Raw genomic sequence first — 48430 nt, 5'->3', positions numbered from 1 at the left:
AGAATGTTGGGACGACCATGAGAATCCAACCGGACATCGATCCGAGACCAATCCTTACAATTCAATACACGGTAGGCATCCCTGCAAATCCTTGATATTTCATGAGTTAGAGCATCGTCAATTTGTGCCGGACACTCGAAGACATCCAGCGGTGTGTCACGCTGATCCCAAATCCATTTGGCTTCATAGGAGTAGATGGGATTGACGCCGGGAGGAAGGGCGTCAAACTTGAGTTCGACAATGGGCAGAACCTGCACGTCGTCGCCGTTTCCGAGCATAGCAACCGTAAATTCTCGTCCCGGCAGAAAATCTTCGACAAGTGCAGGCTCGTTGTACGTGTCGAGTATGATCTTGACTTCGTTGGCAAGTTCGTCGGGGTTGCGAACAACGCACGAGTTGTATATCCCTTTACTCGACCCCTCGTGCAGCGGCTTAACGATAGCCGGAAACTTCAGCCGCACATCCTCGAACTGTCCCATGGAACTGATGACGGTGAAGCCTGCTGTCGGGATTTTGTGATAGGAGAGAATCTCTTTTGCCCGAGCTTTGTCGAGACAAATCCCCAACGTCAAAGGGTCTGAACCCAGATACGGTATCCGTAACATCTCAAGCATCGCCGGTATCTGGGCTTCGCGGGAAACTCCGTGCAGCCCCTCGGCGATGTTGAATACAAAATCGGGCCGTACCGTAATCAGTTTGGAATACGCTTGCTCGTTTGCCTCGATCATTGTCACTTTGTATCGCTCGGCAATTGCATCACGGACGGCGTTCACGGTTTCTTCCGTGTCCCATTCGGCGTACATATCTTTTTCTTTATGACGCTTGCGAAGGTCGAGCGCGGAATCGGAAGGAGATGTGTTTGGAGAAGAGAGTTGCTGGCCGTCGTCATCGTGTGAGAGATGAGAGAGTGCTTCCGCTTTCAAATTGTAGATGAGTGCCACTGTCATCGGGCTGTGCGAAAGCTTTTCATGTACAGGTTCCAGAAACTCTCCTTAAGAAGTTGAACAACAATTACTTGTGAGTAATATAAACAAATCTGCAACGTTGTCAAGGAAAAACTGCATTTTCTGAAAAATTTCTCATGCCAACTGACAAGATGCGTCTTGACATTCATTCGCAAAAAAATCTTCTGGTGCGAACGATTTCTCTTGACATGATTTGAAAAAAGTTAGATAGAGGATTCGTCATGCATTACGCGACGCGCATGAGAGCGAACGCATCACGATGAAGCGAGAGAAGATGTTCTTTGATGGGTTGATGTTCGGGTAGTTTAAGTTGAGGATCACGCTCGATGATTGCGAACGCGTCACGCCGTGCTTCGTCAAGCAGTTGAGAATCGGCAAGTATATCCGCAACCTTGAACTCGGGCAAACCACTTTGACGCGTACCGAAGAAATCACCGGGACCGCGTAACTGCAAATCGACTTCCGCAATCTTGAACCCGTCATGCGTTTGCACCATCGTTGCAAGTCGGCGTTCCGCGAGGCGCTGCTCGTCAAGAGATTCCTGCCATTGAACCGGATCACCCTTGAGCCGGTTTGCTATTGCAGCAATCCATTTCTTTGAAAGAAGAATGCAATACGATTGTTCGCTTCCTCTTCCCACGCGTCCGCGCAGTTGATGCAGTTGTGAGAGTCCGAACCGTTCTGCATTCTCAATCACCATCATCGAAGCATTCGGCACATCAATACCGACTTCAATCACCGTCGTTGCGACGAGGATATCGAGTTCACGATTCTTGAATTGCCGCATCACGCCATCCTTCTCTTCACTCGAAAGTCTGCCGTGCAGCAAACCGAGGCGAAGGTCGGGAAACACCTTCGCCTGCAATTCTTCACAATGAACCGTCGCCGCTTTGAGATCGACTTTTTCCGATTCCTCAATCAGCGGATAGACGAAATACGCCTGCCTTCCCTGACGAATCTGCTCGCGCACGAACGTGAAGACGGACTGTTTCTCTTCTTCATAATGGAGAACTGTTTTAATAGGTTTCCGATCTTTCGGTAATTCATTGATTACTGAAACGTCAAGGTCGCCATAAAGCGTCAATGAAAGTGTGCGGGGAATTGGTGTTGCGGTCATCACAAGCACATCGGGATTTCTCCCTTTCTTCTGCAAAGATTGCCGTTGCAGAACTCCGAACCGATGTTGTTCGTCAATTACAACATAGCCGAGATTGGCAAATTCCACATCCCTCTCAAACAATGCGTGAGTACCGACAACAATCTGCGCTGTGCCACGTCCGACATCATCAAGAATGTCGCGGCGTAGCTTCGTTCTCTGCGCACCGACAAGCAGCCGCACGTTGACATCTATTCCTTGCAGCAATGATGCCATGGTCTTGTAGTGCTGCTCGGCAAGAATTTCCGTCGGCGCCATAAACACGGATTGATAGCCGTTCTCCACAGCAATCAACATGGAAACAAGTGCAACAACCGTTTTTCCGCTTCCGACGTCTCCTTGCAGTAGCCGGTTCATTGGCTTCGGCGATTCCATGTCCGACGTGATTTCCTTGATAACACGGATTTGTGCTTGTGTGAGTTTGAAGGGAAGAGAGTCCACAAGCTGCCGCGCCAGTTTGCTGTGTATGTTGAACGCTATGCCGTGCGTGTCGGTTTTCACGCCCTGCCGTTTGAGGGCTAATTTTATTTGAAAGTAGAAGAATTCCTCATATTTCAAGCGACGAAGACTTTCCGACAAGGTGGATGTCGCCTGCGGGAAGTGGACATTCTGCAGTGCGGTGCCGAGCGGAAGCAGACGTTGCAGTTCGAGAAGAGATCGTGGCAGAGTTTCATCGATTCGATCAACGTATTGGCGAATTGTGTTGCCGATGATGCGGCGGAATCCGCTGCTATCCAACCCAACCCGTTCAAGTTCCTTACCCGAGGGGTAGAGCGGAACGAGCCCGCCTGTGTTGAGCGTCTTCGTCCAATCAATCGGCTCATCCTTTTCTTCGAGCAGCGGTTTCTCAGCAATCTTGTCAATGTCGGGATGAACGAATTGGAGGTTGCCGCCGAATGCCGTCGGCTGGCCTGAAACAGCCAGCACTTCACCGATAGCGAATCGAGTCTTCCAATAGTTCACGCCGCCGAACCAGACACATTGCATTGTCCCTGTTGCGTCACCGAGAATCAGGACAAACCTCGCCTTCTTCCCCACACCCATCACACGAAAGGAACGGATGTCGCCAACGACAGTATAGTCCTTCTTGACATTAAGCGATTCCTCTTCACGATTCACCGGCCTGAAGTATGTTTGGCGAAGTTGTGCAATCGTAACGACGGAAGTCCGGTCGAGATATCGACGCGGGACGTAGAAGAGGAGATCGTGAACGGTAGAAACGCCGAATTTTTTCAGTACGTCGGCACGACGCTCGCCGATACCTTTGACGTATTGGACAGGTTGTGAAAGAATCGAGGGTGGATTCATGATACAAAAGGTATGAGGAAGGCCAGATTATTGCAACAAACGCGGGCTACTGTCTCCTCGTCCAGTACTTGTACAACGGAAGAGAGATCAACAACAACCCGATCCCGATCATTGCATCCCGTGTCTCGTTCACCGCAACATTCCAGAGGAACCAGAGCGTCACGGCAACGAACGCCAGCGTTGCATACGGATAACCCCATGCTTTGTACGGACGGTCGGCGTCGGGCATCTTTCTTCTCAACACAATCACCGCAAGAGCAGAGAGTGCGTAAAATCCCCACGACGTGAAGACGACGAAATTCGTGATTTGATCGAACGTGCCGCTGAATGTGAGAATCATCCCCCACACGCCGAGAGTGAGGATTGCGACGTACGGACTATGATAGCGGGGATGAACCTTGCCGAAGACATGCGGGAACACTCCGTCCTTTCCACCGGCGTAGAGTGTGCGCGGGCCCGCAAGCAGTTGGCCGTTGGTTGCGCCGAATGTTGACGCCATGATACCGAGAATGATCAGCGATGCACCGATAGGGCCGAGCACAATTGCGGCAACATCCGCAGCGATGCGTGGTGAACCGGACATTTGCGGAACGGGAACGATGTATGCAAAGGCAAGATTTGCAGCAAGATACACACCGATCACGATCAGCGTACCGGCAATGAGAGAGATAGGAAGATCACGTTTGGGATTGCGAAACTCGCCCGAGTTCAGCGTAACAGTCAGCCAGCCGTCGTACGCCCACAGCGCCGAGGTAAGCGCGAGTCCGAATGCCGAGAGATAATTCCAGGACATTTCTTCCGGCCACCAGGGGAGGAAGTTCGAACTGCTTCCCTTTCCAGATAACGCAACAGCGAACGTCAGCCCGACAAGGGCGAAGACTTTTGCCGCCGTGAAGATGTTCATCACCCAGCCTCCGAACTGTACGCCCCGAATATTGATGATGGTGACCAGAGCGATGAGACAAAGCGCGACAATCTGATTCCAGCCGACAACAAACGGCATCGGCTGATCGAATAGCATCCATTGTGTTCTCAAGAAGGCGTGTTCGGGACTCAGAGCAGGGAAGAAATGCCCGGCGTACGTCGTAAAGGCGATCGAGATGGCAGCAACCGAACCCGCCTTGTTGATGAAGAAATCATTCCAACTGAACAGAAAGCCCCACACCTTCCCGAAGCTCTCGCGCAAATACACATACGGCCCGCCTGTTTGCGGAAGAACCGCGCTGAGTTCTGCAATCGACAACGCTCCAAAAAGTGAGAGGAGACCCGCAACAATCCATACTAAAAGGATTGGGCCGGTAGCTTCAAGGTAGCCCGCAATCACGGCAGGCTTGAGGAAAATACCGGAGCCGATAATGCAGCCGACGTGAATGGCGATCCCTTCTCGAAGTCCGAGGGCGCGGAGGAGTTGGGGTTTTTCGGGTGAGTTGCTCATGTAAGAGTGTGTGAGGGGTGGGAGAGTGAGAGTGTGTGATTCCCGGTTACACTTTCCATTGCTCTGGAGGTTGCATCATGCGAACCAGCTTTCCTTCGATATGGTCGTGTGCGGTGTAGAGCTTCTCGACTTGTTCTTCTCTGACATATTTGCAGGCTACTGAAAAATCGAGCCATACTTGAGTCTCGGCCGCTTCACCGTCGGCATCGGAGAGCTTGTGAACGAAAGCTGCCGGATAGAGTCGCTTCCGAAAACCTTCAGCGGTATTCGCACACACCGACCGGGAGGAACGACGGATCTGATCGACAAGAGAATAAGTCTCTTCCTTGGGGAATCTCTTTGTCATTTCAAAGATTTCCATTGCCGACTCGAATGCCATCCGATAAACATCAAGATCCTTATGCGTCTGAATCCTGTTCTTCATTTCGACCTCCTTTGACAAGCTGTAGTTGTTTGATTTAGGTCGGACACACAACTCACACACTCACACCTTCTCACACACTCACACCTTCTCACACACTCACACCTTCTCACACTCTCACACTCTCAACCTTCTTCCCCACAAATCTCATAATGAGAATGAGAATGATTGTTCCGGCAGCAATCGAGATCCAGGGAGATACGCCGTATGCTGTCGGGATATCACCAACCAACATGCCAACGACTGCGGCAAGAACGGCATACGGAAGCTGCGTGCGTACGTGGTCAATATGATCACACGCTGAAGCCATCGAGCTCAGGATTGTTGTGTCGGAAATGGGCGAACAATGATCGCCGAACACGGCTCCCGCCAGCACCGAACTGATGACACCGTGCAGAATGATGATCTGATCCGTACCCGGGAGGCCTGCATCAATACTCAACGTGCTGCCCAACGGTATCACCAGCGGCATCATAATAGCCATCGTTCCCCAACTCGTGCCTGTTGAAAAACTAATAAGCGCTGCGATCAAAAATACAAGCACCGGAAGCCAATGGGGCGCTATCGTTCCCCGAAGAATCTGAACGAGGTAGCCGGCAGTATGCAGTTCTTCAGTAACAGACCCGATGGACCAGGCAAGAATGAGAATCAGCATGGCAAGAAGCATGGACTTTATTCCGTTGGACCAGGCGTCAATTGCCTCACCGAGTTTCATAATCCGTTGCGAGACTGACAGGAAGATTGCCACGAAACAACCTGCAAGCGATGCCCACAAGAGTGCCGAGTATGAGTCCGACTTGCTGATGATTTCCCCGATACCGTATGATGTCTTTCCGTCCACCGCTAACGCTGCAGTGCCCGTTGTATACAGTCCGTACAGCCCGACAATCAATACTGCAAGAATCGGCAGGAACCCGTTATACCATCGTGCCGGAGTATCGTCGGAAGCAACAAATGTGGCAGACTCGGTCAGATCGGTAGCGGGATGCGAGTCATCCCGTATGACTTTGCCCGACGTTCTGGCCCTGCGTTCGGCCGTAAGCATCGGCCCGAAATCTCTCCCCATGAAACCGACAAGAAACACGAGGACAAGTGTGAAGATCGGATAGAATCTGAAGGGAATTGTTTGCAGAAACACGGCATACGCGTCTTCTGACGAGTTGATCATCTTCAACCCCTGCTCGATGAGGCCGACTTCGTATCCGATCCAGGTGGAGATAATCATGATGCTGGCCACCGTTGCCGCGCCGGCATCCACGATAAACGAAAGCTTTTCACGCGAAATTCTGAGCTTGTCGGTAATCGGCCGCATGAGGTTGCCCCGGATGAGGCAGTTCGCGTAGTCATCAAAGAAAATGACAAATGCCATGAACAACGTTGCGAGTTGACCGCCCCGGGCATTCCGGGCATAGCGGGTAATCACATTGGCAATGCCCACCGTTCCGCCATTTTTGGAAATCACCCCCACCATCCCTCCGAACAACATGCTGAAGACGATGATTTGCACGTGACTGGGTTCAGACAGTGCTTTCACGACGAAATGATCCACAACCCGGAAGGCCGCACCGATGACGTTGAAGTCGTAAATAAAGACCGCGCCCAAGTAGATCCCGGCAAACAGCGAGATCACAACCTGTCGCAACGCCAGCGCGAGAACAATCGCAATGAGAGGAGGCAGGATACTCAGGAAACCCGGAACGGCTCTGAGTGCTGCCTCTGCCTTGATGTTTTGAGTGGACACCGAAATCGTATGCCGTCCGGATACGGCAATTGTCACATCTTCCACCACCAGCTTTCCTTCGGAGAAGGTGATATCTGTTTCTTTGTCGGAACCGAAGGTTGGAACAACTCCGTGAAGTTGTGCCGGTTCGTTGAACCCGGCGTACACATTTCCTGCCGGGTCCTTGGCAATCACCTCAAGAGTGAAGCCGACACCGGTCAGAACAACTGACGGCGTCTTGATTTCGAACGTTACGGGCAACGAATCCGGTTCGGCAACAAGTAACGTCCCCGGGAAGAGAACAAGGGCGAAAAGAGAGAGAACTCTGGTCAAGCACGCTCCTGTTTATGGGTGATGAATAGTATGCGGAAGGTCGTCGTCAAGATAGAGGCTTTTTGCGTCACTCGCAAGCCTTGAATCGCCGCTGCGTTTTCGTTATCTTCATAAACCAATTTTACCGATCAAGGGGAGCATTTGAAGAAGATTTCCGAACTGCTGTACAAACTCAAAGCCTGGGTTGAAGGCTTTGCCGCGAAGCCGTATGCAACGTGGGCGCTTTTCATCATTGCATTCGTCGAATCGTCGTTCTTCCCCATTCCTCCCGATGTGTTGTTGATTGCGTTGGGCGTTGCACAGCCGAAGAGAGCTTTTTGGTATGCTCTCATCTGCACGCTCGGATCTGTGTCGGGGGCGTTTCTCGGATACTATATCGGCTATGCCTTCTTCGAAACAATCGGATCAAGAATAGTCGACTTCTACGGCTTTCATGACAAGTTTCAATCCGTCTTGGGTTACTACCGAGATAATGCTTGGACTGCAATAATCTTTGCGGGTTTCACCCCCATTCCCTACAAGGTGTTTACAATAGCCGCGGGGTTCAATCAGACGATTGATTTGGTGACACTCGCTTTGGCTTCCCTTGTGGGCCGAGCTTCAAGGTTCTTGGCGGTTGGCTGCGCATTGTACTTCTTCGGTCCGAAAATGAAAGAGTATCTCGACAAGTATCTTGAGCGCCTAACTCTGGCACTCGGAATCTTGTTCATACTCGGCATTCTTACGGTGAAGTACATCTTGTAGATATTTTAATGATCGTTTCATTTGCCGGATGTCTTTTCTGATAAAATTTCCATAGTTGCTGACCTTTTCTAAAGGATGTTCATGTCGCGGGCAACCGCTTCTTTCGCTATCATCGTCTTGGTTCTTCTTCACGGAATCTCTCCTGCATTTCTTGAGGGAGAAGGCGCCGGCCAACAGCCGCAACTGCAATATTTGGATCTTCAGGAATACATTCTCACAAATGCCTGGCAGCCGGTCAAGCCTGCCGTTGATCCGGAACACGATCGGGGAGTTTCTCTCTGTCAGAAAACCGATGATTCTCTTTCACTGCTGAGGCGTTACCATCCGCCTGTATTCTCGCCGAACGTCAGCCCACTTTCTTCCCATCTCGTCTATACTCAAACAACCAGCTCGCATCTGTAGCGACCTGTCTGCAGTTCGTTCACTACACGCTCTCGTGTCCGCAGATATACCTCTGTGATGACGCGAGTCGTGCATCTATCCATTCTCTCAACGAACATGGAAGGTTAACAGCATGCATCAAGAACAGAGTAAGCAGGAAAAGGCCCAACCGGGCTGGAAAGTTGCAGCGGGCATTTTTGGATTCATCATCGGGTTGACGGCCTTATTGCTTGTGTTGAAGCAGCTTCTGGACTAATCAGACGGATCCGGGCCGGAGCCCCTCTTCTGTCAATGGACGGAAGAGGGGCTTGTTTTTTTCACCTCTCAAGATGAGATTTTTGTAGAAAGAATTGCAGAAATTGGCTATATTTGGTTCGAATTTCTGGTCAACCAAAGCCCGCTCCGGTCGGCTTCAATCCCCTTTCATAATTCTCCGAGTCATCGAAAACGTGCAGCTACTGCTCAAGATCGATTTTGTACGTCAATAAATAACATCAATAACCGTTAAACTGAAGGAGTACCCTCTCTATGGAAATGCTTACCCAGCTATCACCCGTTGTGGGCGCAGTCGGGTTGCTCGTCGCATTCGGCATCTACTTCTCGTTGAAGCGACAATCTGCCGGAAGCGAACTCATGCAGGATATTGCCGCCCAGATTCACGTCGGCGCAATGGCCTTCCTCAAGCGTGAGTACGTAGTTCTCGCATTCTTCATCACCGTTGTTGCGTTGTTGCTCGGGTTCTTTCTCCAGCCGGCAACAGCCGTTGCATTTGTCAGCGGCGCCCTCTGTTCAATTCTGGCAGGCTTTTTTGGAATGCAGGCTGCAACCAAAGCGAATGTGCGGACTGCGCAGGCGGCAAAGGAACACGGACAGGGCAAGGCTCTGCTGACGGCGTTCAACGGCGGTGCCGTCATGGGTGTGAGCGTTGCGAGCCTCGGACTTATCGGCGTCGGGATTTTCTTCATGATGTATGGAAGTCCTGAAACGGCCAACATTATCAACGGATTTGCGATGGGCGCCAGCTCCATTGCGTTGTTTGCCCGTGTCGGAGGCGGCATTTACACAAAGGCTGCCGACGTCGGTGCCGATTTGGTCGGAAAAGTTGAAGCCAACATCCCCGAAGATGACCCGCGCAATCCGGGCGTTATCGCGGACAATGTGGGGGATAATGTGGGAGATGTGGCGGGAATGGGCGCAGATATCTTCGAATCGTACGTCGGCTCGATGGTTGCAACCATTGCTATCGGAGCGACTCTTCTTCCGGAAGGGCTCGCACAACTCAAGGCTCACGCCGACGTTGCAGATGCAAGCATCAAGGGCATCCTCATGGCAATGCCGATTGTTCTTGCGGTTATCGGCTTGATCGCTTCATTCATCGGTATCGGATCGATGAAGATTCTGAAACAGTTCTCCCCCGCAGCAGCCCTGCGCTATTCCACATTCATCGCAGCAGGATTGTTTCTCGCCGGAGCGTATGGTCTCGTCAGCACTTATGACGTAAGCAACAACGTATTTTGGGCGGTGTTTTTCGGAACGTTTGCTGGAATTGCGATTGGACTGATCACCGAGTTCTACACATCAATGGGACCCATCAGGCGCATCACTGAGGCAAGCAAAACGGGTTCTGCAACCAATATCATCAGCGGCCTGGCGGTCGGGTTGGAATCAACCGCCCTGCCGGTACTCGCCATCTGTCTCGCAATCTTCATTTCAAATGATGTTGCCGGATTGTACGGCATTGGCATTGCGGCTGTTGGAATGCTCGCGACAGTCGGCATAACAATGTCAGTTGACGCCTACGGCCCCATTGCTGATAATGCGGGCGGTATCTCGGAAATGTCAGGATTGGGCCCCGACGTTCGCAAGATTACTGATGGACTTGACGCTCTCGGAAACACAACCGCTGCAATCGGGAAGGGGTTTGCCATCGGTTCTGCAGCTTTGACGGCACTGGCATTGTTTGCAGCGTACTCGCAGGCTGTATCCGCATCCATCGGAACAAAGCTGTCGGAAATGCTTGCCGCGGGAATTGAACCGATCGGCGAATGGAAGCGCTACGCTACACTGATCGGCGAGGGCGAAACACCGCTGCAGATTATCGTAACAAATCCCGCCGTCGTGATTGGTCTCTTCATTGGCGGCGTGTTACCGTTCTTCATTGGAGCGCTTACCATGACGTCAGTCGGACGCGCCGCGAGTAAAATGGTTGATGAGATCCGTCGTCAGTTCAGGGAAATTCCGGGCCTGCTCGAGGGAAAGCCCGGCGTAAAGCCTGATGCGGCCCGTTGCGTCGATATTTCAACCACAGCTGCTTTGCGGGAAATGGTACTGCCCGGCATTACAGCTGTTCTTGCTCCTGTTATCGTTGGATTCTTGCTCGGACCTGCCGCACTCGGTGGAATGTTGGCTGGAGCAACTGTCGCGGGGGTTTTGCTCGCTCTCATGATGGCAAACGCAGGCGGTGCATGGGACAATGCCAAAAAAGCTATTGAAAAGGGAGAAGTTGAAGGGGAGAAGAAAGGAACGGATGCTCACAAAGCCGCCGTTGTCGGCGATACGGTTGGAGATCCGTTCAAGGATACTTCCGGCCCGGCAATGAACATCTTGATCAAGCTTATGTCCGTTGTTTCACTCGTGATTGCGCCGCTGCTGGTGTGACCTTCATCTGATGCGAATGAAAAATCCCGCTCAACTAACCGGTTGGGCGGGATTTCCTTTCTTGATACACTCCACAACTTCTCAATACACCTCCCCCTTGGCCCCCCTCGTCATCAAATCGTATGTTGATTGCCTTGGGTCTTTCCCTTCGAACAGCATCTTATGTACTTCCGCACAAATGGGAACTTCAACACCGACTTTCTGTGCAAGCGCATTTGCCGACTTCGTCGTCTCGACACCTTCTGCAACCATCACCATCTCCTTCAGAATGTCATCAAGCTTTCTCCCCTTCCCAATCTCGACCCCGACGTGTCGGTTGCGGCTGTGCCGGCTCATGCACGTCACCATCAGATCACCGATTCCTGAGAGTCCGGCAAATGTCTGGACATGCGCGCCCAATGCAACGCCAATGCGGGTGATTTCTGCAATTCCCCGGGTCATCAAGGCTGCCTTTGTGTTGTCACCGAGTTTTGCTCCATCCACGATACCGGCTGCTATAGCTATCACGTTCTTGAGCGAGCCGCCAAGCTCGACGCCTTTGAGGTCGGTGCTTGCGTAGACTCTGAATGTGGGCGTCATGAACGTCTTCTGTACAAGCTTTGCGGTTTCCACACTCTCGGATGCGGCAACGACCGTGGTCGGGATCTGCCTGCTCACTTCTTCGGCGTGGCTCGGACCGGAAAGCGTGGAGATATTGGCCGGCTGAACTCCGGGCAATATGTCCTGTAACACACGGGACATCGTCATCAGCGAACCGACTTCTATTCCTTTCGCGACATTGACAAAAATCAGTTTGTCAAAAGGTATATTGTGCAGTCGCTGCACAACACTGCGAACAAATTGCGAAGGCACGGCCGTCACGATCATCTCACAGCCTTCTACTGCACGATCCAGATCGCTTGTTGCTTCAATACCTTGGGGGATGGAAATCCCGGGAAGGAACGAGGGGTTTTCGCGTTTCGAAAGAATATCGTCTGTGTATTCTTCCTTATGCGACCACAGTGCAACATGATGGTCGTTGCTGGCAAGGATGATGGAGAGGGCTGTTCCCCAACTACCGGCTCCGAGGACGGTAATACGCATGACGCGGGACTACTGAACTTGTGAACGAAGAAAAAGGGGAACTCATGCGTTCCCCGGAAGAAGTGACAACTCTCAACGACGGTTGAAAACAGGTATCCGGGCGATTCTGTTTTCCGTACCCCTCAGCAACCGCTGCACGTTCGAGCGATGCGTGTAGATAATGAGCAGGGAAACACCTATGCTGAACCATATGAGTGTATGATACCCCTGAATATCAACCATGAATACATTCTCGCGCAAGAACATGGTAACGGGAAATGTCGTTGCGGCGGTCAACGAACCCAGCGATACATAATGAGAAATCAGAAAAACAATCATAAATACGCCAAGCGATACGGCAACTTCAACGGGGGCAACCCCGATCAACATGCCGCCGGCGGTAGCGATACCCTTGCCCCCCTTGAATCCGGCGAACAGAGTCCAAATATGTCCGAGCATGGCAACACAACCGGCGATAATCTGAACAACCGTAAAATCATCGAACGGCGGATTGCTTGCAAACGGAAGAACGAACAGGAGTCGCGAAACAACCATTGTGGCAAAGAGCCCCTTGGCCATATCACAGACGATCACAAACACACCGGTTTTCCAACCCAGTACGCGGATGACGTTGGTACCTCCCGCATTGCCGCTGCCATGCTGGCGGATGTCGATGCCTTTGCGTGATTTTGCAACGATAATTGCCGTCGGAATCGAGCCGACGAGATAGCTCAAGATTGCAATTATTGTAATGGGAATCATTCAGAATTTAGAGTTGTAAAAAAAGGTGTTAGAATATAGACAATGCTCTGCCGAGTTGCAATAGGAGATCCAGCGATAAGAAATTCATCATTACAGAAGGAATTCCGCAAATTTCAGATCACCCTTTGTGGTGATCTTGATATTATCAGGATCACCCGGAACTACTTTGACGGGAATCTTCAGCCGCTCGACCAACGAAGACTCATCGGTGCCCAGAAAGGCGTTCCGTTGGGCAGCAAGATGCGCCCGCATCAGAATTTTGTACCGGAAACCTTGCGGCGTTTGGACGGCCCAAAGTCTGCTCCGGTCAAGAGTCTTCTTATAGAAACCATCAGTTTCAACCTTGATGGTATCCTTGACAGGCACGCCAACAACTGCCGCTTTGTATTTCCGACTTGCGTCGATGACATTGGTAATCACGTCACGCGACACCAAAGGCCTGACGGCATCGTGAACAAGAACAATATCCGGCTCTTCAACGAACGCAAGCAATCCGTTGCGAACCGAAAACTGTCGCTCGGTTCCCCCAACAACAACATGAGACACCTTCTTGAACCGGGCATTCGTCACAAGTCTCTCTGCCACCATCACCTGATTATCAGGAACAACCACAACAATCTCGTCGATAAGAGGATGGAAGTCAAACACCCGGACGGAATGATACAGAACGGGCTTTCCCGCGAGAAGCATGAACTGTTTGGGGATATCACTTCCCATGCGACGGCCGCTTCCTCCGGCCGGAATCACAACCCCGACTCTAAGAGTCTTTCTTCTTGCCATAGTAGTCGATCGAGAAGTTGAATTCCGGAAATTCCTTCGGCAGTTTCATGATACTGAATACCATCACGCCTATGGAGATGCGGTCAATCCAGGACGATAGCGGCCATCCAAAATGGAATGTGATATGTTTGTGCGGCAGTTCGTACTTGAACACATACAACAATTCCTCAATACTATCGTACAGAGTCTGTCCGCTTTGCACAAACCGGAAATGGTTTGGAGCAACGCGGGGGGGGACTCCTGCCCGTGGTGAGTAGAAACTGATATACGCCACTGATGGATCGGGCGTCCCGCCTTCCTCCAGGGGTCTTTTGAAATACACGTCAATCTTGTCGCCCGGCGCCTCTGCGAGATGGAGAATCATTTCCATGGGAGTATCGGTTTCCTCGATGACTTTCTTCTCGGGAGGCCGCTTCTTTGCAACAAACAATCCGACTACTAAAAAGAACACTGTTGCTCCTGCCCACAATCCTACACCGTAGGGTCTTGTGAACGCGAGATATGCAAAACAACTCGCCAGGATAACGAACAGGATAAGCGTGCCGAATCGGGACGTATTGTATTCACGAATCTCCTTCGTCCCCTTGAAATAGCGGTAGAAGAGCAGACTTCCCATATTAATAACGAAACTGGCAACAAGTGAGAGAGCGTACATTTCAGCCAGAGTCTTCTGCTCACCCTCTGTAATCAGGATGATGACGGAAAAGAAGATTGCGCTTAGAACGTGAATCCGGTAGAGCGATTGTCGCCTGTTTGTCTTGATGATCCAATGGAAATCGTAACGATGCGCCACACGCTCCATCAATTCACTTGACGCGACAAAAGCCGTATTCACGGCCATGACGAGGGCAATGCTCGCAATAACGCCAACGAGAACGCCGAACGGTATGCCGTTGATGGCAGCGGCGTATTGGGTAATGAGGTCCGTTTCATGAACTGCAGGATCAAGCCCTGAAGTCAGGACAAGCGAGGAAAGCAGTGGCGTAAAAATTCCTGTGGTTATGGCAAGAAAGATGTATGCCTTACTGATCTCTTTCCAGCTTTTCACGAGACCCGCAATCTGCACAACGGACTCTATTCCGGAATAGGCAAGAATACAACCCGAAATGCTGATAATGATAAACGCAAACCCTCCAAGAACGCCGACTTCACCAATCTCAAAAAAAGAGGTCGAGTAACTCTGACCGATCCTCTGCCAGGATTCGGGAGTTGATTCGTACAGCCCTGAGGCGAGCAGGCTGAGTAATACAACGGCCACAATGGAAAACAGTCCGAAGGTGAAACGGGCATTCTCCTTAATGCCGAGAATGTTCAGTCCCGCTATTCCCCACACAATTGCAAACTTGAAAACCATTTTCTGTGTGTGGGAGAATTCCATAAATGTCAGTCCGTTTTCCACCGCGCTGACAGTAGAGATGCTGGCAGTCAGAACATAGACGACGAGAATTGATGCAACAGCAATGAAGGAAAGCGTGGGTCCAAGAACAAGGTATGAGAACGAATAGACGCCGCCACCGCGAATGTTGTGGTGTTCGAGAATCTCAGCAATTTCAACCATGCGTGTAGAAAGAAACCGCATGAGTATGGAGGTAATTGCGAGAAACGCAATGGCGTAGGTTCCGATAAACCGGAATGCTTCGCTGGGTGCATAAAAGATTGACGTCAACTCGTCCATCAACGTGATGACGGCAATCGAGAGCCACGTCAGCCACCAGCGGCCATTGCTGAAGTAGGAAAGGAGACCTTTCTTACGGGAGAGGTAGACGAACGTCGCAATGACAGAGATGTTCAGAACAGCGAGAATCAGGTATTTCATCGCCAAAACATATCGGGGTTCAGTTTCAATGGGAATGCAGGCATCTCACTCAAACCGTTTCAAGCTGTCAATATCGTTGTGCCGACCGATAAGGATGAGCGCGCTGTCGGGGCCAAGTACCACATCGGGCAGCGGGTTGAGCGTCATCGTATCCTTCAACACGTCCTTGATCGCTATCACCGTCACGCCGTATTTTTCGCGAATGCGAAGAGCACGCAGGGACTTGCCGACAAATGCATCAGGAAGAGCCACTTCAACAATGCTGTATTCGGGAGCGAGGGGAATCTGCTCAATGAGTGTGGGAATGGTCAACCGCCGAGCAAGCCGTAATGCTGATTCCTTTTCCGGGTAAATGATTTCCGTGGCTCCAACGGACAAAAACACATGACCGCGCAACTCGTTCATCGACTTTACAATAATGTTTTGGAGACCAATGTTCTTAAGATGCACGATTGCCATCACCGTTGCTTCCATGTAGCGTTCGCCCATGCCAAGAATTGCTGCATCGAAACTTTCATTCACAAATTCAGAAAGCGCGTCCCTGTCCATAGCGTCTGCAACAATGGCGTCCGTAACGTGATCCTTGATGTCTTCCACAAGACCTTTATCAGAATCAATCGCCAGCACCTGATGCCCCTGCTTTGCCATCTCGACAGCAAGACTGTATCCAAAAGTGCCCAGGCCGATAACGACAAACTGTTTCATTGTTTCTCCTTTACTTCAACCGACCATCATGTTTCCCGTGGGATAGGAAAAGCTTTTTGGCTCGGATTTGCCAATCAGAGAGTATCCTATCGCCAGCGGCCCAACACGGCCGATGAGCATCGTAATTATGATAAGAATTTTTCCCGTGACGCTGAGGGAGGAGGTAATTCCTGTCGAGAGACCAACAGTACCCAGTGCTGAAGCCGCCTCAAACAATATCTGCAGAACCGAAAACTCTTCGGAGAAGGATAAACAGAAGACGAGCAACGACAAATACAACGTCGCCAATATGCCAATTCCCAATGCTTTGTTCACTGTTGATGCTTCTATCGTTCTGCGAAATGCCGTGACGTCCTTATTACTACTGAGAACACTTCTGATGAACAAGAAGATAATGCCGAGTGAAGTTGTCTTGATACCACCGCCCGTACTTCCGGGAGAGGCCCCAACAAACATAAGAATAATGATGAAGACGAGACTCAGAGGATGAAGCAGGCCGATATCAACCGTGTTGAACCCTGTTGTCGTTGAAGCAGAGAGCGCCTGAAATGAAGCGGAGAGAACGGAACCCCCTTCGGTAACAAACAGAACAACAGTGCCGCCGACCATCAACACCAGTGAAACCAAAAGAACCAGCTTGCTGTGATCCGAGAGTTTCAACGGATGCTGACGTCGTATGGCACGACGGAGAAGATTCGCAATATCGTACAAAACAAAAAAACCGATGCCGCCAGCTATCGTGACAACTGCGATAATCAAATTTGCAGAAGCGTTGCCGACATTTGCCGTAAAGCTGTCGGCATACAAGGAAAACCCGGCCGTACAAAACGCGGACACCGAGTGGAAGACCGCCGAGTACACTGCTTCTCCAAAGGAAACTCTTTGAATAAAAACCAGACTCAGGCCGGCAGCCCCCAATATTTCAAAGAATGCAGTGAAGACAATGACTGTTTTGATGAATCTCTTGATCTCAATAGTTCTTGGCCTTGCAATGGACTCGGAGAACAACATCCTTCCGGTGATGGTTAACCTTGCGCCCAAACCTAAAGTAACCAAGGCAATAAAAATCATGTAGCCTAATCCACCGACCTGAAACAGCAGGAGGATTACAACCTGGCCGAAAACTGAATAGTTGCTGCCCGTATCTACTGTGGCAAGGCCGGTCGTGCTAACGGCAGAAGTGGCTGTAAAGAGCGCATCAAGAAATGAAATTCGTTGTCCCTCTGCCGCGGACAGTGGCAGTTGCAGAAGAACTGCCCCGGTCAAGATGAGAATGACAAAGCCTGCAAACAGAGCTTGAATTGGTGTGAGGGTCTTCTTCACTGCATTCAAGGGATGGTCACAGAATTAGCATTGCATCGCCGTAGCTGTAGAATCGCATCCCTTCTTTGATGGCGCGCTTGTATGACTTCATGATGAAGTCACGACCGGCAAAAGCGGACACCAGCATCAGCAACGTCGATTCGGGCATATGGAAATTCGTAATCAGGCGGTCCGTCACTTTCAATTCATACGGGGGAAATATGAACTTGTCCGTCCAACCGCGGTTGCTTTTCAAATGCCCGTCAGTGGTAACGCTGGACTCAATCGCCCTGCATGTGCTTGTTCCCGCAACGAAAACATTGCCCCTGCTGTCGATGCACTTGTTGACAATCTGGGCAGTTTCCTCGGAAATTTCGTAGTACTCCGAATCCATCTTATGCTTCGTCAAATCTTCCACCTCGACCGGGCGAAACGACCCCAACCCGACGTGAAGCACAACAGGTACAACATGAACGCCTTTCTTTTTCAGGGCTGCGATCACCCGCTTCGAGAAGTGTAAACCGGCCGTCGGTGCAGCAACAGCCCCCGTAACCCGTGCAAAAATCGTCTGGTACATCTCCTTGTCTTTTTCCGTGGGGTCGCGTTTGATATAGTATGGCAGCGGCATGCGTCCGATCCGTTCAATGATCTTGAACAAATCACCTTCCGCATTGAATCGTACTGTTCGTCCGCGTGAAGTCGTGTTGTCAATAACTTCGCAGTACAGTTTTCCTTCATCGAAGAAAATCTTGTTGCCGATACGAACTTTGCGGGCAGGATCAACGATTACATCCCAGATATTCTCATTCTTGTTCAGCTCACGCAACAGGAACACCTCGATCCGGGCATTGGTTTTCTCCTTGCGACCGAACAAGCGGGCAGGAAATACCCTTGTTTCATTCACAATCAAACAGTCACCCTTTTTGAAATACTGTGTGATTTTGTGAAACTTGTCATGAACCTGTATTGACTCGTCGGCGCGGTTCAACACCATGAGCCGTGATTCATCCCTCGGGTTTGCCGGATATTTGGCAATGAGATTTCTGGGAAGAGGATAACGAAAATCCGAAAGTTTCATCTCTGTAGTTCTTTCCTTCTTGTCCATAGATACTCTCCTCTGCCATCACAACAGAGGAGAGTGTGAATAGTCTTCGTCAGCTTAGCGCTTCTTCCGGCGCTTTGCGGCGGCTTTCCGCGGCGTGAAGTAACGAGACTTCAGCACCCTGACTGTCTTGACTTTGTTTTCCGCCAACGCTGCACGTGCAGCAGCAAGTCGTGCAATTGGCACGCGGAACGGCGAGCAACTCACATAGTTCAGTCCAATCATGTGACAGAACTCCACGCTCGAGGGATCGCCTCCGTGTTCGCCGCAAATGCCGATTTTCAGCGTCGGGCGAACACCGCGGCCTTTTTCCACCGCCATCTGCATCAGCGTGCCGACGCCCTTCCGGTCGATAACCTCGAATGGGTCTTTCTCGTAGACTTCCATTTCTACATACGGGATGAGGAAGCGCCCGGCATCATCGCGACTGACGCCAAGCGTCGTTTGCGTGAGATCGTTCGTGCCGAAGCTGAAGAATTCGGCAACGGTTGCAACCTCATCGGCTGTAATGGCGCCGCGGGGAATTTCGATCATCGTGCCGACAAGGTAGTTCAGCTTCACGCCCTTCTCTTTCATCACTTCGCCGGCAACTTGACGCACAATCTTCTCCTGGTGAGCAAGCTCTTTCACATTGCCGACAAGGGGAATCATGATTTCCGGTTCGACTTTGATGCCTCGCTGCTGGATATTTGCCGCCGCCTCGAAAATGGCGCGGGATTGCATTTCCGTAATCTCGGGGAAGATGAGTCCCAACCGGCAACCACGGAAGCCGAGCATCGGGTTGAACTCGTGCAGGCTTGCGACGCGTTGATGAACTTTCTCGTAGCTGATGCCCATCTGCTGCGCAAGCGCCCGCTGTGCAGATTCTTCGTGCGGAACGAATTCATGCAACGGCGGATCAATCGTACGAATCGTGACTGGACGGCCGTTCATCGCTTCAAAAATCCCCTCGAAATCCTCACGCTGGAGAGGGAGAAGTTTCGCAAGCGCAACCTTGCGTTGCTCAACACTATCGGCGAGAATCATCTCACGCATCGGGCCAATCTTTCCCTCACCGAAGAACATGTGTTCCGTGCGGCACAATCCGATACCTTCGGCACCGAACGCCACGGCGTTGTGCGATTGATCGGGCTGATCGGCGTTGGTGCGCACCTTCAAGCGACGGTATTTATCCGCCCACGTCATAATCCTCTTATACTCTTGATAGATGGGGGCATCTTTCGGATCGAGGGTCTTGTCGATCAACACCTGTAAAACCTCCGACGGTTTTGTTGCAACCTTTCCTTCCAACACTTCGCCGGTTGTGCCGTCAAGCGAAATCCAATCGCCTTCCTTGATCACTTTCCCGTTCACAGACATCGTGTGTGTCGTGTAGTCGATGTTCAACGAAGAGCATCCGGCCACACACACTTTGCCCATTTGTCGCGCAACAAGCGCCGCATGCGATGTCATGCCGCCGCGTGCCGTGAGAATGCCTTCCGCTGCGTCCATTCCTTTGATGTCTTCGGGAGAGGTTTCGATGCGCGTGAGGATTACCGACTCGCCGCGTTTCTTCCATTCTTCAGCATCGGGTGCATTGAACACGACGCGTCCGGTTGCTGCGCCGGGACCGGCGTTCAGCCCCTTCGCCAGGAGTCGCCCGTTGGAGATTGCGGCATTCTTCTCATGCAGATCAAATACAGGCCGCAACAGTTGATTCAACTGATCAGGCTCGATCCGTTGCAATGCTTCACGATCCGAAATCAACCGTTCCTTCACCATATCTACCGCAATTTTGATAGCCGCAAACGCCGTCCGTTTTCCGACACGGCACTGGAGCATGTACAGCTTGCCTTGTTGAATGGTGAATTCAATATCCATCATATCACGATAGTGTTTCTCCAGCTTCTTCCGGATGGCATCGAGTTGTTTGTAGATTTTCGGATTCGCCTTTTCGAGTTCGGAAATTGGAAGAGGAGTTCGCGTACCCGCCACAACATCCTCGCCTTGGGCATTCATCAGATACTCGCCGTAGAACACATTCGTCCCTGTGGCGGCATCGCGAGTAAACGCAACGCCGGTTCCCGAATCCTCGCCCATGTTCCCGAATACCATCGACTGGATGTTGACGGCCGTTCCCCACGATTCCGGAATGTCGTACATCTTCCGGTAGGCGATCGCCCGCTCGTTGTTCCATGACCCGAACACGGCACCGATAGCTCCCCACAACTGCGCCATCGGGTTCTGCGGAAAGTCATGTCCGGTTTTCTCCTTGATTGCCGTTTTGAACAATCCGACGAGTTCTTTCATGTCGTCGGCATTCAGGTCGGTATCAAGATGCACGTTCTTCGATTTCTTTTTCTCTTCAATGATCAGTTCGAACGGATCAATTTCATCTTTATGAACGGGCTTCAGGCCGAGCACAACATCGCCGTACATCTGCACAAAGCGGCGGTAGGAGTCGTAGACGAAGCGAGGGTTGTTTGTCTTCTTCACTAAACCCTCAGCGACGGCATCGTTCATACCCAGGTTGAGAATGGTATCCATCATACCGGGCATCGATGCTCGAGCACCGGATCGCACGGAAAGCAACAGCGGGTTCTTTACATTCCCGAGTTCCGCACCCATCATCTTTTCAACTTTCTTCAGAGACCCTGTTACTTCTGCTTTCAGTGTTTTGGGGTATGATCTCTTGTTTGCATAGTAGTAGGTGCAGACTTCCGTTGAGATTGTGAACCCAGCCGGAACGGGCAATCCGATATTTGTCATCTCGGCCAGATTTGCGCCTTTCCCTCCCAGGAGACCTTTCATTTCAGCTTTGCCTTCGGCTTTACCATTGCCGAACACGTAAACATATTTCTTCATTGTCTATTTTCCTTTGGTGAATGTATGGTACATCAATAGTGATCGTGCAGTTGCTACTCCTCCGCTTTTGACACTACGCTAAGAACGAAGTGTTCGAGCAAGTTCTTTGCACACGGGTTAGTGTGATCTTCCATCCGCTCAGGATGCCATTGTATGAGTTGAAGGAACGGTTTTCGTTCACTTTCTTCCCATTCAAGTCCTTCCACGACGCCATCAGAGGATCTTGCTGTAACACGCAACCCCTCTGCAATTACATCGACTGCCTGATGGTGTGCGGAGTTGACTTCGCCTTTTGTTGACTCGACAATCCAGTGTAACGTCGTTCCCCGCTCGAACTCTACTTTGTGGCGGCGGTCCTTGCCTTCCTTCGTTTTGGCGTGATTCTTATGTCCCTCGCGTTCAAGATCGGGAATGAGGGAGCCGCCCAGTGCCACGTTGCATACTTGCATACCGCGGCAAATGCCGAGAATCGGCGTTTCTTTCTGAACCGCCTCCTTCACAAGTTTGATTTCAAAGTCATCACGCTTTTCGTTGATATCGTCGAGTTCCTTCGCAAGATCGTCGCGGCCGTAGAATTTCGGGTGCACATCACTTCCCCCGGTGAGAATCAACCCGTCGCACTTTTTGATCTCCTTCAGATTATTCGCTTCATGTGACAGCTTGATGACTTCGACCTGCTTTGCAACTTTCCTTAACCAGTGTACATAGTTGTCGTACTTTTTGTTGAATGTGTCCGTAATTCCAATAATCATGATATGGCCTTTCCCCTGGTAGTACTGCTAATGCTCGAGTGAAGAGTATCTTGTCCCCCGACAATCTCCACATGTATTGTTGTATAGAATACCGGAACCTCGTCAATCAGTTTCTGGGCTATGGTTTTGTCTGATCGAATCCGGACTGCATCCTTTTCCGTGGTGATGCACCCATCGACGTTCATCGCTTTTGCGAACGAAGCAAGCGTGAGCATATCGGCTTCCGAGTAGCGATGGTGATCGGAAAACCGCATATCGTTCAGAGGATTGAACCCCGCCTCACGCAGTTGAGTCGTGAATGATTCATGATTTCCGATCCCGCTGAATGCAATCAAGCTCATTCGCTTCACAACGTCCGGCGATGCAAGTCCGTCGTCATGTACACGCCGTATCTCCTGAAGCGTGTACTGAAAACGGGTGAACGGCGCGGTTGTGTATGTACTGAGTTTCTTTTCAAGGCCTGCATGTTCAGGATCGTTTTCGTTGAACCTCGATAGCGCAACCATATGGGCTCGCCGCAATCCTGAGAGCGGTTCCCGCAACATACCGGCCGGGAGAACAGCGTCTCGCAAAACGTCCTTCGTCGCATCTACGACGACGATATCCAGGTCTCTTTTCAAATAACGATGCTGAAAGCCGTCATCCATCACAACAACATCTGCCCCGCACTGAACGGCTTGCCGTGCGGCTTCAACCCGACTTTCGGCTACAACCACGATGGCATCGGGAAATTTATGTGCTATCTGAAGAGGCTCGTCGCCTCCCTCTTCGGTTGTACCGACAATCTTCTTTCCATCCGATACAACAACAACGCCGGTCGACTTCCGTTTATACCCCCTGCTTACCACTCCAACCCTTCTTCCTTCACGAAGCAAATACGTAACAATGTACTCAACCAGCGGTGTTTTTCCGGTTCCGCCAACCGTGAGGTTCCCTACCGAAATAACCGGAACACCCGCATCCTCCGGTTTTAGTACGCCCCAATCAAACAGCTTGTTGCGAACAATGACAGCGAACGCATACAGCCACGAAAACGGCAGCAAGAATTTCATACGCACGGAAAATTACTTCCCCAACTCCCTCAGTTTCTTCTCCACATCAGCAAGCTTGTCTGCTGCTTTGTATGTCGTGTGTAGAAGTTTAAGCGATGTCAAGATTCCGATCTTGTCATCTTTCATCCGCGAGATATCGGCACTATTGCCGCTGTCGGGATTCTTTCTCACATCTGCAATCTTTGCATCAATCGTTTTCAGCCCGGCATAGAATGTTCTTTCCGCCGTCTGGTCGCGGTCTACTTTCATATATGCTCTCCCCATTTGGCGATAGAATGATCCGATGAACGGGGAGGATTTGAATTTCTCAATTGCATCTTTGCATACTCTAATGACGCTATTGTAATCTTCGGCGCTGAAGTAAGCATAGCTCAAATTGTAGAATTGCCTGTCGTAAGGAAATTTGTCGGCATTTTTTCGCGCATACTTGAGCAGAGTCTTGTTGTCGCTTACGGCATTAGAGACTTCACAAATCCGTTCGTACGTATCTGAATCCGTCACGCCCAGCGCTTCAAGCTTCACGTAGTAATCACGCGATTGGCGCAACAACTCTCTTTTCTTGTTTCCGGCATCCGGTGCCATCCCGAGATCATAATGCAGCGAGGCTAAATCAGCAAGCACATCTCTGTCGTTTGCATCCAACGCGAGCGCCTGCTGAAGAACAGTCCTCGCGCTGTCGAATTGTTGGAGAAGATAGAGTTGATGGCCGTGTTTGTACAGCATCTCCTTCGTCGCAACGGGGGGTGCAACAGATTCGATCTTGACCGACTCGGAGGAAGAACTACAACCGAACAGCAACAACGCCGAAGCGAGCAACACCGGGAAAGCGAGTTGAGCCGGATTGATTCGATTCTTAAGCCGATTCATGTTACTCCCCAAGTTCAATGATTCCTTCGGCAACCTTTGCCGATGCCCCGACCTCACCCAGCCTGGTTTTGATTACCGAGAGCCTCGACCTGAGATCTCCGGCATACGCGACATCAGTAAGTTGCCTCTTCATTTCGTGTGTTATGTTCTGCATATTCATGTCGTTCTGTACAAACTCCGGGACGATCTTCTCGCCCGCGACAATATTTACCAATCCGATATACGGAACACCAACCAACGCCCGCCCGATAGTGTACGTTACCGGCGATGTTTTGTATACGACAGCCATCGGCGTTCCGAACCAACCTGTTTCGAGCGTTGCCGTTCCCGATGTGACGATTGCTGCGTCGGCGTGTGCCATGACATCGTATGTTGCATGTTCCACAAGAGTCACGGAATCCGAATCTGCCATGAATCCTCTCAAGAAATTCCTCCCCAGATTCGGCGCCACACCGACAGCAACCTGAATGTCAAGTTCCTGCTTCAAACGTGCCGCCGTTTCGAGCATCACAGGAAAGATGTTGTCGATTTCTTGCTTGCGGCTTCCGGGCAAGAGGGCAAGCAGTTTCTTCTCCCGATCAAATCCGTTTTCGGAAAAGAACTCATCCCTCGATACCTGCGACCCTATTCTTTCGGCGAGAGGGTGCCCGACAAACTCAACATCTATTCCTTCGTTCTTATAGATTTCCACTTCGAACGGGAATACAACCTTCATCCGATCAACGAGCGAGCGCATCTTCTTTACACGTCCCTTGTGCCACGCCCACACCTGCGGACTGATATAGTACAGAACCTTGATGTTCCGCTGTTTTGCTTTCTTCGCAAACCGAAGATTGAAACCCGGGTAATCAATCAACACAACAACATCCGGCCTGCGGGCATCGAGAAGCGCTTCCAGCTTTCGTCCCAACTCGTTGATTGTCGGAAGATTCTTGAGAACTTCCATGAATCCCATGAATGACAGGCGCGAGATGTGATGGACAAGTTCCATCCCTTCGGCCTCCATTCGATCTCCTCCGACTCCGAACACATCAATGGCCGGAAGACGATTTTTCAATTCCCGGACAACGCCCGAGCCGTGCAAGTCGCCTGATGCCTCACCGGCAATCATCATCACGCGCCCAAGCATAACGCTCAACTCCGGACTACAAAGATAACGACGAGGATACCTGTGACAATCCCGATCGCTTGCAACGTTCTCCGCTCCGATGCAAATCCCTCACTGGCCTTCATGCGTTTCGGCGGCGGATTCGGGGCAACATACGCTCTCAGTCGCGGAAGAAACCTGGGCACGTGACTCTTGTAGTGTTCATAGTCGGCTCCGAATTGTTCGGCCAGATATTCCTCTTCCTTCGACACAATCAGTGTGTATTGAATGTAGAACCATACACACGCCGCAATGAGCAACCATGGAAACAACGCCATCGACATCACGCCAACCCCGGCGTACAGCAGCATGTTGCCGACATATAACGGATTGCGGACGCGGGCAAATGGTCCGTTCGTTATCAAGTACGTTCCACCGACTGTTCCTGTTGTCCGGGTTTCGCTTCCTGCAATCGAAACACCCCAAAAACGAACTGTTTCACCGAGGGCGACAATCGCAAAGCCTGCAATCAGACTGACAAGGGTCGGTTCCGCAAACATGACCATGACAATCAAAAACGGAATCGGCGTGTAGCTCCGATACTTGAAGACAAGCTTTCTGAAATCGTCGTCCTGTGATGACATGAGTTTCCGCTGATTACTCGCCGATGAACGCTTCCCTGCGCTTCATTTCTGCTTCCCGTCTCTTTCTCAGTTTCTTCCGCAAAAGAAGATCCTTCATTCTCTCCACGACATCGTTAAATGAGTTGTAGAGAAAGTAGGAAATGTTCTTCTCCTGACAGAACTTTTGCAACTCGTCCTTTGCAAACACGAAATCGGCATACTGTACAGGGCATCTGTCCGAGTATCCTTCGCCGATATACACGATGATGTCTTCATCACCGGAATGTGTCAGCATGATGTTCCGCTTGCAGCAGGCGCAACGCGTACACTCTGCATCATCATACGGAAAACTGATATCAAGCTGCGCAATGCCATCTTTCCGGACAACCGCCAGATTGTTTGCAAAGAACGAAATGCCTTCAATGCCGTTGTACGACAGAATTTTTCGGATATAGTAATCAAGTCCGTCACTGACAACATGAAACTCGATTGAGCGGGCGCGACAGAATTCCACGAAATTCTTGAAGCTACCATCAATCGGCTGACGGAAGAGAAATTCTCCCGCCTCTTGCTCATCCAGCGCCCCCATCGCGGCGACCTCTTTTCGAAAGAGTTCTTTCGCTGATATTTTCTCCGCCTTGTACTCGGCAACATACCCGCTGCATTTCTCCCCGCCAAACTCCCTGAAGAACGCATTGCCGACATCATGCCGTGTTATCGTTCCGTCAAAATCAACAAAGATCTTTAACACGATAGTATTCGCTAACCCGATACCACAGCGGCAGATTGCACTTGCGAGCCTTGATTGAAACGAACAGTAACGAGTTTCGACACTCCTTCTTCTTCCATCGTCACGCCGTAGAGGGCATTGGCAGCCTCCATTGTCCGCTTGTTATGCGTAACAACAATGAACTGCGTGTTGTCGGAAAATTTCCGGATAATGCGCGTGAACCGGTCGATGTTCGCATCATCCAGCGGTGCATCGACTTCGTCGAGAATACAAAACGGGCTGGGTTTCACAAGATAAATGGCAAACAGCAATGCCGTCGCCGTCAGCGTTTTCTCTCCCCCGGAAAGGAGATGAATGGAAGTCGGTCGTTTGCCTCGCGGCTTCGCAATAATATCAATGCCTGCTTCGAGCGGATCAACATCCTCCTCAAGCTTCAGGTCGCATTCATCTCCGGGATCAAACAGACTTTTGAACGTTTCGATGAAATTCTGGCGGATCTTCTCGAAGGTTTCGAGGAATTTGGCTTGTGCCGTCGCATTGATTTCTTCAATCGTCGCCAGCAGTGTCTTTTCGGCTTCTATCAGGTCGTCACGTTGCGTTGAAAGAAATTCGAATCGCTGCTTTTCTTCCGTGTACTCTTCAAATGCGGCAAAGTTGATGTTTCCGAGCGATTTGATCTTGTCGCGGAAGCGCTGAATTTCATCCCGCAGCGCGGCGAAGTCCACGAACTCATCTTCCGGATAGGTTTTTACCTCAAGTTGAAGTTCGAATTCCGTAAATGCCCGCTCTTTCAGATGCTCTATCTTCGCTTTGAGGTCGGCGATCTTGAGTTCAAGATCATGCACGGCTTGTATCGTGTCGTCATGTGAACGGCGTTCATCACGTATCTTCAGTTGAATCCGATGCATTTCCTCGCGGAGGTGAAGATTCTCGCGTTCGACATTTGATCTATGCAACTCCAGCCGGGAGAGTTCAGCCATCAATTCACCGAGTACGATCGCATCCTCTTCAACCGAAGAATTGATATGAGAAATTTCTTGCTGTGCAACGCCGATATCCGTCTCTCTTTTGTCCAGCGTGAGGGCAATTGCCGCAATACTCTCCCTGCTTCTCGTCGACTCATTTTCTGTATTCTGCAGTGTCCCTCCCAACTGCACAGCTTTGATTTCAAGCTCGTTTACCTCTTTGGATAGCCGCTCGAAATCCGATTCGAGGGTTTCCCGTTCACTCGTTGCGGCCCCGACATTCTGCTCGACAGCTGTTTTCTCTTCCCGCAGCTTGTCAAGTTCCGGAGCTTCGCTCGCAATCACTGCAAGAAGTTCATTGGCTTCAGCATTCAGCGTTTGGATTTCTTCCGTGTTCTTCTCCATCACATCCCGCGCACGCTTGCGCTCGAACTCAAGCTGCGCAATGCGCATTTCCACTGCGTTCATTTCCTTCTCGATGTCTTTCACCATTCCCGAGATGGATTTCAGGTCAATAGCGTCGTGCTGGGCGGCCACACGTTCGGACATCTGTTTGATTGAGGAAAGCTTTGCATTCACCGCATGGAATTCCCGCTGCAACGCTTCAATCTGATTTTGCTTGCCGATCACGCCGCCTTCATCAAGCCGCCTGCTGCCGCCGCGGGTCATCCCCGCGCCTGATGTTGTTTCACCCTCGAGGGTTACACATCGGATGCCGGTGTATTTTGTGCTGATGGCTTTTGCCGTCGCGGCGTCCTCGACGATCAGTACCCGGTCAAGCAACAGATGGAACAAGGAATCGTAGAGCGGATCAAATCGGGCATGGTCTATTGCCCAGCCACACACGCCCGGTTCCTTCGGAATTGCATAGCGACTGGTCAGAAGAGGAAGGCGGTTCAGCGCAACAAATGTTGCTTTCCCTTTTTGTTCTTCCTTCAGCAACGAAACGCCCCGCTCGATTTCTTCCGTCGAATCAACCACAATCAACCCTGCATGTTCGCCGAGCGCGGCCTCGATCGCTACGGCAAATGTATCCTCTGCATGGACGGCATCCGCGACAGTCAGTTGGCGGGCGGGTCGATTCCATTTATCTGTTGTCGAAAGAAAACGCACCCCCTCGGAAAAGCCCTCTTTGCTTTCAATCAACCCTTTCAAAAAATCAATGCGGGCTGCGATCCGGTTTGACTCGGCGACAACATCCATTTCCTCGCGCTGAAGCGCATCGAGTTTTTCCTCGAGTTCCTTTTTGTTTTTCTCCGCTTCATAGTATTTGACTTCTGCTTCACTGAATTGCCTGCGGAGCTGTTTGTCTTGAGTCGTATGTTCTTCCACTTCGGCTGCAAGGCGGACGAGTTCGTCTTCGTACTCCCTGTTTTCTTCCGCCGCCCGCGCCATCCGGCCGTTGAGGTTTTCCACACGACCCCTCTGCTTGTCCTGTGCGCGTTGCCGCTCGGATATTGATTGAACCAGCGCGAGCGTCCGTTCGCTCAGGAATGCCAGTTCTGATTCCTTTTCATCGAGTCTTCGACCGGCTTCGGATGCTTGCTCGCGGTGAAGCGTGAGATCGTCGTTCAATTGTTGCTGCTGTGCCGTCAAATCGATAATGGTTTGCCCGAGCGCCACCACAAGCGCTTCGAGGCGGGTCTTCTCGCCGCACTGTTCTTCCCGTTCACGTTCGTACCGCTGGATGTTATCGTGCAGGGCCTTCGAGCGTTCGGCAGCAACAAGGTTCTTCTGCTCGATGCGGTTGACCTTCTCCATATGCTGGCTGACATCCCGTTGAGCTTCGATGAGCCGTTTTTCGGCTTCGTTCATTGACTGGCGGAGTTCTTCGAGCCCGGCTTCTTCGCGGGAGAGATCAACGTCGATCTTCGCCCTGCTGGATGTCATCTCGGCGAACCGAACCTGCAGCGGTTCGACGCGTCCGAGAAGCTGGGCATACTCCCGTTCCATCACATCAATCTCAAACGCACGAAGTTTCGTTTTCAGGTCGTTATATTGTTCGGCTTTCCGTGCCTGACGTTCGAGTGAGTTGACAGCCTTCTGAACCTCCAGCACAATATCGTTGACACGAACAAGATCGGCTTGCACGGCTTCGAGTTTGCGGTAGGCGGCTTTCCGGCGGTGTTTGTACTTCGTGACGCCCGCGGCCTCTTCAAACAAACGGCGACGTTCCTCGGTTCTGTCGCTCAGAATTATTTCCACCATCTTCAATTCAATCACCGAATACGCATCGGCACCCATTCCCGTATCCATGAAGAGGTCGAGAATATCCTTGAGCCTGCACGGAACTTTGTTCAACAGATATTCGCTCTCCCCCGAACGAAACACACGTCGCCCAACGGTTACTTGCGTATATTCCGAAGGGAGGATTCCCTTGTTGTTTTCGATAACAAGAGATGCCTCCGCCATGCCGAGGGGTTTACGGCTTTTTGTTCCGTTGAAAATCACATCTTCCATCTTCTCGGACCGGAGGGCGCTGTACCGCTGCTCGCCCAGAACCCACCGGATGGCATCAACGATATTGGTTTTGCCGCATCCGTTCGGGCCGACAATGGCCGAAATACCCGAATCGAACGAGAGGTTCACCTTCTGCGCGAAAGATTTGAAGCCGATTATTTCGAGTTTGGAAAGATACATTCAGCGATGCTTGCTTGCTACAGTGTTGTACAGGTATTTTGCGTACGCTGACGCTGATTCGGTGCGATCGAAATAGAAGTACAAACCAGCCCCCGCCACGGCGAGGATCAAGAGGGCTGCGACGTACATTTTAAGAGGAAAGACATCAAGTATGATGGAGATGCCTTTCAGAAAGCGCAGCGCAACCCAAAACATGAGCAATACCGCCAACAGAATCGAAGGCAACACATACACCGGGCTATCCATCAATCGAAACAGGATCATCCCGAACGGAACAAGAATGAGCAGCGGCGGCGTTGACCACATGGTGACTGCATATGCATGATACGGGTAGATGCGAGCCTTGAAGAAGGGAGCCACCATCCACAGAAGCATGCTGACAAAGAGAAGATGCAGAAAAAATACGCCGGTAAACACAACAATGAACTTGTTGGGTTGACGAACCAACTCAATAACCTCCTGCTTCACTCCATCCGAAATAAGGATGAACGACAACAAGTTGTCCAACACCAGACTGTGACGGAAATAAAACAACAAACTCGACAGCACAATTGCCGTCCCCGCGGATACAACAAGCCCGAGAAGCGTGCTGTGCAAGACGGTTACAATGCGTTGGTCGCGGATATCGGAGAAGAAATTGTACGAGTTCACCATTGAACGGTTGAGCGACTCGCGAAACCGGCGACTGGAGTTGTACCAATATGCCGTTCCGACAAGAATGACAAGTCCTGCCAGAACATAAACAATAGGAGATGACGAAGGATTATTGCCAATAGGCAGGGCGGAGAATTTCTCGCTATTGAACGCTGCACGCACAGCCTCGTATGCGAGCCGCTTATCTCTCGCGTGATTCACCACCCCCAGTGTGTGCATCCACGGGTTCCCGGAATTTACGGTAAGAGCCGGACGATCGCCTTTCCAATCGTTGAACGACAGGATGAACGTTCCCGCGACATCGGATTTCAACACGGCATCGATGTGCTGGACCATATACCGTGCCTGCGCCTCGTACGAAAGGGGATCGCTGTATCCGTTGCTGTTTTTCGGCTGAACTTCACTTCCCATTGTCACAATAACAGGCTTTTCGGGATTCGCCTCGCGAAGACTGTCCAACTCTCTTCGAAATAACTTTGCGTCCCGTGTCATGATGGCAGGCATAATAATATCTACAAGATCGCCGCCCGCGTCGGGGAAATTCTTGCTGGTTCCGTAATACACCGGTCTTGTATCAAGACGACGGGTAAGATTTCCCAGCTGCTCGATGAATTTTCGGGCAACCGGTGAAAGCGACTCGAAATCATCGCCTAAACCCCACGCCACCACCGATGGATGGTTCCTGTCGCGCACAATCATTTCGCGCATAGCATTACTCGCCAGATCGATGTAGTAGTCGCCGGAGAGAATTGGCGCCGGAACATTTCTCACCGGAAGCTCGACAAACGCAAAAAGCCCGTAGCGATCGCACAGGTTCAGCATGTACGGATGAGGCGGATGAAACGCAAAGCGAATCGCATTGGCGCCGGCACTTCGAATCAGCGCCACATCTTTCTCCATTTCCTCGCGCGTCACCGCACTTCCGTAAGAGGGATGATCCTCGACCCAGACAAACCCCTTCAGATCCTGCTTTTTTCCGTTAAGGAACAGCCTTCCGTCCCTCAACTCAATCTTCCGGATGCCGATATGCATGTAGTATTCATCCAATTTCACGGCTGTTTTGGCTTCGGCAAGATATGTCTTGAGAAGATAGCGATCCGGGGTTTGCGGGCTCCAGAGCCGGGGATTGGCAACAGTAAATTCCACAATAGCCGGGTTCCAATCCTTGGCCTGTCGCGTTACAGGAACCGATGGACTCGTTGCCACCAGTGTGTTCGACTGCCTGTCATGCAACTCGGCAAAAAGTTGGAGTTGCGGCTGCAATGTATCCGCTGCGCCGCGTACTTCGCTTTCGAAGGCTGCAACGACTTTTATCCGGGCGGACGAGAAATCACTTTTTGGTTCCGAGGAAACCGACACGTCCGATATAAACACTTTTGGGGTTCCAAGAATGTACACGTCCCGGAGAATGCCGCCGTAATTCCTCCATCCCCATACCTGTGAGCGAGGGGGTAGCGTTTTGGTGGCATCAAGCGTGTTGTTTGTCGTAATCCGGATGATATTCTCGGAGCCGATTTGAAGAGTTGAGGAGGGAATCGGTGCCACGAAACTCGTGTATCCGCCAATATGATTCACGATGAAATCTCTGTTGATGGATACCGCTGTATTGTAGTTCGATCCCATCATGACGAGATGGAACTGGTATCTGTCCAGATCCTCCTCCTTCAGTTCCACTTTCCGTTCGAATACGACCTCGCCCGTAAAGTCGTACGCTGAAGGAATTCTTACACTCCCCTGAGGGCCGTTAGTGACGCTGTACGACCACAAACCGGACAGGTCAATCTTCATTCTCGTCGGCGTATCCAACAAATAGCCCGTCTCAAGGCCAGTTGCCATAGCAGACCCGTTTTCAAGGAACCGATATTGGGAAAATGTTACGTTGGGCTGAAGGGGCTGGAGAATAAAACCAAGACAGGAGGCGACAAAGAACTTACGCAATTTCGGGGCGTGCACGAACAATTAGTATGACCGAAGACAGTAATTTGGCTGAATTTCACAAAATATAATGAATAACAGAGGGGAATGCAATGAAAAACAAGGCTCAGCGGGCGGGGGCTGAACCAATTATTGAAGAAAACGAATCCGCCTTAAGGCATGCTCCGCCCACCAACGCGCCATCTATGTCATCCTGTGCCAGCAACTCAGCCGCATTGTCAGGCTTGACGCTGCCGCCATATTGAATGACCAGACCTTCAGCGAGGTTCCAAGAGTAAAGCTGTCCAACCAGCTTCCTGATATGAAGATGAACTTGCTGGGCTTGCAAAGGCGTCGCCGTTTTACCTGTCCCGATCGCCCAAACCGGCTCGTAGGCAATTATTACCTTCTTCAGTTCGTCTGATGAAATTCCGGCAAGGACCCCCTTGATTTGAGTCGAGACAATCTGCTCGGTCACCCCGGCCTCGCGTTCATCCAACTTCTCGCCAACACAAATGATCGGTTTCAGTCCGTTTGCCAGGGCTTTTTTGGCTTTCTGATTGATTAGCTCGTTCGTTTCGCCAAAGTATTGCCGTCGCTCGGAATGTCCGAGGATCACGTACTCGCATCCCACAGACTTCAACATCTTCCATGATACTTCTCCTGTGTACGCACCTTCGTCGTGCTCGCTCATGTTCTGCGCCCCAAGCTTGATGCTCGAATCCTTCAGGAGACTTGATGCAATGGCCAGCGATGTAAGCGGCGGGCAGATAATGACATCGACGTTCGGTTTGAGATTGGAGGTGAGAGGCTTGAGCACGTTGATCAGCTCAATGGATTCCTCAACGGTTTTGTACATTTTCCAGTTTCCGGCAATTACAGTTCTTCGCATGGAATACTCCCGCTTGATGATTTAAGAAATTTATGAGATGCGTTTGGCGTTGAGTTGTTCTCTCAGAATCTCGTTTACCAGTTTCGGATTACCTTTCCCTTTCAGCTTCTTCATTGTCTCACCGACAAACCATCCGAATACTTTCTCGCCCCCGTTCAGAAATGTCTCTACTTGAGATTGATTGGCCGAAAGGATCTCCGCAACTGCCTTTTCAATGGCGGCAGTGTCCGTCACTTGAACCCAGCCCTTTCTCTCAACAATAATCCCCGGCCCGTCAGGATGATCCAGCATTTCCTCAAAAACCTGCTTTGCAATAGTGCCGCTGATCATTCCGGACTGAATGAGATGAATCATTTCTGCAAGCCGTTCCGGCTGAATTGGGAAATCGCCAATCGGGACTTTCCTCTCGCCGATCACACGTAGAACATCCGTCATCACCCAGTTGCTGACCATCTTTGCATTGTCGTTCTGCTGTTTGCCGTTAAGGTTGGACAAGGCAACGAGAGCAGGTTCGAAATAGTCTGCTGTATCCCTTTCAGCCGTAAGCACATCAGCATCATAGCGGGGCAAGCCGAGCGATGCAATATATCGGTCACGTCTCGGTGTTGGGAGCTCCGGCAGATGGGTTGCAACGCTGTTTTTCCATTGCTCGTCAACGAGCACCGGCACAAGATCCGGATCGGGGAAATACCGGTAATCGTGTGCCTCTTCCTTGCTGCGCATCGACTGTGTCTCATTGCGATCTGCATCCCACAACAACGTCTCCTGCTCGATTTCCTTGCCATTTTCGAGCAAGGCCACCTGCCGGTTGATTTCGAACTCCAGCGCCCGCTCGACATTGCGAAGGGAGTTCATGTTCTTTACTTCCGTCTTCGTGCCGAACCCGCTTGCGCCCATCTTCCGAACGGAGACATTTGCGTCGCAGCGCAGACTTCCTTCCTCCATGTTTCCGTCACAAATCCCGAGGTACGTCACAAGCTGTCTGATTTTCCACAGATATGAAAAGGCTTCCTTCGGGGAACGAATATCCGGCTCGCTTACGATTTCGATCAAGGGAACGCCGCAACGGTTTAAATCGACAAGCGTGCCGCTTCCCGCATCGTGAATCGATTTACCCGCGTCTTCTTCCATGTGAATGCGGGTAATGCCGATGTTCTTCCGGCTTCCATCCTCCGTTTCGATTTCGACAGACCCGTTCGAGCACATAGGCTCTTCGTACTGCGAGATCTGATATCCTTTGGGAAGATCGGGATAGAAATAGTTCTTGCGGGCAAAAACCGATTTGGCAGCAATTGTGCAGTTCGTCGCCAATCCCATCCGCAGGATGAACTCGACAAGATTCCGGTTGAGAACTGGCAACGCGCCCGGCATACCGAGGCAGACCGGACACACATTCGTATTCGGTTCGTTGCCGAACGAATTGGGACAGCCACAGAATGCTTTCGATTTTGTAAGAAGCTGCGCGTGAACTTCCAGCCCGATAACCGCTTCGTACTGATCGCCCGGCATCACCTCGGTCTTCCTCGTTGCATCAGTTCTTGATAGCCTCGGTCACTTTCTCTGCAGCTTCCTTCAGAGTCTTGGCAACAAGAAAGTTCATTCCCGAATTCGCCAGAATATCCGCCGCAAGGTCGGCGTTGGTTCCGGCAAGCCGGACAACCACGGGAATATTGATATGGACTTTCTTCGCCGCTTCGACCACGCCCGTGGCAACTCGGTCGCAGCGGACAATTCCCCCGAAGATATTGATGAGAACAGCCCTGACGTGTTTGTCCGAAAGAATGATTTTGAATCCATTCTCAACTGTCTGCGCGCTTGCCGTTCCGCCGACATCAAGAAAATTGGCGGGCTCGCCTCCGGCAAGCTTGATGATATCCATCGTGCCCATTGCAAGTCCGGCTCCGTTCACCATGCAGCCGACGTTACCATCGAGCTTGATGTAGTTGAGATTGGATTTCGATGCCTCGATTTCGAGCGGATCTTCTTCATCCAAATCTCTCAACGATTCCAATTCGGGATGACGGTACAAAGCATTGTCGTCAAAGTTGATTTTTGCGTCGAGGGCGAGAATGCCACCCTCTCCCGTTACAACAAGCGGGTTTATCTCCGCAAGCGAGCAATCCATTTCATCATACGCACGATACAACGCTTTCAAAAATTTCACGCCGTTCTTGAACGCATCACCCGTCAACCCCAGCCCAAAGGCAATGTTTCTGGCCTGAAAATCCTGGAACCCGACCGCCGGATCGACAAACTCCTTCAAGATCTTCTCCGGAGTTTCCTCCGCAACTTTCTCAATTTCCACTCCACCTTCCGTTGATGCCATCACCACGTTGCGCGATGTCGAGCGGTCGAGCGTAATGCCTACGTACAACTCGCGGGCGATGTTCACGCCCTGCTCTATCAGCAATCTCTTGACGAGTCTTCCTTCAGGACCTGTCTGATGAGTCACGAGGGTCATCCCGAGAATCTGTGATGCAAAATCGCGGACTTCCTGCAGACTTCTGGCGACTTTGACGCCGCCCCCTTTTCCTCGTCCGCCGGCATGAATTTGCGCCTTCACAACCCACACACTGCCACCAAGCTCCTGCGCAATCGCAACAGCCTCATCAACAGAAAAAGCGGGCTTCCCGGCCGGAGTTGCAACGCCGAATTTTCTCAGAATTTCTTTCCCCTGGTACTCATGAACTTTCATTGAAGTCTCCTTGAATGAGAATTAGTTGTGCGTATCAAAATCGGGTTGTCCCTTCTCCCACTCCTCCAACACTTCTCTTCCCTTCACATACTCGTCGAGAGGGACGAAAATTTTTGCCGGATTGTTCAGATTACTGCGCGATTGCGCGCTATCACCGCCGCCATCCCACGCGTAGCCGATGGAACTGAAGTTCTGTACTTCAACGTGAAGCTTCGCATCGAGTAGAAGCGACCGCGCCAACTCTGCATCATGCACGTCAGTCGAGCGATAGACTTCCGCCCAATCGCCATCAACGCGAACATCAATGTGATCCAGACAGAAAACGCGGCGGTCGCTTTCTTCGCTGCATTGCTCGCAGACGAGTTTCTGACAAATGACGCAAACACCTCCCGCTTCGTTGCCTGCATGAGTTTCGCACCAGAGGGTTTGGTCAGTCAGCAAGTAGCCGCAGTGAGGGCAGAACTCGCTATCTTCCGTGACTTCGCCTTCGCAGTTGGAGCATGTGATAAGTTCGGCCATGTCTCAATTGTTGTGATTACAGATTGGGAATTCGGATTACCGGATTGACAGTAATCCGTAATCTGTAATCCACAATCACTTCTTCACTTTTTCTGCTATGGATTTTGCTTGCATAAACAGCAGCAGGTAATCTCGCCCGCCTGCTTTCGAGTCGGTACCGCTCATGTTGAATCCGCCGAACGGATGTACGCCGACAAGGGCGCCGGTACATTTACGGTTCAGATAGAGATTTCCGACGAAGAACTCCCGTTCCGCTTTTTCGAGACGTTTCTTGTTCTTCGTGTAGACAGCCCCCGTCAAACCGAACTCGGTGTTGTTGGCAATCTCCAACCCTTCATCAAAATTCTTTGCCTTGATCACGGCAAGCACGGGTCCGAAGATTTCCTCCTGCGAAATGGTTGCCTTCGGATCAACATCAGCAATCACCGTCGGGCGGATGAAATAGCCTTCGTCGCCGGCTTTCTTGCCACCAGCAACCAACCGTCCGCCTTCGGCAATTCCTTTTTCGATATAGGCAAGGATGCTTTCCTCCGACTTTTTGTTGATGACGGGTCCCATATAGTTGGATTGAACGGCGGAATCACCAATAGTGATAGCTTCGGCTTTCTTGGCAAGAAGGTCAACGAATTTGTCATAAATCTTCTCATGAACAATCACGCGGGAGCAGGCCGAGCATTTCTGACCTTGGAAACCGAATGCTGAAACGGTGACGCCGGCAGCGGCCTCATCAAGATCAACGCCCTCATCAACAACAATTGAATCCTTGCCGCCCATCTCGGCAACAACGCGCTTCAGCCAGATTTGTCCGGGACGGACTTTTGCCGCTTCCTCGTTGATGTGAATGCCGACTTCTTTCGAGCCGGTGAAGGAAATGAACCGTGTCTTCGGATGCGTAACAAGCGTATCGCCTACTGCTCCGCCCGGACCGCTGACGAAATTGAGTACGCCCGCAGGCAATCCGACTTCTTCCATAATCTCGTAATATTTCCATCCTGTCAGCGGCGAGTCGCTGGATGGTTTCAGCACGACGGTGTTGCCCGTGACAATCGCCGCCGAAGTCATTCCGGTGAGAATGGCAAGCGCAAAGTTCCACGGCGGAACAACAACGCCGACACCGAGCGGAATGTAGAGGAGCTTTCCCTTTTCTCCTTTGTTCGGAACCACCGGTTGCGGGCCGCCATAGCGCAGCATTTCACGCGCATAGAATTCGAGGAAGTCAATCGCTTCGGCTGTATCGGCGTCCGCTTCAATCCAAGTCTTTCCGACTTCGAGAATCATCGTAGCATTCAACTCGAACCGGCGCTTGCGCATCAGCTTTGCGGCTTTGAAAAGATAGTCAGCCCGCTTCTTGTACGGAACGTTCTTCCAGTCTTCGAACTTCGCCAGGGCAACGTCCATAGCCTTGTTGGCAAGCTCCGTGGTTCCTTTTTGAAAGACGCCGACAATCTCCGATGACTTGGAGGGATTATAGGAGTTGAATTTCTCTTGCGTGTAAATCTTCTCGCCGCCGATCACAATCGGGTATTCCTTCCCGATCTGCGATCGTACCTTCGCAATAGCTGCTTCCTGTGCTTTGCGGTTTTTGGCTTTCGAGAAATCTGCAAGCAGTTCGTTTCTGAATTTTGGGATTGGCATACTATACCTTCAGTTTATGGTGTATTGAACATGGAATCATGTGTTGAACTGTAGTGATCTTTTTGCGTACTCACGCGCCAGCAACGCTGCGCCGTATGCCGGCGGATGCAGGGCCGTTTGAACAGTTGCATCCGGCACACGATCCACCATCAGCGTGCGCAGAATGCGGGTGTAACCGGATTCATGCTCAAGCAATCCGCCCGACAACACCACCCCTACCTGACCCTCGATGGCAAGCTGCGCGGCAACTGATTGTGCTTGCCCGGCCAATTCTGCCGCACCGCGAGCAAGAATCTCCCGCGCAACGTCTACGCCTTCCGCCGCAGCTTTGATCACAAGCGGAGCAAGTCGCGACAACTCAAAACCTTCGTGATAGACGGCACCAATCACACTATCGCGATTGTCAAATCCGAATTCTTGCCTTATCAATCCGGCAAGAGGATGCGAGCCTCCGCGGCCATCGTACCATCGAGCAACGGATTTCAGAGCCTCGGACCCTAACCAGAATCCGCTCCCTTCATCCCCCAACATTCTCCCCCAACCTCCGGCTGATACAATCTTGCCTGCATTGTTCTTTCCCATCACTGCCGAGCCAGTGCCTGCAATAACGAGAATGCCCGGTCCTCCGTTGAACGCGCCTTCCAGCCCGACCCTCGCATCAGTTTCAATCACAAGCGGAAGCTCACGCGCGGCAAGCTTTGCAATCTCCTCGCGCAGACGCGTCCGATTCTCTGCTCTTCCTGCTCCGGCGAGTCCGAGAACAATCCCCTGCAACTCGGCAACTGCACAACCTGCATCCGCACAACAATCGGCAATCAGGCTGTAGAGTCGGGCGGCTGCGACATCAAAGCCCACCACGTTCACATTGGTTCCTTCAACATGCTTCTGTACAAGAACTGAACCGTTCCCATCCGCGATGAGCCCGAGGGTTTTCGTTCCCCCGCCATCGGCGCCAAAGACGAGAGTTTTCATGAAGTACTGGAAAATGAATGAACGCGAGCCTGTCGGAGGCAAATACAAGCTTACAAAATTTACGGAAAATGGGGGAGAATGTCACATTTGGGGGGTTGAGGGCCGGGGGGAAGAGGGCTTTGTTGGAAACGGAAGACCCGCAGACAGGAGAACGCAAAACATGCAGGGAATCACGCCAGCGAGAAGCTCTCGGAAGCTAAGTGTTCCAGCTTTTCAAGCCCTTCTTTCACCTGCATAAGCCTCGACACTACGAACGTCGACGTCGGCTTCATGAGCCAGCGAGGGAGTTTGCTATCGATCTTCATGTTCCATTCCAGACGGGTGTTGGTTTCGACTTCTTCGAGCCTGGCACTGATCAGAATATTCACGATGCCTTTGCGGTAGCGGACAGTATAATACTCGAACGGACGCCAATCCAACACTTCCTCCAGAAAACCGGAAGCGGCACAATGGTTACGCGCGCCGACATCAGTACGGCCTGCCGGCCGCCCCGAAATTCTCCAGTCCGACCCAAGATGCCACACCTTCCTTTTTGCGGGGTCGCTCAACCAATCCCATAGAATCGCAGAGGGAAACGGATACGTGCGGGTGATGGATACATGCGCTTCCGGTGGCTCAAGAAGAACCCGTCGGCCCTCGGTCAGTTCACGGTACCGCCTATGTAAATCGACGCTGTAGGATGTTATGCGATCAAAATGTTCGTATGACAGCGGCTCTTCGTGCAGATTCTTCGGCCAAATCTTCATCGCGTCAAGTGCCGCATGTGTAAACAGTGCGTAACTCTGCCACCCTGTTGACTCGCGAACAGGATTCTTCAACAACCGGTGAGCGAGATTGATGGACGAGCCAACCGGTTTTGCCTTGCTGCCCGGAAGCCGCTGCATGGCATACTCTCCGTAGTGAGCAACAAACTTCAAATCAAGAGCGGCAATGGAACGGCAGGCAACGCAGGGGCAAACGGAATTATGTTGCATCATCCCTTTTCTGTCACGAAAGGCAACATAGGTTGCTTCGATCATCTCGAGAATGGTCTCGCCACGTGTGACGGATGCTTCTGGGGCATACACAAACACGGCATCGCCCTCAACTTCAACAAGACGGAGTGCCGGTGTCAGATGTTTGATGAGAAGGGTAAGAATGTCATTGAGAATGACATAGGCATGGTCCAATTCGCTTTCGGCCATGAAGGGTGTGTAGCCGGAAATATCGGCGAGAACAAAATATCCGCGTTGAATCGTGGAGTCCATGAATCACGCACAGATGATGTGGAAAGAACAGTTGCAGAACAGCCGTCGCTACTTCACGTTAAAGTAACGCGCTTCGGGATGATGAACGATTATCGCGTTCGTGCTTTGCTCCGGCTCAAGCGAAAATTCATCCGTCAGGCGAACACCGATGCGCTCGCCATCGAGCAACTCGAAGAGTTGTGTTTGATCTTCCAGATTCGGGCACGCCGGATACCCGAAGCTGTACCGCGAGCCCTGATATCCTTGCGAGAACAACCGCTTGATTTCTTGTGCATCTCTTCCGGCGATTCCCAATTCCTCACGAATCCTCTTGTGCCACAACTCTGCAAGCGCCTCAGCAGATTCGACGCTGAGGCCGTGAAAGTAAAGGTAGTCTTTGTAATTGTTTGCTGCAAACAATTTCGCAGAATACTCGGAAGCAACTCTTCCCATGGTTACAAGATGCAATGCAACAACATCCATCCGGCCCGACTCGACGGAGGCAAAATAGTCAGAAAGACAGAGAAACCGGTCATCCGATTGGCGGGGGAACGTGAACCGCATTCGCTCGCTGTTCATGTCATCGTGATAGATGATGAGATCGTCACCTTCAGATTGGCAAGGAAAGTAGCCGTACACAACCTTCGGCTGCAGGAGTTTTTCCGATTTGATTTTGGATTTCAGGTTTTCATAGTCGGGATAGATGTTCTGCTCCAACAGCTTCCGGTATTCATCTTCCTTCATCTTCCCTTTTCGAACCTGCCATTGCCCTCGAATCAGCGCTATCTCGTTAACATACTGAAAGACGTCATCGAGCGGAACATCATCGACGACTTTCGCGCCCCAGAACGGCGGCTTCGGAATGGACACGTCTTTTGAGACGCGTGAAGTGCCTGTCCTCCCGCCTCCATTGCTCGCCTGCGTATACAACTGATTTTCTCTTTGTGCAAGCGCAATTTTTGCTTCTGTACCGGTGAGTTTCTCTTCTTCATCCTCATCCGTACGAACCTGCGGCGGATACTCAATGGTACCCGACGTGACTCGTTCCATGAAATGAAGTCCGTCAAACGCGTCGTTGGCGTAGAATACTTTGCCTTTGTAGATGGCGCGCATATCCTGCTCAACGTAGCGCCGTGTGAGGGCGGCGCCTCCGAGTACAACAGGAATCGTCACGTTCCGCTCGTTCATCACTTCAAGGTTCTCTTTCATGATGAGCGTGGATTTCACAAGCAGGCCGCTCATGCCGAGAGCGTGAGCATTATGTTCTTCAGCGGCATGTAACATTGTCTCAACCGCGCATTTGATGCCGAGATTGACAACCTTGTACCCGTTGTTGGTCAGGATGATATCAACGAGATTCTTGCCGATGTCGTGAACATCTCCCTTCACTGTCGCGATGACAAAAGTCCCTTTGCTCGTCGAGTCCGCCTTATCCATGAACTTCTCGAGATAGGCGACTGCAGTTTTCATTGTTTCTGCAGATTGGAGGACGAACGGCAACTGCATTTGTCCGCTGCCGAACAATTCTCCGACAACCTTCATTCCATCCAACAGGAGAGTATTGATGATGTCGAGAGCGGAGTACTTTTTCAGGGCTTCATCGAGGTCGGCTTGCATCTCCACTTTGTCGCCGTCGATGATGCGGTTCTTCAGGCGTTCTTCCACCGTTCCGGCGCGGGCGGCTTTCTCTTTCTTCACGCCTTTTTTATCGGCGTAGTACGCCATGAGTTCGGTGAGCGGATCGTAGACGACTTTCAGCGTCTTTTGAGATAAGTCAGCCATTACTTTGTGGATTCGTGAATAAACGGATCAAGGGATTGATGGTTTAATGGAGTCATGGAGTGTTGGATTTGTGCCGGGTGATGGTCATGCAACAAACACTTGAATACTCCACACTCCAATACTCCAATGCTCCATCCCCCTACACTCTGAACTCATGCTGCAACTTCCTCAAACTTCCTCTCATCAAAAATCAACTGGCGGCATAATTCTCTTCCCCGCTCATCAATCTTGTAGAGCGGCATAATCTTCGAGGCGTGAACGATTGCCATGTCGAGTCCGGCTTCGATGGCGTAATGGAGGAAGACGGAATTCAACACATGCCGCATATGTTGCGAGAGTCCGAACGAGATATTGCTGACACCGAGAATTGTTTTCACGCCGGGAAGTTCCTTCTTGATCAGCCGGATTGCCTCAATGGTCTCCATTCCCGCTCGGCGAAATTCTTCGTCACCCGACCCGAGTGTGAATGTCAGGGTATCGAAAATGAGATCGTGCGGCTGCATCTTGTATTTGTTGACCACGAGATCGTAGATGCGCCTGGCAATGGCAAGTTTCTTCTCCGCTGTCTTTGCCATTCCCTGCTCATCAATCGTCAACGCAATTACGGCAGCTCCATACTTCTTGCAGAGAGGCACAACATCGTCAATGCGCTTTTCTCCATCCTCAAGATTGATGGAGTTAATAATGGCTTTCCCGCCAATCAGTTGAAGAGATTCCTCGATAACATTTGCTTCGGTGGAATCAATCACAATAGGCAGTTGTACTTGCGTATTGAATCGAAAGATGATTTCGTGCATATCTTTCACTTCGTCACGTCCGACATACGCCGCGCACACATCCACCATGTGTGCTCCCTCTTTCACTGCTTCACGACCCATTGCTACGATGCCTTCCCAATCCTCTTTTGCAAGAAGATCCTTGAAGAGCTTGCTGCCGTTGGCATTCGTCCGCTCCCCGATCAATACCGGAGGGGGATTGATGGTTAGCGGCGCGGATTGATACAGACTCGATGCGCTCGGGACAAAGTCAATCTCGCGCTTTTTCGGAGCAAGTCCACCAACAGCGTTCGCAAGCTGGCGAATGTGTTCCTTCGTCGTTCCGCAGCAGCCGCCGACAATGCTCACGCCCAAATCTTTCACGAAGTGTGACATGAACCGGGCAAGCTCCTCAGGCGAGAGTTTGTAGTGTGCATGCCCGCCGACGTTCTCCGGAATGCCTGCATTCGGCATGACGAATACGGGCTTCGGACTGGTTGAACAGAGAACCCGGACATGTTCCGACATTTCGGCGGGGCCCGTTGCGCAGTTCATTCCAATCACATCAATATCGTACGGCTCAAGCGACGTGAGCGCGGCCGAGATTTCCGTGCCCAGCAGAAGCGTTCCCATCGTTTCGACTGTTACGGAAGTAATAATGGGAACACGTTTTCTCGCCTCCTCGAAATACTCGAAGATGCCGTAGAGCGCAGCTTTCGTTTGCAGAATATCCTGACATGTCTCCACACACAGCAGGTCGGCACCTCCTTCGATCAGCCCCTTCGCCTGCTCCTTGTATGACATCGCCATTTCTTTAAACTTGATGTGTCCGAGGGAAGGAAGTTTCGTCGTCGGACCCATTGAACCGGCAACGAAGCGGGGTTTGTCGGAAGTTGAGAAATCGGCCGCTACGCGCTTTGCAAGTTGTGCGGCTTTGATGCTCAACTCGTATGCACGATCGGCAAGATTGTATTCAGCAAGCACAAGAGACATTGAGCCGAAGGTGTTCGTCTCGATAACATCAGCTCCGGCTTCAAGATAGTCGCTGTGTACGTGTTCCACTGCAGACGGTTTCGAGACGACGAGATATTCGTTGCATCCGTTCAGATGCTCGCCACCGAAATCGTCGGCGGTCAAATTCTGCCCCTGCAAATGCGTGCCGGTGGCACCATCGAAGACGATGATTTTTTCGTTGAGAAGATCAAGAAAGGTTTTCATTGTATTTGCTGCTTTCGCGATTCAGAAAACAAACAACGGCGGGTACAGTGCCCGCCGTTTTACTTCCTTCGTTCGTGCCGGAGATGTGTCAGTTATTCGATATCAATTCAGGAATAACACTCGACACGAATGTAAACGAATAAAGAGAGAATGCGTCGCTCTCCGTCACAAGCCGCAGAACATGCTCACCGTAGGCGGGATTCTTTACCAAATTATACATCCGCGGCTCGGAAATAGCGACAACACTTCTTCCTTCACTGTCAATCTCAATATCGTTGCCCCTGTTTTCACCGGTGAGAAACTCATCATCTTGCGTCACAACAACTTCAATTGCGTTGCTGCCTTCCGGTTTTGCCACAACGTTTACTCCAAGCGCATGATAACGGAGAATGATCTTTCCTGTTCCATGTTCATCATGACGCAAGCTGTTGCGGTCATTCATCCAAACGCCGACCGCGTAAATTCTGTCGCCGAGATAGAAATCAGGGTCATCATAGTGCACAACCGACTCCGGCGCGTAGCCTTCCACATTACCTATGCTTCCTCTCAAATAGCCGGCAAAGAGCTCGGGCGTTGACCGGTACAGGACGGAGCCCGCTTTGTCTTCTTCCCGCAACGGTTCCATCACCATCGGCATTTCGTCGAAAACCCCCGCATCATACAACAGCGTCTGCAACACACGCTCCGTAGTTGCGTACTGCCCCTCACCCGTGTTCTTGTAGCGTATGAAGCCGTGTTTGTCGATAAGATATGTCGTCGGCCAATCGCGGTTGCCATATCGTGCGGCAATAACCGCCTCATTATCCATCACAACAGGGTACGAAATTCCCAACCGCTCGATAGCCTTTTGCACGTATTCCGGATTTTTGCCGAAAGGAAACTTCGGTGTGTGCACTCCAATCACAACCAAGCCATGCTGCCGGTAGCGCTTGTACCATTCATTGACATACGGCACCGCACGCAAAGAGCTGCCGCACGTGTAATCCCAGAACTGGATCAGCACCACGCGACCCCGCAAAGCAGAAATGATTACCGGTTCAGAGTTGAACCAGAAATCGCCGAATACCTCGTGCGCGCGTGTTGTTTGCGGTTGGATTTCAGTCGCCGTCATGCAATTCTCACTTGTCGTTCATTCAAGAACTCATGAAAAATATAGATAATCGGTGCTGGAATTGCAAGAAAGGGAATTTTCAAGAAACGGTGATTTATCGCCTGAAACCGGGCAGATGGATTGTCGGTTGCAGCCCTGTTTCTTTCTTGTCACCTTTGTAATAGACGCGTTCAAGAAAGAGTCCTGATGGTGGAGATGTGAAAGCTGCCGGTTCGTTGGATTTGATGGTGAGAAATCGACGAACATCCTCAACGTCAAGCTTTCCCCGTCCGACTTCCGCCACAACTCCGACAATGCGACGAACGAGCTTCCACACAAAATGGGAACCGACGATGCGCAGGAGAATCAGATCGCCTGCTTCCACAATCTCAACAGACTCGATCAATACCTTCGTTGACTTCTCCTCCGGATCGTCATCAGTGAATGATTGCATATTCTTCATGCCCGCAAAGAGATGCAACGCTGGCTCCATCTTTCGGACGTCAAGTTTGTCTTTAATCCACCAAACGTACCGCTTGCCGAACGCCGTGCGGCGACGGGAAATCTGGTAGAGATAGCTGCGTGCAACGGCGTCGTGTCGTGCGTGAAAATCGGGTCGGGTCTTTTCTACCTCAATGATATTGATGTCCGCCGGAAGCTCATCATTCACTTTCATCCGGATGATTTCCGGAGCGAGCATTGTTTTCACGTCGAGGTGGGAAACCTGCATCAGCGCATGCACGCCGGCGTCAGTCCGTCCGGCGCCGTGAAACTCGAAATCGCTTGTCTTGAACACCGTCTTCATCGCCCCGATCAGATCCCCCTGAACCGTGCGCGCATTCTTCTGCACCTGCCAGCCGCTGTAGCGGGTTCCTTCGTATTCGATATAGAGTTTGAAACGGGGCATCTGGAATGATTCAGAATGTGAGGTTCAGATTCAGGATTTGAGGCGGACTGCTTCCCTTATGATCTTCGCATGATCGAACGCAAGCGGGATACTCTGCCAATCTCTTACCTGCTCCACGTGTGACGCATCGTCGCCCGCCTTCAACGTCGAGAGGTCGGCTTCAGCAAGGAATGCAACTGCAATTGTATGCCGGTTTTCATCCCGTTGCGGATCTGAGTACACGCCGATCATTTTGAGACTATGCACGACAAGTCCGGTCTCCTCCAACATCTCCCGTTTGCATGCTTCCTCGACAGTCTCGTTCACGTCAACAAAGCCGCCGGGCAGAGCATAACAACCCTTGAACGGCTCGTGCCCGCGTTTAATCAGCACAACAGCGTCGTCCTCAAAAACCACACAGTCAACTGTGACGGGTCTTGTTGGAAATGCAAGAGCCATCTATATCGGAACGAAAGATAGTGATGTTGGAGATTCAGAAAGACTTGTCGGAACAGCGTTGATTTCTTACATTGTGTTATTCTCTTCCGTAAGCACACTCAATAACGACATCTATTTGGATATGTTCAAGGGGTTTTCTTTCACTGTTTTTCTCTTGTTAGCCGTTGGGTATAACCTGCTTCCCGGATGCACGGGTGGCAGCAAACCAACACAACAGCTATTGCTTCCTGTTGAGCTTCGCGGCGTGTGGATCACACAACACGATCGTGTGTTGGAAAGCAGGGAAAGTATCGCAACCGCCATGCAATTTCTTGCCGACCATCATTTCAATGTTGTTTTTCCGGTTGTATGGAACGACGGTATGACGCTGTTCCCCAGCACAACGATGAAAGTGGTATTCGGCATTGAGATAGACACGCTTGCCGCATACAAAGGCCGTGACCCGCTTGCGGAGGTTATCGAAGAAGCGCGCAAACACGGCATCGCCGTTATTCCCTATTTCGAGGGGGGATTTTCGGCCGGCAATTCAGAGAGCATTATCATCCGTTCAAAACCGCATTGGGCTGCCCGCGACCGAACGAACAAGATTGCAGTCAAAGACGGCGTCGCATGGCTGAATGCATTCCTGCCTGAAGTGCAGAACTTCATGTTTGCAATCATCGGCGAAGTAGTTCAGAAATATGATATCGACGGCGTGCAGGGCGGAACACGTCTGCCCGCCCAGCCCATTGAAGCAGGCTACGATTCTGTGTTTGCCGCGGAGTACACCGACCTGCACGCCGGAACGCCCCCACCGCTCGACATCAGTGAGAAGCATTGGAAATTCTGGCGCGCCGTACGCCTCAACACGTTTGCCCGACAAGTCTATTGGAAAGTGAAAGCAACCAAACCGAAGGCGGTGGTTTCCTGGTCCCCCTTCGTGTATCCTTGGTCACTGGACGAGTACTTGCAGGACTGGCGTATCTGGATCAGCAAAAGCCCCGACGGCGAATACTCGGCAGACATCATGCACCCGAGAATTTTCCGCCCCGACATCGAAAGCTACAAACGAACACTTGAATCGCAGCATCGCGATTCTCTCCGCATTCATAGCGAGAAACGGTACCTGTATCCCGGCGTCCTGTTGCATGAGGGCACATTCACCATGTCGGACGAATTCCTGAAGGAAGCAATCCGCTACAACCGCTATCTTGGATACAACGGCGAGGTGTTCTATTCGTATGAGGGACTGAGAAGAGATAACGACAGGCTTGCGAAGGTGCTGAAATCAACTCACTACAGACTGCCGGCAAAACTGCCCTTTACGCCTTCAAGCCGGAAAGATACTTCAGATAATCCGTAGCTGCTTATTTGACCAGCAGCAGTTCCCTCTGAGGAGTCGAGAGGAACTCGGCACCGTTTTCCTTCACAACAACCATCTCCTCGACTGTAGCGATGCCGCGACCCGAAACCGGAAGCCGCGGCTCAATCGTGAATACCATGCCCGCTTCAAGCTTCTGAAATGGCTTCTGCGCATACTTTTC

General features: G+C 51.3%; 37 protein-coding genes and 1 pseudogene (1 of these 38 only partly in view). 4 read left to right on the top strand and 34 right to left on the bottom strand.

Going from position 1 to position 48430, the window contains the following annotated elements; genetic code table 11:
- The 5 genes and pseudogenes from KF749_04900 to KF749_04880 form a co-directional block, all read right to left on the bottom strand.
- Positions 1-947: D-alanine--D-alanine ligase (locus KF749_04900; GenBank protein MBX2990493.1), on the bottom strand; the 947-nt coding region annotated here is incomplete at its 3' end.
- A gap of 237 nt (positions 948-1184) precedes the next feature.
- Positions 1185-3429 (bottom strand): annotated as a pseudogene (gene recG / locus KF749_04895) (ATP-dependent DNA helicase RecG).
- Between the two features lie 46 nt (positions 3430-3475).
- Positions 3476-4864 carry an amino acid permease gene (locus KF749_04890; protein MBX2990492.1) on the bottom strand — a complete coding sequence of 463 codons (1389 nt, stop codon included), beginning with the start codon at positions 4862-4864 and terminating at the stop codon, positions 3476-3478.
- A gap of 46 nt (positions 4865-4910) precedes the next feature.
- Positions 4911-5288: a four helix bundle protein gene (locus tag KF749_04885; protein ID MBX2990491.1), complete on the bottom strand. Its 378-nt coding sequence runs from the start codon at positions 5286-5288 to the stop codon at positions 4911-4913.
- Positions 5289-5394: 106 nt separating this feature from the next.
- On the bottom strand, positions 5395-7338 hold the full coding sequence (locus KF749_04880) for a Na+/H+ antiporter NhaC family protein (GenBank protein MBX2990490.1): 1944 nt from the start codon (positions 7336-7338) through the stop codon (positions 5395-5397).
- A 141-nt stretch (positions 7339-7479) separates the two neighbouring features.
- On the opposite strand from KF749_04880, the gene KF749_04875 reads away from it, so the two are divergent.
- The 3 genes from KF749_04875 to KF749_04865 all read left to right on the top strand — a co-directional run bounded on the left by KF749_04875 (position 7480) and on the right by KF749_04865 (position 11121).
- The gene (locus KF749_04875) at positions 7480-8082 is read left to right on the top strand and encodes a DedA family protein (protein ID MBX2990489.1); all 603 of its coding nucleotides are present in this window, start codon (positions 7480-7482) and stop codon (positions 8080-8082) included.
- An 81-nt stretch (positions 8083-8163) separates the two neighbouring features.
- Positions 8164-8484: a hypothetical protein gene (locus tag KF749_04870; protein ID MBX2990488.1), complete on the top strand. Its 321-nt coding sequence runs from the start codon at positions 8164-8166 to the stop codon at positions 8482-8484.
- 507 nt (positions 8485-8991) lie between these two features.
- The gene (locus KF749_04865) at positions 8992-11121 is read left to right on the top strand and encodes a sodium-translocating pyrophosphatase (GenBank protein ID MBX2990487.1); all 2130 of its coding nucleotides are present in this window, start codon (positions 8992-8994) and stop codon (positions 11119-11121) included.
- A gap of 81 nt (positions 11122-11202) precedes the next feature.
- Here KF749_04865 and KF749_04860 read toward each other — a convergent pair whose 3' ends face one another.
- The 28 genes from KF749_04860 to KF749_04725 all read right to left on the bottom strand — a co-directional run bounded on the left by KF749_04860 (position 11203) and on the right by KF749_04725 (position 46865).
- Positions 11203-12204: an NAD(P)H-dependent glycerol-3-phosphate dehydrogenase gene (locus KF749_04860; protein ID MBX2990486.1), complete on the bottom strand. Its 1002-nt coding sequence runs from the start codon at positions 12202-12204 to the stop codon at positions 11203-11205.
- Positions 12205-12276: 72 nt separating this feature from the next.
- On the bottom strand, positions 12277-12945 hold the full coding sequence (gene plsY / locus KF749_04855) for a glycerol-3-phosphate 1-O-acyltransferase PlsY (protein ID MBX2990485.1): 669 nt from the start codon (positions 12943-12945) through the stop codon (positions 12277-12279).
- 90 nt (positions 12946-13035) lie between these two features.
- On the bottom strand, positions 13036-13725 hold the full coding sequence (ispD, locus tag KF749_04850; protein MBX2990484.1) for a 2-C-methyl-D-erythritol 4-phosphate cytidylyltransferase: 690 nt from the start codon (positions 13723-13725) through the stop codon (positions 13036-13038).
- Complete coding sequence (locus KF749_04845) at positions 13703-15541, bottom strand: APC family permease (GenBank protein MBX2990483.1); 1839 nt, start codon at positions 15539-15541, stop codon at positions 13703-13705. The genes ispD and KF749_04845 overlap by 23 nt, the downstream gene beginning before the upstream one ends.
- 45 nt (positions 15542-15586) lie before the next feature.
- Positions 15587-16246, bottom strand: a complete 660-nt coding sequence (locus KF749_04840) for a TrkA family potassium uptake protein (GenBank protein MBX2990482.1) — start codon at positions 16244-16246, stop codon at positions 15587-15589.
- 15 nt (positions 16247-16261) lie between these two features.
- Positions 16262-17569 carry a hypothetical protein gene (locus KF749_04835; protein MBX2990481.1) on the bottom strand — a complete coding sequence of 436 codons (1308 nt, stop codon included), beginning with the start codon at positions 17567-17569 and terminating at the stop codon, positions 16262-16264.
- 16 nt (positions 17570-17585) lie between these two features.
- Positions 17586-18626, bottom strand: coding sequence for a tRNA preQ1(34) S-adenosylmethionine ribosyltransferase-isomerase QueA (gene queA / locus KF749_04830; GenBank protein MBX2990480.1), 1041 nt, complete (start codon positions 18624-18626; stop codon positions 17586-17588).
- An 81-nt stretch (positions 18627-18707) separates the two neighbouring features.
- Entirely contained in the window at positions 18708-21494 is a 2787-nt protein-coding gene (ppdK, locus tag KF749_04825) for a pyruvate, phosphate dikinase (GenBank protein ID MBX2990479.1), read from the bottom strand.
- 53 nt (positions 21495-21547) lie between these two features.
- The gene (locus KF749_04820) at positions 21548-22246 is read right to left on the bottom strand and encodes a gamma-glutamyl-gamma-aminobutyrate hydrolase family protein (GenBank protein MBX2990478.1); all 699 of its coding nucleotides are present in this window, start codon (positions 22244-22246) and stop codon (positions 21548-21550) included.
- Positions 22243-23304, bottom strand: coding sequence for a tetraacyldisaccharide 4'-kinase (gene lpxK / locus KF749_04815; GenBank protein ID MBX2990477.1), 1062 nt, complete (start codon positions 23302-23304; stop codon positions 22243-22245). The genes KF749_04820 and lpxK overlap by 4 nt, the downstream gene beginning before the upstream one ends.
- Positions 23305-23310: 6 nt before the next feature.
- Positions 23311-24165 (bottom strand): hypothetical protein, encoded by an 855-nt coding sequence (locus KF749_04810; protein ID MBX2990476.1) that lies wholly within the window; start codon positions 24163-24165, stop codon positions 23311-23313.
- Position 24166: 1 nt separating this feature from the next.
- A complete protein-coding gene (gene lpxB, locus KF749_04805) occupies positions 24167-25294 on the bottom strand; it encodes a lipid-A-disaccharide synthase (GenBank protein ID MBX2990475.1) in 1128 nt (375 codons plus the stop codon).
- A gap of 5 nt (positions 25295-25299) precedes the next feature.
- Positions 25300-25896: an isoprenylcysteine carboxylmethyltransferase family protein gene (locus tag KF749_04800; GenBank protein MBX2990474.1), complete on the bottom strand. Its 597-nt coding sequence runs from the start codon at positions 25894-25896 to the stop codon at positions 25300-25302.
- A gap of 13 nt (positions 25897-25909) precedes the next feature.
- Positions 25910-26626 (bottom strand): MtnX-like HAD-IB family phosphatase, encoded by a 717-nt coding sequence (locus KF749_04795; GenBank protein MBX2990473.1) that lies wholly within the window; start codon positions 26624-26626, stop codon positions 25910-25912.
- Positions 26627-26637: 11 nt separating this feature from the next.
- Entirely contained in the window at positions 26638-30210 is a 3573-nt protein-coding gene (smc, locus tag KF749_04790) for a chromosome segregation protein SMC (GenBank protein ID MBX2990472.1), read from the bottom strand.
- Positions 30211-32700, bottom strand: coding sequence for a hypothetical protein (locus KF749_04785; protein MBX2990471.1), 2490 nt, complete (start codon positions 32698-32700; stop codon positions 30211-30213).
- Between the two features lie 205 nt (positions 32701-32905).
- On the bottom strand, positions 32906-33670 hold the full coding sequence (tpiA, locus tag KF749_04780; GenBank protein MBX2990470.1) for a triose-phosphate isomerase: 765 nt from the start codon (positions 33668-33670) through the stop codon (positions 32906-32908).
- Positions 33671-33700: 30 nt separating this feature from the next.
- On the bottom strand, positions 33701-35179 hold the full coding sequence (gatB, locus tag KF749_04775) for an Asp-tRNA(Asn)/Glu-tRNA(Gln) amidotransferase subunit GatB (protein ID MBX2990469.1): 1479 nt from the start codon (positions 35177-35179) through the stop codon (positions 33701-33703).
- A 22-nt stretch (positions 35180-35201) separates the two neighbouring features.
- Positions 35202-36365 carry an ADP-forming succinate--CoA ligase subunit beta gene (gene sucC, locus KF749_04770; GenBank protein ID MBX2990468.1) on the bottom strand — a complete coding sequence of 388 codons (1164 nt, stop codon included), beginning with the start codon at positions 36363-36365 and terminating at the stop codon, positions 35202-35204.
- Between the two features lie 21 nt (positions 36366-36386).
- Entirely contained in the window at positions 36387-36884 is a 498-nt protein-coding gene (locus KF749_04765) for a DUF2007 domain-containing protein (protein ID MBX2990467.1), read from the bottom strand.
- 75 nt (positions 36885-36959) lie between these two features.
- On the bottom strand, positions 36960-38519 hold the full coding sequence (pruA, locus tag KF749_04760) for an L-glutamate gamma-semialdehyde dehydrogenase (GenBank protein MBX2990466.1): 1560 nt from the start codon (positions 38517-38519) through the stop codon (positions 36960-36962).
- A 36-nt stretch (positions 38520-38555) separates the two neighbouring features.
- Positions 38556-39491 carry a hypothetical protein gene (locus KF749_04755; GenBank protein MBX2990465.1) on the bottom strand — a complete coding sequence of 312 codons (936 nt, stop codon included), beginning with the start codon at positions 39489-39491 and terminating at the stop codon, positions 38556-38558.
- A gap of 170 nt (positions 39492-39661) precedes the next feature.
- A complete protein-coding gene (locus tag KF749_04750) occupies positions 39662-40738 on the bottom strand; it encodes a DUF2652 domain-containing protein (protein ID MBX2990464.1) in 1077 nt (358 codons plus the stop codon).
- A gap of 48 nt (positions 40739-40786) precedes the next feature.
- Positions 40787-42499, bottom strand: a complete 1713-nt coding sequence (locus tag KF749_04745) for a B12-binding domain-containing protein (protein ID MBX2990463.1) — start codon at positions 42497-42499, stop codon at positions 40787-40789.
- Between the two features lie 152 nt (positions 42500-42651).
- The gene (locus KF749_04740; GenBank protein MBX2990462.1) at positions 42652-44472 is read right to left on the bottom strand and encodes a homocysteine S-methyltransferase family protein; all 1821 of its coding nucleotides are present in this window, start codon (positions 44470-44472) and stop codon (positions 42652-42654) included.
- An 88-nt stretch (positions 44473-44560) separates the two neighbouring features.
- Positions 44561-45583: a redoxin domain-containing protein gene (locus KF749_04735; protein MBX2990461.1), complete on the bottom strand. Its 1023-nt coding sequence runs from the start codon at positions 45581-45583 to the stop codon at positions 44561-44563.
- Positions 45584-45677: 94 nt separating this feature from the next.
- Positions 45678-46469, bottom strand: a complete 792-nt coding sequence (gene truA / locus KF749_04730; GenBank protein MBX2990460.1) for a tRNA pseudouridine(38-40) synthase TruA — start codon at positions 46467-46469, stop codon at positions 45678-45680.
- 30 nt (positions 46470-46499) lie between these two features.
- Complete coding sequence (locus KF749_04725; GenBank protein ID MBX2990459.1) at positions 46500-46865, bottom strand: NUDIX hydrolase; 366 nt, start codon at positions 46863-46865, stop codon at positions 46500-46502.
- A gap of 10 nt (positions 46866-46875) precedes the next feature.
- On the opposite strand from KF749_04725, the gene KF749_04720 reads away from it, so the two are divergent.
- Complete coding sequence (locus KF749_04720; GenBank protein MBX2990458.1) at positions 46876-48249, top strand: family 10 glycosylhydrolase; 1374 nt, start codon at positions 46876-46878, stop codon at positions 48247-48249.
- 4 nt (positions 48250-48253) lie between these two features.
- Here KF749_04720 and KF749_04715 read toward each other — a convergent pair whose 3' ends face one another.
- On the bottom strand, positions 48254-48430 hold the end of the coding sequence (locus tag KF749_04715) for an aminopeptidase P family protein (GenBank protein MBX2990457.1). 1002 nt of this gene lie beyond the right edge of the window; 177 of the gene's 1179 nt are visible here — the last part of the coding sequence; its start codon lies off the right edge, out of view — the gene reads right to left on this strand; its stop codon occupies positions 48254-48256.

This window comes from Bacteroidota bacterium (genome assembly GCA_019637975.1).
Lineage (GTDB): Bacteria > Bacteroidota > Ignavibacteria > UBA10030 > UBA6906 > CAADGV01.
The sequence above is the reverse complement of the archived record's forward strand: the minus strand, read 5'-3'. Positions and strand labels throughout refer to the sequence as shown.

Coding starts and splice junctions, on each gene's coding strand:
- sucC (MBX2990468.1), bottom strand. CDS start 36,365: ATGAAAGTTCATGAGTACCAGGGGAAAGAAATTCTGAGAAAATTCGGC.
- KF749_04735 (MBX2990461.1), bottom strand. CDS start 45,583: ATGACGGCGACTGAAATCCAACCGCAAACAACACGCGCGCACGAGGTA.
- KF749_04865 (MBX2990487.1), top strand. CDS start 8,992: ATGGAAATGCTTACCCAGCTATCACCCGTTGTGGGCGCAGTCGGGTTG.
- KF749_04845 (MBX2990483.1), bottom strand. CDS start 15,541: ATGAAATACCTGATTCTCGCTGTTCTGAACATCTCTGTCATTGCGACG.
- KF749_04810 (MBX2990476.1), bottom strand. CDS start 24,165: ATGAATCGGCTTAAGAATCGAATCAATCCGGCTCAACTCGCTTTCCCG.
- gatB (MBX2990469.1), bottom strand. CDS start 35,179: ATGCCGGGCGATCAGTACGAAGCGGTTATCGGGCTGGAAGTTCACGCG.
- KF749_04740 (MBX2990462.1), bottom strand. CDS start 44,472: ATGAAAACCTTTCTTGATCTTCTCAACGAAAAAATCATCGTCTTCGAT.
- KF749_04745 (MBX2990463.1), bottom strand. CDS start 42,499: ATGGCTGACTTATCTCAAAAGACGCTGAAAGTCGTCTACGATCCGCTC.
- smc (MBX2990472.1), bottom strand. CDS start 30,210: ATGTATCTTTCCAAACTCGAAATAATCGGCTTCAAATCTTTCGCGCAG.
- queA (MBX2990480.1), bottom strand. CDS start 18,626: ATGAAACTTTCGGATTTTCGTTATCCTCTTCCCAGAAATCTCATTGCC.
- ppdK (MBX2990479.1), bottom strand. CDS start 21,494: ATGAAGAAATATGTTTACGTGTTCGGCAATGGTAAAGCCGAAGGCAAA.
- KF749_04885 (MBX2990491.1), bottom strand. CDS start 5,288: ATGAAGAACAGGATTCAGACGCATAAGGATCTTGATGTTTATCGGATG.
- KF749_04750 (MBX2990464.1), bottom strand. CDS start 40,738: ATGGACTCCACGATTCAACGCGGATATTTTGTTCTCGCCGATATTTCC.
- KF749_04870 (MBX2990488.1), top strand. CDS start 8,164: ATGTCGCGGGCAACCGCTTCTTTCGCTATCATCGTCTTGGTTCTTCTT.
- KF749_04820 (MBX2990478.1), bottom strand. CDS start 22,246: ATGATTATTGGAATTACGGACACATTCAACAAAAAGTACGACAACTAT.
- pruA (MBX2990466.1), bottom strand. CDS start 38,519: ATGCCAATCCCAAAATTCAGAAACGAACTGCTTGCAGATTTCTCGAAA.
- plsY (MBX2990485.1), bottom strand. CDS start 12,945: ATGATTCCCATTACAATAATTGCAATCTTGAGCTATCTCGTCGGCTCG.
- KF749_04890 (MBX2990492.1), bottom strand. CDS start 4,864: ATGAGCAACTCACCCGAAAAACCCCAACTCCTCCGCGCCCTCGGACTT.
- KF749_04800 (MBX2990474.1), bottom strand. CDS start 25,896: ATGTCATCACAGGACGACGATTTCAGAAAGCTTGTCTTCAAGTATCGG.
- truA (MBX2990460.1), bottom strand. CDS start 46,469: ATGCCCCGTTTCAAACTCTATATCGAATACGAAGGAACCCGCTACAGC.
- KF749_04755 (MBX2990465.1), bottom strand. CDS start 39,491: ATGAAAACTCTCGTCTTTGGCGCCGATGGCGGGGGAACGAAAACCCTC.
- KF749_04860 (MBX2990486.1), bottom strand. CDS start 12,204: ATGCGTATTACCGTCCTCGGAGCCGGTAGTTGGGGAACAGCCCTCTCC.
- tpiA (MBX2990470.1), bottom strand. CDS start 33,670: ATGCGAAGAACTGTAATTGCCGGAAACTGGAAAATGTACAAAACCGTT.
- lpxB (MBX2990475.1), bottom strand. CDS start 25,294: ATGCTTGGGCGCGTGATGATGATTGCCGGTGAGGCATCAGGCGACTTG.
- KF749_04840 (MBX2990482.1), bottom strand. CDS start 16,246: ATGAAACAGTTTGTCGTTATCGGCCTGGGCACTTTTGGATACAGTCTT.
- ispD (MBX2990484.1), bottom strand. CDS start 13,725: ATGGCAAGAAGAAAGACTCTTAGAGTCGGGGTTGTGATTCCGGCCGGA.
- KF749_04765 (MBX2990467.1), bottom strand. CDS start 36,884: ATGGCCGAACTTATCACATGCTCCAACTGCGAAGGCGAAGTCACGGAA.
- KF749_04785 (MBX2990471.1), bottom strand. CDS start 32,700: ATGGCAACTGGCCTTGAGACGGGCTATTTGTTGGATACGCCGACGAGA.